Source organism: Pseudomonas trivialis, from assembly GCF_001439805.1.
In the GTDB taxonomy this organism is placed as follows: domain Bacteria; phylum Pseudomonadota; class Gammaproteobacteria; order Pseudomonadales; family Pseudomonadaceae; genus Aquipseudomonas; species Aquipseudomonas trivialis.
Genome location: NZ_JYLK01000001.1, coordinates 398,618 through 454,680 on the forward strand (window position 1 = coordinate 398,618; position 56,063 = coordinate 454,680).

Genomic DNA, 56,063 nt, shown 5'->3' on the forward strand with positions numbered 1-56,063 from the left:
TCGATCAGTTCGCTGAGCCAGAACTGCGGCGTGAACATCGCCGACAGCATGAAGCTCACAGAGAGTACCGCCAGCAACGCCGGCATGATGCGCAGCAGGCGGCGACGGTAGAAGTCTTTCAGGTACGCGCCCGTAGGCAGGTCGCGGCGTGCCCACAGGGATTGGCTGATCACATAGCCTGAGATGACGAAAAACAGGTCGACGCCGGTGAACCCGCCGGGCAGCAGGTCGAGAAAATCCAGGTGGAAAATGATCACGCTGAGCACGGCTATGGCGCGCATGCCGTCTATGGCGGGTAGGTAAGCACAAGTGGAACGCGTCACGGGATCTTCCTTCCTGGACAACGGGGTCGACGATTCTGCCAAACCCTGTTGTCCGCCGCGACTAGCCGTTCGGACAGGTATGCCTCCAGGTGTTTCGGGCGCTCAGCGCAGCGTCAGCACGGCCGCCCATTGCTCAGCCGTGACCGGCATCACCGACAAACGGCTGCCTTTTTGCACCAGCGGCAACTCGACAAGCGCGGCTTGCTGTTTCAGGTAACCCAGGCCCAGCACCTTGGGAAACGCCTGCACATGCGCCACATCAATCGCACTCCACGGATTTTTATCGGCGCTGGCCTTGGCGTCGAAGTAGTGGCTTTCAGGCTCCAGCGCGGTAGGGTCCGGGTAAGCGGCCTTGATGATTTTGCCGATGCCGGCAATGCCGGGCTCGGGGCAGCTGGAATGGTAAAAAAAGAATTCATCGCCCACGGCCATGGCCCGCAGGAAGTTGCGCGCCTGGTAATTGCGCACCCCGTCCCAGCGGGCTTCGCCGAGCTTTTTCAGGCCGTTTATGGAGAGTTCGTCGGGCTCGGATTTCATCAACCAGTAGGCCATTGTCGGATTCCTGAAAAGGGCGTTGGGCGAGCTGTCGGGCAATTCCATGACAAACCGACAGTCGGTTGGCGCCAAGGTTTGCGTGTTGGTTCACGTTACCGCAGAATGCCGGCTTTTAAGCTTGACGCAGCTGCAACGGACTACTTTGGAACGTTGTTGTCATCGTGTACGAGATGCCTGAAGGGGGGCAATCGATGCAACGTAAACCGGATTTACTATGGATTTTGGTGATTTTATTTGGTCTGGGTGTCGTGACCACCGGGTATGCGCAAAGCTTGTGGACAAACAAGACCGATGCGCCGGCCCAGCTCTCTCCCGTGCAGCAACAGTACAAGCGTTAACCCCGCTTCAAGGCGCCGCTGATTCCAGTGGCGCTCCTGCGATATACCACTGCCTGTCAGTGACGGTGCCCGCCAATGGCACATCCCAACTGGCCTGCGCCAGACGATCAACCTTCTGACATTCATGGGCCAGGCCCAGCAGCGTAGGCTTGCGCCAGTGCTTGCGGCGGGCGAGGTAGGCCAGGCTGCGGTCATAGAATCCGCCGCCCATGCCCAGGCGTCCGCCCACATCATCGAACCCCACCAGCGGCAGCAGCACCAGGTCCAGCGCCCACACCTTGCGCTGGCGGCGGGCATTCACCCGTGGCTCCAGAATGCGAAAGCGGTTGGGCCGCAATGCCTCCCCGGGACGCACGCGCTGGAACACCATCTTGGTCCGCGGCCAGGCGCTCAGCACTGGCAGGTAGGTGGCCTTGCCACGGCGCTGGGCCGCACGCAGCAGCAGACGCGGATCGATTTCACCGTCCGTCGGCAGATACAGGGAAATATGTTTGGCCCGGCGAAACAGCGGGTGCTGTGCCAGTTGCCGATACAGGCCCAAGGCGGCCTGGCGCTGCTCGCTCGGCGTGAGGGCGCGACGGGCGTTGCGCAACATGCGTCGAAGTTGCGGACGGGAAAGCGGCGCAGGTTCGGTCATGGGTTTCCGGCTCATAAAACAATGCCAGTCCGAGGACTGGCATTGAGTTTGGGAATTCAGGCTCCCCGACAGAACCGCTGTCGACTAAGCCCTTGAACCCGAAAGTTCAAGGTGGAAGAAGCAGTAGGCTTTAAGGCTTTCCGTCTAGCGGACATGCACACCAGCCCAACGTGCAACTTCCAGGGTAGTGCGAATCGGCTCCGGGACATCGCCGACTGGCAAGCACGCCAGGGAGTGGGGCGAGTATACCTTAAACAGACTCGTCAATCAGCCCTTGGCTGCGTCCGAATCGCTGGACAGCGCCAGATCGACGCGGTCGAGCAGGTCGCGCACCTGCTCGCGAGTCGAGCCGCTGGCCTGTACGTCGGGGCGTTCCTGCTTGTGCAACAGGTCGTGGGTGATGTTCAGCGCGGCCATCACGGCGATGCGGTCGGCGCCGATCACTTTGCCGCTGCTGCGGATTTCACGCATCTTGCCGTCCAGGTAGCGGGCAGCGCTCACCAGATTGTTGCGTTCTTCCTGGGGACAGATGATCGAATATTCTTTGTCGAGGATCTGCACGGTAACGCTATTGCTTGAACTCATGAGTCTTGCTCCAGGGCCTTCAGGCGCGAAATCATCGATTCGACCTTACGCCGGGCGATTTCGTTTTTTTCAATGAGGTGAGCGCGTTCCTCGCGCCAGGTCTTTTCCTGAGCTAGTAGGAGTCCGTTTTGACTCTTAAGTTGCTCGACCCGATCAATTAGCCGTTCGAGTCTGGCCATCAGCGCTTGCAGGTCGGTGTCTTCCATTGGGTTCCACTGGATTTGTCTGATGAATGGCAACTGCAGGATAAACGATCTGACGCCCTCGATAGTCTTGGTACGTCTGCCGGTGCTAGGATACAGCGCTCCATTCTAGACATTGCGCCGTCTGGCGCCTAGCTCACCATGCCTATTCAGAACTCCCCGTACGATGCCTTTTCCAAACTGCTGAGCACCAGCGGCCACCCCTGCTCGCCTGCCGAACTGCACGGCGTGCTGTTGGGCCGCAGTTGCACCGGTGTGGGCTTTGATGCCGACAACTGGCTGGCCGATGTGGCCGAGCTGCTGGAGACCGAACCCACCGATAACGTGCGCAACGCGTTGATCGGCCTGCAAGAGATGGTCAAAGGCGAACTGACCGGCGATGACGTCACCGTCGTCCTGCTGCTGCCCTCCGACGACGCACCGCTGGCCGACCGCGCCGCCGCGCTGGGCCAGTGGTGCCAGGGCTTTCTCCACGGTTTCGGCGTGAACGCCGGCGGCCTGGAGCTGAGCACCGACGCCAGGGAAGTGCTGCAGGACCTCGCCGCCATCTCCCAGGTGCAAGATGCCCTGGAAGAATCCGAAGACGGCGAAGGCGACTACATGGAGGTCATGGAGTACCTGCGCGTGGCGCCGCTGCTGCTGTTCACCGAGACCAAAAAGTCCGCTGAGCCCGCTGCACCCAAGCCGTCGTTGCACTAAAAAGGAAGCCCCTCTGCCCATGATCCATATCCCCAAAGCGGAATACACCCGGCGCCGCAAGGCGCTCATGGCGCAGATGGAACCCAACAGCATCGCGATTCTGCCGGCCGCTGCGGTGGCCATTCGTAATCGCGATGTCGAGCATGTCTACCGCCAGGACAGCGATTTCCAGTACCTGAGCGGCTTCCCTGAACCGCAGGCGGTGATCGTGCTGATGCCCGGTCGCCAGCACGGCGAGTACGTGCTGTTCTGCCGCGAGCGCAACGCCGAGCGCGAACTGTGGGACGGCCTGCGCGCCGGCACCGAGGGCGCGATCCGCGACTTTGGCGCCGACGACGCTTTCCCCATCACCGATATCGACGACATCCTGCCCGGCCTGATCGAAGGCCGCGACCGGGTGTATTCGGCCATGGGCAGCAATGCCGAGTTCGACCGCCATGTGATGGAGTGGATCAACGTGATCCGCTCCAAAGCCCACCTGGGCGCTCAGCCGCCCAAAGAGTTCGTGGCCCTGGATCATCTGTTGCACGACATGCGTCTGTACAAGTCGGCGGCAGAGCTTAAGGTGATGCGCGAGGCCGCGCGCATTTCCTGCGCGGCCCATGTGCGGGCGATGCAGGCCAGTCGCGCCGGTCTGCATGAGTTCAGCCTCGAAGCCGAGCTGGATTACGTGTTTCGTCAGGGTGGCGCGAAAATGCCGGCCTACGGCTCCATCGTTGCTGCCGGGCGCAACAGCTGCATTCTGCATTACCAGCAAAATGACGCGCTGCTCAAGGACGGTGACCTGGTGCTGATCGACGCCGGTTGCGAGATCGACTGCTACGCCAGCGACATCACGCGCACCTGGCCGGTCAACGGCAAGTTCTCGGCCGAGCAGAAGGCGATCTATGAGATCGTGCTGGCCTCCCAGGAAGCCGCCTTTGCCGAAATTGCGCCGAACAAACATTGGAACCAGGCCCACGAGGCGACCGTGCGCGTGATCACCGCCGGGCTGGTGAGCCTCGGGCTGCTGCAGGGCGATGTCGACGAGCTGATCGCCAGCGAAGCCTACCGCACGTTTTACATGCACCGCGCCGGCCACTGGCTGGGCATGGACGTGCACGATGTCGGCGAGTACCGGGTCGGTGGCGAGTGGCGTGTGCTGGAAGTAGGCATGGTGTTGACCGTGGAGCCGGGTATCTATATTTCCCCGGATAACCAGAACGTGGCAAAGAAATGGCGTGGCATTGGCGTGCGCATCGAGGACGACGTGGTAGTGACCAAGAAGGGCTGTGAAATCCTGACCGGCGGCGTGCCCAAGACCGTCGCCGAAATCGAAGCGCTGATGGCGGCTGCCCGATGAGCCGGGTCAACCTGGCGATTGTCGGCGGCGGTCTGGTGGGCGCGAGCCTGGCGCTGGCATTGCAGGCCGGCGCCAAGGCGCGGGGCTGGAAGATCATGCTGATCGAACCCTTCGCCCCGGGCGACAGCTACCAGCCAAGCTACGATGCGAGGTCCTCGGCGCTGTCATTCGGCGCGCGGCAGATCTATCAGCGGCTGGGCGTCTGGCAGGACATTGCCCGCCGCGCCGAGCCGATCAAGCAGATTCACGTGTCTGACCGTGGCCGTTTCTCCACCGCGCGCCTGTCCGCTCTGGAGGAAGGCGTGCCGGCCCTGGGCTATGTGGTGGAAAATGCCTGGCTCGGCCAATGCCTGTGGCAGAGCCTGGACAAGGACGTGGTGAGCTGGCGCTGCCCGGCGGAAGTCACGCGCATGGAGCCGTTGCCGGACGGCTATCGCCTGACCCTCAACGATGAAACGGTGCTGTCTTGCGACCTTGCGGTGCTGGCCGACGGTGGCCGTTCCAGCCTGCGTGAACAACTCGGCATCGGCGTTAAAACCCGGCCGTACAACCAGAGCGCGCTGATCGCCAATGTGACCCCGAGCGAAGCCCACAACGGCGAGGCTTTCGAGCGTTTTACCGATGACGGTCCGATGGCCTTGCTGCCGCTGCCGGATAACCGCTGCGCGCTGATCTGGACCCGTATCGGCATGGACGCCCAGCGCCTGGTCGATCTCGATGAGCGCAGTTTCCTCGGCGAGCTGCAGAGCGTGTTCGGTTACCGCCTGGGCACGTTCAAGCAAGTCGGCGCGCGTCATCTGTACCCGCTGACCCTGGTGGAGGCCGAAGAACAAGTGCGCTCGCACCTGGCGGTCCTTGGCAATGCGGCCCATAGCCTGCACCCGATTGCCGGGCAGGGCTTCAACCTGTCCCTGCGCGATGCGGATGCCCTGGCCGAAGCCCTGCTGGCCGGTCCGCAAGTGCCGGGCGACCTGGCGACCTTGCAGGCTTATCGCGACCGTCAGCGCGGCGATCAGCAACTGACCGTGGGCTTCTCCGATCAGGTGACGCGCCTGTTTGGCAGCGGTCAGCCGCTGGTGGCATTGGGCCGTAACCTCGGCCTGCTGGGCCTGGACCTGTTGCCGCCGGCCAAGCGCTGGTTCGCCCGTCAGGCCATGGGCCTGGGCACGCGCTCGGATGTGTGAGTGAATTCTTTATCGATGATGCCTGGCTTGATCAGGTGCGTCGGCAAAACCCTTTACGTGCGGCGCAGGCCGCCAGCGAGGCAGGTTTAAGCATGGACATGCGCGCAGATGTGCTGATTGTCGGGGCCGGAATGGTCGGAAGCGCCCTGGCGCTGGCGTTGCAGGGCAGTGGCCTGCAGGTGCTGCTGCTCGATGGTAGCCCGCTGAGCGTCAAACCGTTTGACCCGGACGCAGCGTTCGAGCCCCGGGTGAGTGCCTTGTCGGGTGCCAGCCAGCGCATCCTCGAACGGCTTGGCGTGTGGGATGGCATCGTGGCGCGCCGCGCCAGCCCGTATGGCGAGATGCAGGTGTGGGACGGCAGCGGCACCGGGCAGATCCACTTTTCGGCGGCCAGTGTGCACGCCGATGTACTTGGGCATATCGTTGAAAACCGCGTGGTGCAGGACGCTTTGCTGGCGCGTCTGCACGATTGCGACCTGGGCCTGCTGGCCAATGCGCGCCTGGAGCAGATGCGTCGCTCCGGCGACGAGTGGCTGCTGACCCTGGCGGATGGCCGCAAGCTGCGTACGCCGTTGGTGGTGGCCGCCGATGGCGCCAACTCCGCCGTGCGCCGCCTGACCGGCACCCCCACACGCGAATGGGATTACCTGCACAACGCCATCGTCACCAGCGTGCGCAGCAGCCAACCGCATCGGCGTACGGCGTGGCAGCGCTTCACCGATACCGGCCCGCTGGCATTTCTGCCGCTGGATCGGGACGGCCAGCAGGATTGGTGCTCGATTGTGTGGTCGACCACGCCGGCTGAGTCCGAACGCTTGATGGCGCTGGGCGATGAACACTTCTGCCGTGAGCTGGAGCGCGCGTTCGAAGGACGGCTGGGAACGGTGGTCAGCGCCGACCCGCGCGTCTGCGTGCCCTTGCGCCAGCGTCATGCCAAGCGCTATGTGGCCGAAGGCCTGGCACTGATCGGCGACGCGGCCCACGCGATTCATCCGTTGGCGGGGCAGGGCGTGAACCTGGGCCTGCTCGATGCTGCGGTGCTGGCCGAAGTGCTGCTGGCGGCGAGCGAACGTGGTGAACGCCTGGCCGAGGTGAAAGTGCTGAGCCGCTATGAACGTCGGCGCATGCCGCACAACCTGGCGTTGATGGCGGCGATGGAAGGCTTTGAGCGCCTGTTCCAGGCCGATCAGTTGCCGTTGCGCTGGTTGCGTAATGCCGGATTGAAGATGGTCAATCAGATGCCCGAAGCCAAGGCTGTGTTCGTGCGTCAGGCGTTGGGGCTGACCGGGGATCTGCCGGAGTTGGCGAAACCCTGACGTAGTCGTGCAACATCTGGTAACGCCTCCACCAAGCGTTACCAAATGTGAGTCCTTATCATTTGCCCTCTTTTTGCAAATGAGCGACCGCCCCCATGTCGGCACCCCAGCGCCTCCTGACTGCCTTGGCACTCACCCTGATCGGCTGCAGCAGCGCCCAGGCAGCCGACGAAGTCGTGGTCTACTCCTCGCGCATCGACGAACTGATCAAGCCGGTGTTCGACGCCTACACCCAAAAGACCGGTGTGCAGGTGAAGTTCATCACCGACAAGGAAGCCCCGCTGATGCAGCGCATCAAGGCCGAGGGCGAAAACGCCACCGCCGACCTGCTGCTCACCGTTGACGCTGGCAACCTCTGGCAGGCCGAGCACATGGGCATCCTGCAACCGTTCACCTCGGCGGTCATCAACAAGAACATCCCTTTGCAATATCGCTCATCCGCTCACGCCTGGACCGGCTTGAGCCTGCGCGCGCGCACCATCGCCTATTCCACCGACCGGGTGAAGCCGGGTGATCTGACCACTTACGAAGCCCTCGCCGACCCACAATGGGAAGGCCGCCTGTGTCTGCGCACGGCGAAGAAGGTCTATAACCAATCGTTGACCGCCACCCTGATCGAAACCCACGGCGCGGCCAGGACCGAGGAAATCGTCAAGGGCTGGGTCAACAACCTGTCCACCGACGTGTTCTCTGACGACATTGCGGTGCTGGAGGCGATCAACGCCGGGCAATGCGACGTGGGTATCGTCAACACCTACTACTACGGTCGCCTGCACAAGCAGAAGCCGGAGCTGGCGGTGAAGCTGTTCTGGCCGAACCAGGGCGACCGTGGTGTGCACGTCAACCTGTCGGGCATCGGCCTGACCAAACACGCGCCGCACCCGGAGGCCGCCAAGGCGCTGGTGGAGTGGATGACCACGCCTGAAGCGCAGAAGATTTTTGCCGATGTGAACCAGGAGTTCCCGGCCAACCCGGCGGTGCCGCCTTCTGCCGAAGTGGCGACCTGGGGCAAGTTCGTGGCCGATACCTTGCCGGTGGAAGTGGCGGGCAAGCGCCAGGCTGAGGCGATTCGCCTGATGGATCGCGCTGGCTGGAACTGAACGTGTAAAACGCCGCAGATCAAAATGTGGGAGGGGGCTTGCTCCCGATAGCAGTGGATCAGTGACTGATGAGCAGACTGACAACCCGCTATCGGGAGCAAGCCCCCTCCCACACTGGGTTTTGCCTTTGGATCGTCATTCGCAGGAAGTTTGCTCTTGGCTCACCCCGCCCAACGCCGCTGGTACCTGCCGGTGTTCACCGTCGCCGCCCTGGTGCTATTGCCACTGAGCGTGCTGTTGCTGTCTTGGCAAAGTGTTGATGCACAAATCTGGGCCCACCTGTGGGATACCCAGATGCCACGCCTGCTGGGCAATACGCTCACGCTGGTGCTTGGCGTTGGCGTCGGTGTGACCCTGTTGGGCGTCAGCCTGGCCTGGCTGACCAGCCTCTGCGAGTTCCCCGGACGGCGCTGGCTCGACTGGGCGTTGATGCTGCCTTTTGCGATTCCGGCGTATGTACTGGCCTTTGTCTTTGTCGGCCTGCTGGATTTTGCAGGCCCGGTGCAGAGCCTGCTGCGCGAAGGGTTCGGCAACGGCTTGCGCCTGCCGCGCGTGCGCTCCACCAGCGGCGTGATCATCGTGCTGGTGCTGGTGTTCTACCCTTACGTGTATCTGCTGGCGCGCAGCGCATTCCTGGCTCAGGGCAAAGGCCTGATGGAAGCGGCGCGGGTACTCGGGCAATCGCCGTGGCAAGCGTTCTGGCGCGTCGCGTTGCCGATGGCCAGGCCGGCAATCGGCGCGGGCGTGGCGTTGGCGTTGATGGAGACCCTGGCGGATTTCGGCGCGGTCTCGGTGTTCAATTTCGATACGTTCACCACCGCGATCTACAAGACCTGGTACGGGTTTTTCAGCCTGTCCAGCGCGGCCCAACTGGCCAGCCTGTTGCTGTTGGTGGTGATGCTGGTGCTGTATGGCGAGCGGCGTGTCCGGGGCGCCAGCCGGCCCGGCAATGAACGGCCACGGGGCAAGGCGCTGTATCACTTGCGCGGGGTCAAGGCAGCGGCCGCCACTGCCTGGTGTGGTCTGGTATTCGCCTGTGCCTTTGTGATTCCGATGCTGCAGTTGGTGGTGTGGTTCTGGCAGCGTGGCCGCTTCGATCTGGATGAACGTTACACGGGGCTGATCGTGCATACCCTTTATCTGGGTGGCATCGCAGCGCTCTTCACCGTCAGCGTGGCGCTGCTGCTGGCGTTCGCCAACCGACTGGCGCCGACCCGGGCGATTCGCACCGGCATCAGCCTGGCCAACGTCGGTTATGCGTTGCCGGGGTCGGTGCTGGCGGTATCGATCATGTTGGCGTTCAGCTACCTGGACCGCGTGCTGGTGGTACCGCTGTCCGGCTGGCTGGGTGGCGCGGGCAAGCCGTTGTTGCTGGGCAGCCTGTCGGCGCTGGTGCTGGCGTATCTGGTGCGGTTCCTCGCGGTGGCCTACGGGCCGCTGGAAAACAGCCTGGCGCGTATCCGCCCGTCCTTGCCGGAAGCGGGGCGCAGTCTGGGGGTCAGTGGGCCACGACTGTTTTGCAAAGTGTATCTGCCGCTGTTGCTGCCGGGCACCCTGAGCGCGGCGCTGCTGGTGTTCGTCGATGTGCTCAAGGAAATGCCCGCTACCTTGCTGATGCGCCCGTTTGGCTGGGACACGCTGGCGGTGCGGATCTTTGAAATGACCAGCGAAGGCGAGTGGGCACGGGCGTCGCTGCCGGCTTTGACGCTGGTGTGCGTCGGCCTGTTACCGGTCATCGGCCTGATTCGTCGCTCGGCCCGGCCAATCGGCTAGGTGTCAGTCCTACGGCTTGCGGCTACAATGCGCGGCATTCGGTGCGCGCCGTCTTTCGGACCGGGTCGCTGTGCGTGGCTGCAGGCCTTGTGATTAAAGGTGTACAGCGCATATGGCAAGCCTGCGCATCTTCGCCAAGCCCGGAAGGAGAAACCCATGGGACAGCGTACGCCTCTGTATGACCTGCATCTCGCCCTGGGCGCGAAAATGGTCGATTTTGGCGGTTGGGATATGCCTTTGCACTACGGCTCGCAAGTTGAGGAGCACCATCAGGTGCGACGCGACTGCGGGGTGTTCGATGTATCCCACATGACCGTGATCGATGTCACAGGCCTTCAGGCCAGGGAGTGGCTTCAGCACCTGCTGGCCAATGACGTTGATCGTTTGCATGGCTGCGGCCGTGCGCTTTACAGCGCCATGCTCAACGAGCAGGGCGGCGTGGTGGACGACATGATCGTCTATCGCACCCAAGCCGGTTACCGGCTGGTGTTCAACGCCGCCACCCGAGATCAGGACCTGGCCTGGATGCGGGCGCAGCTTGGCGACTATCAGGTGCAACTGCATGAGCGGGCAGAACTGGCGATGCTCGCCATTCAAGGTCCCCATGCCCGGCAGCGAATCGCCGAGCTGGTGACCCAATCCCGCAGCACCCTGATCCATCAGCTCAAGCCCTTTGAAGGCCAGGCCGACGGTGACTGGTTTATCGCCCGCACCGGCTACACCGGCGAGGACGGCCTGGAAATTGTCCTGCCGGCCGAGCAGGCACCGGGCTTCTTCAACGACCTGGTCGGTGCCGGTATTTCCCCCATCGGCCTCGGCGCCCGCGATACCCTGCGTCTGGAAGCGGGGATGAACCTGTATGGTCAGGATATTCATCAGGACGTTTCGCCCCTGGCGGCCAACATGGCCTGGAGCATCGCCTGGGAACCTGCCGAACGCGACTTCATCGGGCGTGCGGCGCTGGAAGCCGAACTGGCGGCGGGTGTGCAGTTCAAACTGGTGGGATTGGTACTGGAGGAGCGCGGCGTTTTACGTGCTCATCAGGTGGTTCGTATCGCCAATGTTGGCGAAGGAGAGATCACCAGTGGTAGTTTCTCCCCTACGCTGAGCAAATCCATTGCTTTGGCGCGTGTACCGACGGCGACGGCCGACCGGGCCGAGGTGGAGATCCGCGGCAAGTGGTACCCGGTTCGAGTGGTCAAACCGACCTTCGTGCGCCATGGCAAGACACTGATCTAACTATTTTCGGCAGGCCATTTGGCCGCCGACATTCCTTCTAGAGGGCACAGAATATGAGCACTATCCCTGCCGAACTGCGTTTTGCCGAAAGTCACGAATGGGCCCGTCTGGAAGCTGACGGTACGGTGACCGTCGGGATTTCCGATCACGCCCAGGAAGCGCTGGGGGATGTGGTGTTTGTTGAGTTGGCCGAAGTGGGCGCCACGTTTGAAGCCGAGGGGCAGGCGGGGGTGGTTGAGTCGGTGAAGGCCGCCTCGGATATCTACGCGCCAGTGGCTGGCGAAGTGATCGCTGTGAACGAAGAGCTGAGTGGCAGCCCCGAGCTGCTGAACTCCGACCCTTACGGCGCATGGATCTTCAAGCTCAAGCCAGGCAACCCGGCTGACCTGGATAAACTGCTGGACGCCGCCGGCTACAAGGCTGCTATCGGCGAGTAAACGCAAAGCGTTGAAACAGCACAAACCAGTGTGGGCGCTGGCTTGCCTGCGATGCAGACACCTCGGTGTATCAGTTACACCGCAGTGATGTCATCGCAGGCAAGCCAACGCCCACATTGGGTTGAGGTGAGCCGGATTTTTCAGTTCGCTTTCAATACCGCTTTGACCGCCGCTACCGCTCGCTCCACATCCGCCTCGGTCATTGCCGTAAACATCGGCAACGACACAATCAAGCGCCCCACTTTTTCCGCCACCGGGAACATGCCTTCCTTGAAACCCTGTGCCCGATAAAGGCTCAGCAGGTGGATCGGTGGGTAGTGGTAACCGATGCCGACGCCATGGGCCTGCATCTGCTCCATGAACGTCGCGCGGGCGGGCAAGCCGTCCTGGCGTTCCGGCAGCACCAGTTGGAACAGGTGCCAGTTGCTGTTTTCGAAGTCCGCTGGCGGTAATTGCGCGCCGTATGTCTGTTCAAAATCACTGCCGAAGCACTGGAAGTAATGCCGCGCCAGATTTTGGCGGTGGGCGGTGATTTTTTCGATATGGGCGAACTGGCCCAGGCCGATGGCAGCGGCGATATCGGTCATGTTGAACTTGCCGCCCAACACGTCCACATCCAGGCCGTCAAAGCCGGTGCGGGTGACACCCTGCAGGCGGTACTTTTCCGCCAGGCGTGCTTCCTCGGCGTTGTTCAATACCAGGCAACCGCCCTCGGACGAGGTGATGTTCTTGTTCGCCTGGAAACTGAAGGAAACGAAGTCGCCGGTTGCGCCGATTCGCTCGCCATCCCAGCTGGAGCCCAGGGCCTGGGCGGCGTCTTCAATGATGCGCAGGTTGTACTTGTTGGCCAGTGCATAAAGCATTGGCATATCCAGCGGCAAACCGGCCAGGTACACCGGAATGATCGCCTTGGTACGCGGGGTAATGGCCGCTTCGACCTGCGTCAAATCGATATTGCGCGTGATCGGGTCGATATCGGCAAACACCGGCGTGGCGCCCACCTCCAGGATCACGTTTGCCGTGGCGACCCACGAGATGGGTGTGGTAATGACTTCATCGCCCGGCCCGATACCGGCGATGCGCAAGGCAATCTCCATGGTGCAGGTGCCCGAGTTGAACGTGCGCACCGGGCGCCCGCCAAAATATTCCGACAGCTGTGCTTCGAATGCCTGCACTTTCGGCCCGCTGGTGATCCAGCCGGAGCGCAGCACATCGCCGACCGCCGAGATAGTGGCTTCATCGATGGTGGGTTTGGAAAACGGCAGGAAGGGCTGTTGGCTCATGACGAGAAAGGCATCCGTTTCAGAGTGGCGACGAATAAAGGGCGGTGAGTGCCCGGCATGGTTGCACGGTCCGACTGAATATAGCCTGTCGTCGGTGAACGAATTGTCATCTGGCAGGCAAAAAAATGCCGCTTTAAAAAGCGGCATTCCTTGGAGCGGGGATCACTCGGTAACGGCATTCTTCGCGAGAATGGCGTTGGCCAGTTGCATGTCCGTGGCCTGCAGGCCAGGGTTGTCGGCGCGAACTTTCTGCATGGCGGCTTCCAGGTAAGGGCCGCGGATGCCGCCGTCGCTGGCAACGAAGCTGCCTGCGTCGTCTTGAGCGGCAACCACCATCTTGTGGTCCTTGAAGGTCAGGTACGTCGAGCCGGTCGTGGCACCCGACGAAATGACATTGCGCCAGAAGCTGTCGGCCATGGCTGAACCGACGGGGAGAGATAGCACAGCGAGGGTTGCGACAGCATATTTAAGACGCATGGTAGGTGACTCCGGTGGTTGTCTGTTGGGTTTGATTGTAATCAGACCAATCGAGTTCAATCATGACTGAACAGTTTCGACTTTCAGTACCACGCCGTCCTGGCCGATCACCCGCACTTGAGCGCCTGCAGGCGTATCCGGGCCGGTCACCATCCATACGCCGTCGCCGACTTTCACCTTGCCCCGGCCATCCACAATGGCCTGATGCACAATAAAGTTGCGCCCGATCAGCTCCGAACCCCGCTCGTTCAGACCCGGTTGATCGCTGGCCTTGGCGCTGCTGCGCTGGCGCTTCCACCAGTACACCGCCGTCAGAATCGACAGCAGGGCGAACAGCAGCAGTTGCCATTCCAGCCCCAGCGAGGGCACCACGAACTTGATCACGCCCACCGCAGCGGCCGCGATGCCCATCCACAGCAAATACCCGCCGGCCCCGAACACCTCGAGAATCAACAACACGGTACCCAGTGCCAGCCAGTCCCAGAACGACAGATGCTGAAGGAATTCCCACATGGTGATGGCCTCAGCCTTTCTTGTTGTCGAACGTTGCCTTGACGATCTCACCGATACCACCGATGGCGCCGATCACCTGGCTGGCTTCCAGCGGCATGAGAATCACCTTGCTGTTGTTGGCCGACGCCAGCTTGCCCAGGGCGTCGATGTACTTTTGCGCGACAAAATAGTTGACCGCCTGCACGTTGCCCGACGCGATTGCCTCCGACACCACTTGCGTGGCGCGGGCTTCCGCTTCGGCCTGACGCTCACGGGCTTCAGACTCCAGGAATGCGGCCTGTCGGCTACCCTCGGCCTCGAGGATCTGCGCCTGCTTTTTGCCCTCGGCGGTCAGGATCGCCGAGGCGCGCAGGCCTTCGGCTTCGAGAATCTGTGCACGCTTGATCCGCTCGGCCTTCATCTGCCCGGACATGGCTGCCATCAGGTCTGCTGGCGGGCTGATGTCCTTGATTTCGATACGCGTGATCTTGATGCCCCACGGCGCCGTGGCTTCATCGACAGTGCGCAGCAGCTTTTCGTTGATGCCGTCACGCTGGCTGAGCATGGCGTCCAGTTCCATGGAGCCGAGCACGGTACGGATATTGGTTTGCAGCAGGTTCCGGATGGCGTGTTCGAGGTTGTTGACCTCGTAGGCCGCCTGGGCGGTGTTCACCACCTGGAAGAAGCACACGGCATCGATCTGCACGGTGGCGTTGTCGGCGGTGATCACTTCCTGGGGCGGGATATCCAGCACGCTTTCCATCACGTTGATCTTGCGACCGATGCGGTCCATGACCGGAATGATGATATTGAGGCCAGGCTTGAGGGTGTTGGTGTAGCGGCCAAAACGTTCGACCGTCCACTGGTAGCCCTGAGGCACCACCTTGAAACCCATGAAGAGAATGGCGATGGCCAAACCCACGAAAAGAAGCAGTACGGTTCCGATCTGCATTGCGATTCCCTATCTGATGGTGTCAGTGAAGCGACGTTCGGCCGATTGTAACGGTGTTGCCACCGTTAAAGACGGTTTCATTGTCCGACAATCAAAGGATTTGTTTCTGAATCCCCAGGGGTGACCCGCAGCACTTCGGCCAGCGTGGTCAGCCCGGCCTGTACCTTCACTAATCCGGCCATCCGCAGGCTGTGCATGTTTTGCCGCAGCGCTGCCTGGCGCAATGTCTGCACATCGGTGCCGGGCGTGATCAGCGCCTTGAGCGCCTCATCCATTACCATGATTTCGTAGACGCCGGCTCGGCCTCGGTAACCGCTGTCACGACACTCTGCGCACCCCACGGCCTCGCAGCTATCGCCCGCCACACGTTTGCAGTCGGGGCACAGCAGGCGTACCAGACGCTGGGCCATCACCCCCAGCAGGGTTGCCTTGATCAAATAGTGAGCAATCCCCAGTTCCTGCAGGCGGCTGATGGCGCTGGGCGCATCGTTGGTGTGCAGGGTCGACAACACAAGGTGCCCGGTAAGCGCGGCCTGGATTGCCATTTCGGCGGTCTCCTGGTCGCGTATCTCGCCGATCATGATGATGTCCGGGTCCTGGCGCAGCAGGGCGCGGATGCCGCTGGCAAAGGTCAGATCGATGTTGTGCTGCACCTGCATCTGGTTGAACGCCGGCTCGACCATCTCGACCGGGTCCTCCACCGTGCACAGGTTGACCTCGCGGGTCGCCAGTCGCTTGAGCGTGGTATAGAGGGTGCTGGTCTTGCCGGAACCGGTCGGGCCGGTGACCAGAATGATGCCATGGGCCTGGCGGGTCATGGCGTGCCAGCGCTGCTGGTCTTCGGGCGACAGGCCGAGCTGGTCGAAGTCCTTGAGCAGCACCTGGGGGTCGAAAATTCGCATCACCAGTTTCTCGCCAAAGGCTGTGGGCAAGGTCGACAGGCGCAACTCCACCTCGGCGCCGGCGGGGCTTCTGGTCTTGAGTCGGCCGTCCTGCGGTTTGCGTTTTTCCGCCACGTTCATCCGGCCCAGGCTTTTCAGGCGGCTGACCACTGCCATCGTGACCTGGGGCGGAAATTGATAGACATCATGCAGCAGCCCATCGATGCGAAAGCGTACGCGGCCCTGGTCGCGGCAGGGTTCGATATGAATATCGCTGGCACGTTGGCCAAAGGCGTACTGCAACAGCCAGTCAACGATCGTGACGATATGCGCGTCGTTGGCATCTGGCTCCTGATCGCCGCCACCGAGGTTGAGCAGGTCGATATTGGCAGGTGCCGCGATTTTCTGATCTGCACCGCGCACCGACTTTGCCAGGCGGTAGAACTCGCCCATGCAGTGCTCAATGGCCTGGGGGTTGGCGACCACGCGCTTTATCGAGCGTTTGAGCACCTGCGCCAGGCCGGCTTCCCACCCGGTGACATAGGGCTGGGCACTGGCGACGGTGACGGTGTGGGCATCCATGGCCACGGCGAGGATCGCGTGACGCTGGGCGAATGCGTGGGACATCAGCGGCACCACCGTCGCCACGTCGATCTTCAACGGGTCGATGCGCAGATAAGGTTGTCCGGCCTGCCGGGCGAGCCATTGCGTCAGCGCTTCCAGATCGGGCCCCTGGGCCGCGATAAGTTCCAGTGGATGCCGGTTGCCGGCGGGCAATGTCGACAGGCGCTGCGCGACAGTGGCTGATACCAGCCCGGCCTCGACCAGAGGCGGCAGCAACGCGTGCAGTTGCAAACGGTGATCAACAGACATGCAGATTTACCTGAGAAGCGCTGGACGTCTTCTCAGGCTAGTCAGGCGCTGTATATTTGCCTCTCAGGGTGTATTGCAGGCTTTTGCGCTGAACAACGGGAAGGCAGTCACATTCCCGTGGCAAGCCCGCTCGCCACAGAGCCGTGGTCTGGTATTACAAGCGCAGCAACGTTTTCCACGCCCGGTTCTGATACACCGCGATCGTCTGATGCATCCGCGCGTCCAGCGACTCATCGGTGATCGGCTGGTTGGCCAGTTGCACCAGCTTGTTCAGCTCGCCGTACAGGCGGTCCAGCTCGGCAATCTCCACCACCTGACGTGCGTGATGCAGCCAGGCCTGGATGCGCTCGATGCGCGGCAGTTGCTCGGCCAGGTCTTCGGGTTGCTGCTGGTAGCGCGGCAGTTGCAGGGCGACGGCATCGTCGGCCAGCAGGCGCGGCAGCCAGTTGGTGAGTTGCGCTGCGCCCTGGCGGTTGCCGCGCACGGTGCGCTCGGCGGTCCAGGTGCGGGCCAGCAGCCAGCGCGAGGTGTTCAATGAGAACAGGCCCCAGCGCACGTCTTCGAGCTCTTCGGCGAACTGCTCCGGCGCGGCTTTGCGAATGTCTTCGTCGTCATCACCGGCCTGTACCAGCGGGCGCCAGTCTTCGAGCAGGGCATCGAGTGCGCTGCGCAGTTCACTGGTGGACTGGCGTGGCGCCGCCTGACCGAGACTGCCGATCAGGGCGCGCAATTCGCCGAGGTGATCGACCCAGTCCTGCAACAGGCGCCAATGGCCATTGAATCGGTATTGCTCGGCCAGACGCTGGCTGCTGCCCAGCAGGTGCCACATGATCGCGGCGAACGCATCGTCCAGCGGCATTTCGGCGTGGATCTGCGGCGCCGGCAGGCTCAGGGAGTAGCTGCCGGCGTCGTACAGGCGGTAGCCGCGCTCGGCCTTGCTGATGTCACAGGGCATCAGCGCCAGGGTCGCGGCCAGCTCGGCGGCCAACTCCAGCAGGGCAGCCGGTTCGCCTTCGCGCAATTCCAGCTCCAGCTCGCAGATTTCTTCTTTCTGTTTGCCGACCACCACATGGCCCAGGTCCAGTGCGGCTTCGATCACCACCTTGGTTTTGCCACGGCCCCAGGCGATTTCGGCGCGCTCGCGCACAAAATCGGTGGTGAAGATCGGCTTGAGGGTCTTTTTGTCCAGCTCGGCCAGTTGCTCGGGCCAGCATTCGCCGTCGAGTTTCTTCACGTCGAGCTTGGCTTTGGGCAGGTTCCAGTTGTACTCGTTGCGTTCCGACAGGCCGGCGATGCTTTGGCCACGGGTCTTGAGGGTCTGGATGATTTCGTCACCGTCCTTGCGCAGGCGCAGGGCAACCTTGGCCTGCGCCAGGTCGCGCTCGGGGGTGTCGAAATACTGGTTCATCAACTCACGGCGTTCCCAGCCACTTTTGTTGCGTTTTTTCAGTAGCGGGTGCTCACGCAGCGCGGCGAGGGTTTCGCGGCTGACGCGGAGCTTGATTTCGGTTTCTTTCTGCATGGCCGGAAAATCCAGGATCGGGAGCGCAGCCGGGGAAAAGAGTGGCTGCCAAGGCCGTGCAGTGTACAGGACTGAGCCCGGCAACGCGCCGCAACGGTTTATTGTGTCGTGCAGATGGCTCTATAGTGGGCCCAATCCGGGAAGTCGAGAGGCCGCGCATGCCGTTACCTACCATGAAAGAGCAGTTCGCCGCGCTGATTGCCGCGCCCTCGGTCAGCTGCACGCAGGTGTCGCTGGACCAGACCAACCGCCCGGTGATCGATCTGCTTGCCAGTTGGCTGGGCGATCTGGGCTTTGCCATCGACATTCAGCAGGTCAGCCCCGGCAAGTTCAACCTGCTGGCCACCTTCGGCAGCGGTCCCGGCGGGCTGGTGCTGGCCGGGCACAGCGACACGGTGCCGTATGACGCCGCCTTGTGGCAGACCGATCCGCTCAAGCTGACGGAAGTCGACGGCCGCTGGGTAGGATTGGGCAGTTGCGACATGAAGGGTTTTTTCGCCCTGGCCATCGAAGCGGTGTTGCCGCTGCTCGACCAGCCGTTCAAACAGCCGTTGCTGATTCTCGCCACCTGCGATGAAGAGAGCTCCATGTCCGGCGCGCGGGCGTTGGCCGAAGCGGGGCGTCCGCTGGGCCGCGCGGCGGTGATCGGCGAGCCCACTGGCCTGAGGCCGATCCGCCTGCACAAGGGCGTGATGATGGAGCGCATCGACATCCTCGGCCGCAGCGGCCATTCGTCGGACCCGAGCCTGGGCCACAGCGCCCTCGAAGCCATGCACGATGCCATCGGCGAACTGCGCGGCCTGCGCCTGGCCTGGCAGCGCGAATACCGCAACCCGCAATTCAGCGTGCCGCAGCCCACCCTGAACCTGGGCTGCATCCACGGCGGCGACAACCCCAACCGCATTTGCGGCCAGTGCTCCCTGGAGTTCGACCTGCGGCCCTTGCCGGGCATGGACCCTGAAGTGCTGCGTGCCGCTATCCGGCAGAAACTCGCACCTCTGGCCGAGCGCCATCAGGTCCGAATCGACTACGCGCCGCTGTTTCCCGAAGTGCCCCCATTCGAACAGCCCGCAGACGCCGAACTGGTGCGGGTTGCGGAGCGTTTGACCGGCCATCGTGCCGAAGCAGTGGCGTTTGGCACCGAAGCGCCTTATCTTCAGCGCCTTGGTTGCGAAACCCTGGTGCTCGGCCCTGGCGATATCGCCTGTGCGCACCAGCCGGGCGAGTACCTCGAAATGTCACGCTTGACGCCTACAGTGCAGTTATTGCGCGACCTGATCGAACATTACTGCCTCAAACCTGCATAAATTAACCCTCGCCTGTACGTCCATAGAAGGAGAGTGAGCGTGTCGCCAAGCCTGTTCCGACGATAACCATCAGCCCGCCGTGCGCTTTTACGATCCTTCCTTTTAAGGCTGCTTTTTATTACAGGCCCAGGTGTTATGCCCGAATACGTCAATTGGCTTCGTCACGCTTCCCCTTACATCAACGCCCACCGCGACTGCACCTTTGTGGTCATGTTGCCTGGCGACGGTGTGGACCACCCCAACTTCGGCAATATCGTCCACGACCTCGTGCTGCTGCACAGCCTGGGAGTGCGGCTGGTGCTGGTGCACGGCTCGCGTCCGCAAATTGAAACCCGCCTTGAGGCGCGTGGCCTCACGTCGGCTTACCACGAAGGCATGCGCATCACCGATGCCGCCACCCTGGAATGTGTGATCGATGCGGTCGGGCACTTGCGTATCGCCATCGAGGCGCGTCTGTCGATGGACATGGCCTCATCGCCCATGCAGGGTTCGCGCCTGCGCGTGGCCAGTGGCAATCTGGTCACCGCGCGGCCCATCGGCGTGCTTGAAGGCGTGGACTATCACCACACCGGCGAAGTGCGCCGGGTCGACCGCAAGGGTATCAATCGCCTGCTCGACGAGCGCTCCATCGTGCTGCTGTCGCCGCTGGGATACTCGCCCACCGGCGAAATCTTCAATCTGGCCTGTGAAGACGTGGCCACCCGCGCCGCCATCGACCTGGCTGCCGACAAACTGCTGCTGTTCGGCGCCGACCTTGGTCTGATCGACGAGAATGGCCGTCTGGTGCGTGAGTTGCGTCCGCAGCAAGTGCCGGCGCACCTGCAGCGATTGGGCAGCAATTATCAGGCTGAACTGCTCGACGCCGCAGCCCAGGCCTGCCGCGGCGGCGTGGGGCGCAGCCATATCGTCAGCTACGCCGAGAACGGCGCCTTGCTCACCGAGTTGTTTACCCGCGACGGCGGCGGCACGCTGGTGGCCCAGGAGCAATTCGAACTGGTACGCGAAGCGGCGATTGAAGACGTCGGCGGTTTGCTCGACCTGATCAGCCCGCTGGAAGAGCAGGGCATCCTTGTACGCCGTTCGCGGGAAGTGCTGGAGCGCGAGATCGAGCAGTTCAGCGTGGTGGAACGTGAAGGCATGATCATCGCCTGCGCGGCGCTCTACCAGATCGCCGATTCCGACGCTGGTGAGCTGGCCTGCCTGGCGGTAAACCCGGAATACCGCCATGGCGCGCGGGGTGATGTGTTGCTTGAGCGTATCCAGAGCCGTGCCAGGGCCCAGGGCTTGAAGACCTTGTTCGTGCTTACCACACGCACTGCGCATTGGTTCCGCGAGCGCGGCTTTGAGCCCAGCAGCGTAGACCGCCTGCCTTCGGCGCGGGCGTCGCTGTACAACTACCAGCGCAACTCCAAGATCTTCGAAAAGGCGCTGTAAAAGACAGCGCACATTAAAAATGTGGGAGGGGGCTTGCTCCCGATAGCCTTGGCTCAGTCACTGATGGGTTGACTGAATGCCATCGGGAGCAAGCCCCCTCCCACATTTGTTTCAATACTTCAGAACCGTGGAACGGCGCCGATACAACAATTGCCAGCGATCAAATCGGCCGCTTGGACAACCAAAGAAATTATTAGTGACACAAAAACTGTAACAAATTGACGCCAGGATAGCGCTTAGCCATGATGGCGCCGCCTTTCTGGTCGTGAGTGACGTCTGCAGTGTCGCTAAACGATTTAAAAAAGCTTTGATCAATACCCTTCAGGAATTAGCGTGCGCGGCAACTCGTCTACTCTGACTGGTTTGCTGTCCTGCGACGTCTTATTCCTGAATCGTATGAAAAAGGATGAAATAATTCTTTTTGGGTGTATGAGAAACTCATTACCCTGCACGGACCAAATCAACTGTGATTAGACGAAGGTAGTAGACACACAAGGTTACGATTGACTTGTCAGTCACTAACCGGTGCTAATCGCGCATCTGTGGATCGAGGGCGTCAGACCCGCGACCGAAGAAACACAAAAATTAGAAACGAGAGGAGCGGTACATGAAGAAGTCCACCTTGGCTGTGGCTGTAGCTTTGGGCGCAATCGCCCAGCAAGCAGGCGCTGCCGGTTTCATCGATGACAGCAAAGTAACGCTGGGTGTGCGTAACTTTTACATCAACACCGACAACCGCGACGCGGCTGCCGGCACTCCAGCCAACAAGGCTGCTGGTGTACAGAACAAGCAGGAAGAATGGGGTCAGGGCTTCGATCTGCGCTTCATCTCCGGCTATACCCAAGGCACCGTAGGCTTCGGTCTTGATGCCATCGGCCTGCTGGGCATTCGCCTGGATTCGGGCGGCGGCACCAACGGCGCGAGCCCGGCGACCGCGACCAGCCCTGGTTCGTACGGCGGCACTGTGTTCCCGAGCAAGTCCAATGGCGAAGCCGTTGATAACTACTCGAGCCTGGGCCTGACTGCCAAAGCCAAGATCTCCCAGACCGAACTGAAGCTGGGTACGCTGCAACCCAAGCTGCCGGTTATCGTGACCAACGACGGTCGTCTGCTGCCGCAGACCTTCCAGGGTGGCCAGATCACCACCAACGACATCAAGGACCTGACGCTGGTTGCCGGTCAGATCGAAAAGGCCAAGGGCCGTAACTCCAGCAACGTCGACAACCTGTCGATCGCGGGTGCCAACACCCGTGGCGTGAACTGGCGTGACAGCAACAAGTTCTACTACGCCGGTGGTGACTACAAGATCACCAAAGACCTGACTGCCCAGTACTACTACGGCAACCTGGAAGATTTCTACAAGCAGCACTTCCTGGGTCTGACCCACAACTGGGCAATCGGCCCGGGCGTATTGAAGTCTGACCTGCGTTACTTCCACAGCTCCGATGACGGCAAGAACGGCAGCGAAGCGGCCTACTTCTCGTCGGGCAACTACAGCGGCGTGAACTCCGGTCGTGGCAAGGTTGACAACAACCTGTACAGCGGCCTGTTCCTGTACACCATTGCCGGCCACACCTTCGGTGGTGGTTACCAGGTCAGCAACGGTAACAGCGACTTCCCTTGGTTGAACCAGGGCGACGGTTCGTCGGCTTACCTGACCACTGACATGCAGATCGCCAAGTTCGCCCGTGCTGGCGAACGTACTTGGCAGGCTCGCTACGCGTATGACTTCGCCAAGGTTGGCGTGCCTGGCCTGACCGCCGGTATCGTCTACCTCAAAGGTACCGACATCGACACCGTCAACGGCAGTCGTGCCGAGTTCACCGGTCAGTCCGAGTGGGAGCGCGACATCACTGTTGCCTACGTGATCCCGGAAGGCCCGCTGAAAAACCTCGGTGTTGCCTGGAAAAACGCCATGTGGCGCAACGATGTTGCCGCAGCGCGCGATCAGGACGAAAACCGTGTAATCGTCAGCTACAGCTACGCATTCAAGTAACGGCGTAAAGCCTTGCCCGGCGCAATGCCGGGCAAGGTGTGTTGCTTCAAGTCGGGCTCAACCCCCGCAAGCCCTTCCTGAATCCCTCTTTGCAGCGTCTCAAGGCCTTCTCGAACCTTGAAATCGATGTTGATCTCCGCGTGCCTCAGCGTCCAGTGAACAGATTTTTAATATTCCTTTATCGTCTGGATAAATCGTTATTTATTCTTTTTAAATAAATGCCGAAGCATGCACAGTGGGCGCCATAAGCACTCATCAGGAGCCATGCCATGAGCCTCAGACTGGGCGATATCGCCCCCGATTTCGAACAGGATTCCAGCGCCGGTAACATTCATTTCCATGAATGGCTGGGCGACAGCTGGGGGGTGTTGTTCTCGCACCCGGCCGACTTCACGCCAGTGTGCACCACTGAGCTGGGTTTCACCGCCAAGCTCAAGGACGAATTCGCCAAGCGCGGCGTCAAGGCCATTGCTCTGTCCGTAGACCCGGTGGACTCCCACCACAAGTGGATCGAAGACATCAACGAAACCCAGCACACCGTGGTCAACTTCCCGATCCTGGCCGACGCCGACCGCAAGGTCTCGGACCTCTACGACCTGATCCACCCGAACGCCAGCGATACCCTGACCGTGCGCTCGCTGTTCGTGATCGACCCGAACAAGAAAATCCGCCTGACCATCACTTATCCGGCCAGCACTGGCCGCAATTTCCACGAAATCCTGCGGGTCATCGATTCGTTGCAGCTGACCGACAACCACAAGGTCGCCACCCCGGCCAACTGGCAGGACGGTGATGAAGTGGTGATCGTGCCGTCGCTCAAGGATGAGGAAGAGATCCAGAAGCGCTTTCCCAAGGGCTACCGCGCCGTGAAACCGTACCTGCGCCTCACCCCGCAACCTAACCGCTAACACACAACCCAATGTGGGAGTGAGCAAGCCCCTCCCACAGGTTTTGCCGCATTTCACAGCTCACAAAGCAGGGGTTTTTCAGGCCGTTTCGACGGCCTTTTTTTTCGCCTGGCTTTCCATAAAACGCATATGTATTTATGGAATAAACAAATGAAAAAATAAGATTTATAGATATATAAATCTGCTGCTAAGGTCTGTCCCATCTTGGCGCCATCGCCACACAGCGAACGCCGGCACTTGCTCAAAGGAATTCCTGCATGTTGGTCGTAACACTCGGAGGCAGTCCCAGTCAGCGTTCCCGCTCCGGAGTGCTGCTGGAAAAAACCCGTCAGTGGTTGCAAGACAAAGGCGTCGAAGTGGTGAGTTACCAGGTACGGGACTTCCCGGCCGAAGACTTGCTGCATGCGCGCTTCGACAGCCCCAAGGTGATCGACCTGTTGCAACAGGTGGCCAATGCCGACGGCCTGGTGATCGCCACGCCGGTGTACAAGGCCTCGTTCTCCGGCGCGCTGAAAACCGTGCTCGACCTGCTGCCCGAACGCGCCCTGGCGCACAAGGTAGTCCTGCCGATGGCCACCGGTGGCAGCATCGCCCACATGCTGGCGGTGGACTACGCCTTGAAACCGGTACTGTCGGCGCTCAAGGCTCAGGAATTGCTGCACGGCATTTTCGCCGAGGACAGCCAGATTGCCTACGGCGAGGGCAGTGTCCAGGCGCAATTGGTGCCGGTGCTGGAAGCGCGACTGCGCGAAGCCGTGGAACAGCTCTACAGCGCCATGGCCCGCCGCCCCAAACCGCTGGATCCCGACGTACTGAATGAACGTTTGTTGAGTGCTCGCTGGAGCATTTAAGCCTCACCTGACATCCGGAAACACTCACCTTACTCAGCCGCCAACGGCCAAGCAGGTGCAGCCAACCCCTCATCGCACTATTTGGAGAGAGCGCCATGCGCACTGTCATCTTGCGTCGTGGTCTGGTCGCACTGTTTGCTGCGGCTGTGTCCTTCGGCGCCATTGTTAACGCCCAGGCCGCTGAAACCCTGCGGATCGGCTATCAGAAATACGGCACCCTGGTGCTGCTCAAGGCCAAGGGCAGCCTGGAAAAGCGCCTGGCCGCCCAGGGCGTGCAGGTGCAATGGACGGAATTTCCCGGCGGCCCGCAGCTGCTTGAAGGCCTGAATGTCGGCGCCATCGACTTCGGCGTCACCGGCGAAACCCCGCCAGTGTTTGCCCAGGCGGCCGGTGCCGATCTGCTCTACGTGGCCTACGAGCCGCCGGCGCCCACCAGCGAAGCGATCCTGGTGCCCAAGGATTCCACGATCAAGTCGGTGGCCGCGCTCAAGGGCAAGAAAGTCGTGCTCAACAAAGGCTCCAACGTGCACTACCTGCTGGTGCGTGCCCTGGAAGATGCCGGGCTCAAATACACCGATGTGCACACCGTATTCCTGCCGCCCGCCGATGCCCGCGCGGCATTCGAGCGGGGCAGTGTCGACGCCTGGGTCATCTGGGATCCGTACCAGGCCGCCGCCGAGAAACAACTGCAGGCGCGCACCCTGCGTGACGGCACCGGCATCGCCGACAACCACCAGTTCTACCTCGCCACCAAACCCTACGCGCAACAGCACCCTGACGTGATCAAGGCGCTGGTGGAAGAAGTGCGCGCGGTCGGCGAATGGTCCAAAGCCAACCCGCAGGAGGTCACCGCTCAGGTGGCGCCGCTGCTTGGCCTGCCGGCCGACATCACCCTGACCTCGGTCAAACGCCAAGGCTACGGTGCGCTGTTCCTGACTCCGGAAGTGGTCGCCGCCCAGCAGAAAATCGCCGACACCTTCTACCAGCTCAAATTGATTCCCAAGCCCTTGAGCATCAAGGACGTGATCTGGACACCGCCCGCCACCGTGGCCACCGCGCCGTAATTCGATTTCTTCAGGAGACAACTCCATGAGCCTCACTATTTTCTGGTTCCTGCCTACCCATGGCGACGGCCATTACCTTGGCACTGCCGAAGGCGCGCGCGCCGTCGACCACGGCTACCTGCAGCAAGTCGCCCAGGCCGCTGACCGCCTCGGGTTCGGCGGGGTGCTGATCCCCACCGGACGTTCCTGCGAAGACTCGTGGCTGGTGGCCGCCTCGCTGATCCCGGTGACCCAGCGCTTGAAATTTCTCGTCGCCCTGCGCCCCGGCATCATCTCGCCGACGGTGGCCGCGCGTCAGGCCGCAACCCTGGATCGTCTGTCCGGCGGCCGTGCGTTGTTCAACCTGGTGACCGGTGGCGACCCGGAAGAGCTGGCCGGCGACGGCCTGTTCTTGAGCCACGAAGAGCGCTACCAGGCCTCGGTGGAATTCACCCGCATCTGGCGCCGTGTGCTGGAAGGCGAAACCGTGGATTACGACGGCGAGCACATCAGCGTCAAAGGCGCCAAGCTGCTCTACCCGCCGATCCAGCAACCGCGCCCGCCGCTGTACTTCGGCGGGTCTTCCGAAGCCGCCCAGGACCTGGCCGCCGAACAGGTGGAGATGGTGCTGACCTGGGGCGAGCCGCCGGCCGCAGTGGCAGAAAAGATCGAACAAGTTCGCGCCAAGGCCGCCAAGCACGGGCGCACCGTGCGCTTCGGCATTCGCCTGCATGTGATCGTGCGTGAAACCAACGAAGGGGCGTGGAAAGCCGCCGACAAACTGATCTCCCACCTGGACGACGCAACCATCGCCCGCGCCCAGGCCTCCCTGGCGCGCTTCGACTCGGTGGGTCAGCAGCGCATGGCCGCCTTGCACGGTGGCAGCCGCGACAACCTCGAAGTGAGCCCCAACCTGTGGGCCGGCGTCGGCCTGGTACGTGGCGGGGCGGGCACTGCGCTGGTGGGCGATGGCCCGACGGTTGCGGCGCGGGTCAAGGAATACGCGGACCTGGGCATCGACACCTTTATCTTCTCCGGGTACCCGCACCTGGAAGAGTCGTATCGCGTGGCTGAGCTGCTGTTCCCGCACCTGGATATCGAGCGGGCCGAGCAGCCGAAAAGCACCGGCTACGTCAGCCCGTTCGGCGAAATGGTCGCCAACGACATTCTTCCCAAAGCCGCGTCACAGAGCTGAGGGGGCGCCATGAATGTTGAACAATTGAGCCATCGAGTAGCGCCCTGGGTGCTGCCGATCCTGTTGCTGGCGGTGTGGCAGTTGTCCGTGTCGGCGGGCTGGTTGTCGACGCGCATTCTGCCGGCGCCCAGCGCAGTGATTGAGGCCGGGGTCAACCTGGTGCGCAGCGGCGAAATCTGGACGCACCTGGCCATCAGTGGCTGGCGGGCCGGCCTGGGCTTCGTAATCGGCGGCGGCATCGGCCTGGCGCTGGGCTTTATCACCGGCCTGTCGACCTGGGGCGAGCGTTTGCTGGACAGCTCGGTGCAGATGGTCCGCAACGTGCCGCACCTGGCGCTGATTCCGTTGGTGATCCTGTGGTTCGGCATTGATGAGACGGCGAAGATTTTCCTCGTCGCCCTCGGCACGCTGTTCCCGATCTACCTCAACACCTATCACGGCATCCGCAACGTCGACCCGGCACTGGTGGAAATGTCGCGCAGCTATGGCTTGTCCGGTTTCAGCCTGTTCTGGCAGGTGATTCTGCCCGGCGCGTTGCCGTCGATCCTGGTGGGCGTGCGCTTTGCCCTGGGCTTTATGTGGTTGACGCTGATCGTGGCCGAAACCATCTCGGCCAGCTCCGGCATCGGCTACCTGGCGATGAACGCGCGGGAATTTCTACAAACCGACGTGGTGGTGCTGGCCATCGTGTTGTACGCGATCCTCGGCAAACTGGCCGACCTGGCCGCGCGTGGCCTGGAACGGGTCTGGTTGCGCTGGCACCCGGCCTATCAAGTGCATAAGGGAGGTGTGGCATGACTGCTCAACAACCTCCGCGCCTGCTCAAGGGCATCCCGCTGGCGGTGCGCAAATTGCGCAAGTCCTTTGGTGCGCGCGAAGTCCTCAAAGAGATCGATCTGCATATCCCTGCCGGTCAGTTCGTCGCCGTGGTCGGTCGCAGTGGCTGCGGTAAAAGCACCTTGCTGCGCCTGCTGGCGGGCCTGGATAAAGCCAGCGGCGGCCAGCTGCTGGCAGGGTCTGCGCCGCTCAACGAGGCGATCGAAGACACGCGGCTGATGTTTCAGGAAGCGCGCCTGCTTCCGTGGAAAAAGATCATCGACAACGTGGGCCTGGGCCTCAAGGGCAACTGGCGTCCCCGGGCGTTGGACGCGCTGGAGGCGGTGGGCCTGGCCGAGCGTGCCGATGAATGGCCGGCGGCGTTGTCCGGCGGGCAGAAGCAACGGGTGGCGCTGGCCCGCGCGCTGATCCACCAACCGCGCCTGCTGCTGCTCGACGAGCCACTGGGCGCACTGGATGCCCTGACCCGTATCGAAATGCAGCAACTGATCGAAAACCTCTGGCAAAAGCACGGCTTCACCGTGTTGCTGGTCACCCACGACGTCAGCGAAGCCGTGGCGATTGCCGACCGGGTGATCCTGATCGAAGACGGCGAAATCGGCCTGGACCTTACCGTCGACCTGCCGCGCCCGCGTGCCCGTGGTTCACATCGGCTGGCCGCACTGGAAGCCGAAGTGCTCAACCGCGTGCTGTCCTTGCCCGGCGTGCCGCCGGAGCCCGAACCTGTTTCACCGCTGCCGACGCAATTGCGTTGGGCTCAATAACCCACACAGGAAAAACACCATGACTATCAAAGCCATCAACGTGCGCAACCAGTTCAAGGGCACCATCAAGGAAATCGTGGTCGGCGACGTGCTCTCGGAAATCGACGTGCAGACCGCGTCGGGCATCGTCACGTCGGTGATCACCACGCGCTCGGTCAAAGAGCTGGAACTGGTGATCGGCAGTGAAGTGATCGCTTTTGTGAAATCCACTGAGGTGTCGATTGCCAAGTTGTGACCCTTGAGAGCGCTATCGGGAGCAAGCCTCCTCCCACATTCGGACCTGTGAACACGGTCAAAATGTGGGAGGGGGCTTGCCCCCGATGAGGCCCGCCCAGCCACCCTTACCGCTTGGGCAAGTACGCCGGCAGATAAAGCCCCACATACGCATCAAACACCCGCATCCCTTCCTCTGCCATGCGCGGCGTAATCCGCCCATGCTGATGCACCGAGCGCGCATACACGCGGTCGCTCAACTCCAGTGCCAGTGCAAACACGTCCACATCGTCGGGTAGCGTCGGCACTTCGAAGTGGCGGTTGAACACGGCCAGCATCAAATCCCCCAACTCCAGATCATGCTGACGGTCGGCCTGGGTCACTTCAGTGAGCCCGTGCTGGGTGAGGATCAACTGGCGCGCGACGGCATCATGCGCGTAGATGCTGAGCATGCGCTGCTCGACGACCGCGGACAGGTCGCGCCATTGCTTGAGCGAGTCATGCTCGATGGGGGCCTCGATGGCCGCACGGAAGGCCGCGTGCACATCCGCCGTCAACGCTTGCAGCAACGCCGGCACACTGGCAAAAAAGTGGTACACCGACGCCGCCGGAATCTGCGCTCGCTTGGCCACACTGTAGATCGACAAACCGGCCACGCCTTCGGCGGCCAGCAACGCGCGGGCGGCATCCAGGATCGTGTCGATCCGCGCCTGGCTGCGGGCGCGGGGTTTGCGAGTGGCGGCGGGGCGGGTGGGCATGGACGTCTCCTGCAAGGCAGCAGGCATTGTATGAGTAGGCAGGTGTGTTGTCTGCCAGGCCGCCATCGGGAGCAAGCCCCCTCCCACATGTTGAAATGTATTCACAGATCCAATGTGGGAGGGGGCTTGCTCCCGATGAAGCCGTCTCGGTCTCCTTGAATAAGCCAAAAAAAACGCCACTGACCGAAGTCAGCAGCGTCTCTTCAACTACCGCAACCGCTTAAACGGTATGCAGGTACCAGTTGTACTCAAGGTCGGAGATGGAGTGTTCGAACTCTTCCAGCTCGCTTTCCTTGCAGGCGACGAAAATATCGATGTATTTGGGATCGATGTACCGTGCCATCACTTCACTGTCGTCCAGCTCGCGCAAGGCATCGCGCAGGTTGTTCGGCAGGCTTTGTTCGTTCTGCTCGTAGCTGTTGCCTTCCACCGGTGCGTTTGGCTCGATCTTGTTGGTCAGACCGTGGTGCACGCCCGCCAAAACCGAAGCCATCAGCAGGTAGGGGTTGGCATCGGCGCCGGCCACGCGGTGTTCGATACGCACCGCATCGGATGAGCCGGTGGGCACGCGAATCGCCACGGTGCGGTTGTCCAGGCCCCAGCACGGCGAGTTCGGCACGTAGAACTGTGCGCCGAAACGACGGTAGGAGTTGACGTTCGGGCACAGGAACGCCATCTGGGCGGGCAGGGTCTCGAGCACACCGCCGATCGCGTGACGCAATGCGGCGTTCTGCTCGGGATCCTCGCTGGCAAAGATGTTCTTGCCGTCTTTGTCCAGGATCGAAATATGTACGTGCAAACCGTTGCCAGCCTGGCCCGGATAGGGCTTGGCCATGAAGGTGGTGTCCATCTCATGGTCGTAGGCGATGTTCTTGATCAGTCGCTTGAGCAGCACCGCGTAGTCGCAGGCCTTGATCGGGTCGGCAACGTGGTGCAGGTTCACTTCGAACTGCGCCGGGGCACTTTCCTTGACGATGGCGTCGGCCGGGATGCCTTGCTCTTTGGCGCCTTCCAGAATGTCCTGGAGGCAGTCGACGTACTCGTCGAGGTCGTCGATCAGGTAGACCTGTGTCGAGTGCGGGCGTTTGCCGGAGATGGGCGAGCGGGGCGGTTGAGGGCGGCCGTTCACGTTCTCCTGGTCGATCAGGTAGAACTCAAGCTCAAAGGCGGCGCAGATGGTCAGGCCAAGATCGTCGAACTTGCTCACCACCTGGCGTAGCACTTCGCGAGGATCGGCGAAGAAAGGTTCACCTTCGAGTTCGTGCATGGTCATCAGCAGTTGCGCGGTGGGGCGCTTTTGCCAGGGTTCATTGCACAGGGTGTCGGGGATCGGATAACAGATTCGGTCAGCATCACCGATATCCAGACCCAGGCCGGTGCTTTCCACCGTCGAGCCGTTGATATCCAGGGCAAATAAAGAGGCAGGCAGGTTAATGCCCTTCTCGTAAACCTTGTGGAGGCTGGTGCGTTCGATGCGCTTGCCGCGCACCACACCATTCATATCCGCAATTAGAAGGTCTACGTACAGAACCTCAGGATGATCCTTAAGGAACGCGTTCGCTTCGTTAAGCTGAACGGCACGCGGGGGTACCGACATGATGCAACACCTTTGTTGTTAAAAATATCAATCATTGATCTTTTCTGGTTTCAGTCAACCCGAACGGCATGCCGAAGTCAAGCGAGGCCTTTTTTGCCCTGAAAAAGCGCCGCGTGGCCTTTTTTGGGGCTTTTTGCGGCGTTTTTTTGGGTTTGCGCGGCTGAGGAATCGCAGGCTAAAGCGGGCCGTGTTGTATTTTTTACGGGGGTGTTGTGTAAAAAAATGAACAAGGCTAAGCTCGATTCAAACCCATAACAGCAATAATACCGGGGTGCTTCATGTCTCGCCTGCCGCCGCTCGGCGTCTCGACCCGCTTGAGACAAGTCTTGTCATCTGTCCATTTATTCCTCGTGAAACACCGTCTACCGGCCAATATTCTTGACGCCCGGAACGGCCTCTTTTTTGCCTCCTCGTTTGTACCGCTGCAGCAAATGGCAGGTAAGCTCCCAACTTGAACGAAAAAACGACGCGGATGCTGCGTCAACCAACGCCTGGCCTTTAATGGACGCCAGGAAACCCAGCCCAGAGGCATTTATGAGTAACAACCTCGACCAGCTCACCGATTGGTTGAAAGACCACAAGATCACAGAAGTCGAATGCATGATTGGCGACCTCACCGGTATCACCCGAGGCAAGATCTCGCCGACCAACAAGTTCATCGCCGAAAAAGGCATGCGCCTGCCCGAGAGCGTGCTGTTGCAGACCGTGACCGGCGACTATGTCGAAGACGACATCTATTACGAACTGCTCGACCCGGCCGACATCGACATGATTTGCCGCCCCGACCAGAACGCCGTGTTCCTGGTGCCCTGGGCCATCGAGCCCACCGCCCAGGTGATCCACGACACCTACGACAAGCAAGGCAACCCCATCGAGCTGTCGCCGCGCAACGTGCTCAAGAAAGTCCTCAAGCTCTACGCCGACAAAGGCTGGCAGCCCATCGTGGCGCCGGAGATGGAGTTCTACCTGACCAAGCGCTGCGAAGACCCGGACTTCCCGCTGCAACCGCCGATTGGCCGTTCCGGGCGCCCGGAGACCGGCCGCCAGTCGTTCTCCATCGAAGCGGCCAACGAATTCGACCCGCTGTTCGAAGACGTCTACGACTGGTGCGAACTGCAGGAGCTGGACCTCGACACGCTGATCCACGAAGACGGCACCGCGCAGATGGAAATCAACTTCCGTCACGGCGACGCGCTGTCCCTGGCCGACCAGATCCTCGTGTTCAAGCGCACCATGCGCGAAGCCGCGCTCAAGCACAACGTGGCCGCCACCTTCATGGCCAAGCCGATGACCGGCGAGCCGGGCAGCGCGATGCACCTGCACCAGAGCATCATCGACATCGCCACCGGCAAGAACGTCTTCTCCAACGAAGACGGGACCATGAGCCAGCTGTTCCTCAATCACATCGGCGGCCTGCAGAAATTCATCCCCGAACTGCTGCCGCTGTTTGCGCCCAACGTGAACTCGTTCCGCCGCTTCCTGCCCGACACCTCGGCGCCGGTGAACGTGGAGTGGGGCGAAGAGAACCGCACCGTCGGCCTGCGCGTGCCGGATGCCGGCCCGCAGAACCGCCGTGTCGAAAACCGCCTGCCGGGCGCCGACGCCAACCCGTACCTGGCGATTGCCGCCAGCCTGCTGTGTGGCTACATCGGCATGGTCGAGCAGCACAACCCCAGCGCGCCAGTGGTGGGCCGAGGCTACGAGCGACGCAACCTGCGCCTGCCGTTGACCATCGAAGACGCCCTGGAACGCATGGAAAACAGCAAGACCATCGAGAAATACCTCGGGCAGAAATTCATCACCGGCTACGTCGCCGTCAAGCGGGCCGAGCATGAAAACTTCAAGCGCGTGATCAGTTCGTGGGAGCGGGAATTCCTGCTCTTCGCCGTCTGATGCGCCGGGCGCGCTGCGCACACGGCGCGCCCTTCACCGAACCAGGAGACCCGTATGTCCAGCAACAACCCGCAAACCCGTGAATGGCAAGCCTTGAGCAACGATCACCACCTGGCGCCGTTCAGCGACTTCAAGCAATTGAAAGAGAAAGGCCCGAGGATCATCACCAGGGCCCACGGCGTTTACCTGTGGGACAGCGAAGGCAACAAGATCCTCGACGGCATGGCCGGCCTGTGGTGCGTGGCCATCGGCTACGGTCGCGATGAGCTGGCCGACGCCGCCGCCAAACAGATGAAAGAACTGCCCTACTACAACCTGTTCTTCCAGACCGCCCACCCGCCGGCCCTGGAGTTGGCCAAGGCCATCGCCGATGTCGCGCCCGCCGGCATGAATCACGTGTTCTTCGCCGGCTCCGGCTCCGAAGGCAACGACACCATGTTGCGCATGGTCCGCCACTACTGGGCGATCAAGGGCCAGCCGAACAAGAAAACCATCATCAGCCGCAGGAATGGCTATCACGGCTCCACCGTGGCCGGCGCCAGCCTGGGCGGCATGACCTATATGCACGAGCAGGGCGACCTGCCGATCCCTGGCATTACCCACATCGCCCAACCGTACTGGTTTGGCGAAGGCGGCGACATGAGCCCGGAAGAATTCGGCGTGTGGGCCGCCGACCAGCTGGAAGCCAGGATCCTGGAACTGGGCGTGGACAACGTCGGCGCCTTTATTGCCGAGCCGATTCAGGGCGCCGGTGGCGTGATCGTGCCGCCTGCCACCTACTGGCCGCGCATCAAGGACATTCTGGCGAAGTACGACATTCTGTTTGTCGCCGACGAAGTGATCTGCGGCTTCGGCCGAACCGGTGAGTGGTTCGGCAGCGATTTCTACGGGCTCAAGCCGCACATGATGACCATCGCCAAGGGCCTGACCTCGGGCTACATCCCCATGGGCGGGCTGATCGTGCACGATGACGTGGTGGCCGTGCTCAATGAAGGCGGCGATTTCAACCACGGCTTCACCTACTCCGGGCATCCGGTGGCGGCGGCGGTGGCGCTGGAAAACATCCGTATCCTGCGCGACGAGAACATCATCCAGCGTGTACAGGATGAAGCGGCACCGTATTTGCAGAAACGTCTGCGCGAGCTGGCGGATCATCCGTTGGTGGGCGAAGTACGCGGTGTTGGCTTGCTGGGTGCGATTGAGCTGGTGCAGGACAAGGCCACGCGCAAGCGTTATGAAGGCCGTGGCGCCGGCATGATCTGTCGTAACTTTTGCTTCAACAACGGCCTGATCATGCGTGCCGTGGGCGATACCATGATCATTTCGCCACCGCTTGTGATCAGCCACGCGGAAATTGATGAGCTGGTGACCAAGGCGCGTACCTGCCTGGACCTGACCTTGGCCCAATTGCAGGGCTAAGTGCTAGTCTCAGCACGCATCAAATAACGCAGGCTGTGGCTAATAAAGAAAAAATCGGAGCATCACCATAATGAAGGCATCAGGTTTGAAAAACGCTGGCAAGACCCTCCTCGCCTTGTCCCTGATGGGCGCAATGACGGGCGCGGCCCAGGCAGACAGTAAAGTGCTGCACGTGTACAACTGGTCCGACTACATTGCACCGGACACCATCGCCAACTTTGAAAAAGAGTCGGGCATCAAAGTGGTGTACGACGTGTTCGACAGCAACGAAACCCTGGAAGCCAAGTTGCTGGCGGGCAAGTCCGGCTACGACATCGTCGTGCCGTCGAACAACTTCCTCGCCAAGCAGATCAAGGCCGGTGTGTACCAGGAGCTGGACACGTCCAAGTTGCCCAACTACAGCAACCTGAACAAATCCCTGCTCAAGGCCGTGTCGGTCAGCGACCCGGGCAACAAGCACGCGTTCCCGTACATGTGGGGCTCCATCGGCATCGGCTACAACCCGGAGAAGGTCAAGGCTGCGCTGGGTGTGGACAAGATCGACTCGTGGGACGTGCTGCTCCAGCCCGAGAACATCGCCAAGCTCAAAAGCTGCGGCGTGAGCTTCCTCGATTCGCCAACCGAAATGCTGCCGATTGCCCTGCATTACCTGGGCCTGCCAACCGACAGCCAGAAGAAAGACGACCTCAAGCAAGCCGAAGCGCTGTTCCTGAAAATCCGTCCTTCGATCGGCTACTTCCACTCGTCCAAGTACATCTCCGACCTGGCCAACGGCAACATCTGCGTAGCCGTGGGTTACTCGGGTGACATCCAGCAGGCCAAGTCCCGCGCGGCCGAAGCCGGTGGCAAGGTCAAGGTGGCCTACGACATTCCCAAGGAAGGCGCCGGCAGCTTCTTCGACATGGTCGCCATTCCCAAGGATGCCGAAAACGTCGATGCCGCCTATAAGTTCATGAACTACCTGCTCAAGCCGGAAGTGATGGCGTCGATCACCAACAGCGTGCGTTTCCCGAACGGTAACGAGAAGGCTACCGCACTGGTCGATAAAGACATCACCAGTGACCCGGGCATCTACCCGCCAGCGGACGTGCAAGCCAAGCTGTACGCGATTGCCGACCTGCCGGCCGCTACCCAGCGCGAGATGACGCGCAGCTGGACCAAGATCAAGTCGGGCAAGTAAGCCCTGCTACCCGTGGGAGGGCACGAACGCCCTCCCGCACATCAATTAAATGAAAGAAAGTTTTGCCGGATCGGTTTATCGAAGGTAAGTTGCGCGCCGGTTTTGTTGCCGGGCAACAACTTCAGGGCCAACTATTGAAGAGGACCTCCACTTGCCAATTTCTTTATTTCGCAAAGCCTTGCTGGTGGGTGCAGGTATCACGCTGGCTGTCAGCGTGCAGGCTGCACCGACGGTGCATATTTATAACTGGTCGGACTACATCGGCCCTGACACCTTGGCCAACTTCGAAAAGGCCACCGGCATCAAGCCCGTGTACGACGTGTTTGATTCCAACGAAACCCTGGAAGGCAAGTTGCTGGCCGGGCGCACCGGCTACGACGTGGTGGTGCCGTCCAACCACTTTCTCGGCAAGCAGATCAAGGCCGGGGCGTTTCAGAAGCTCGACAAGTCATTGCTGAGTAACTATTCCAACCTTGACCCGGCGTTGCTCAAGCGTCTGGAAAAGAACGATCCGGGTAACCAGTATTCTGTGCCGTACCTGTGGGGCACCAACGGCATCGGCTACAACGTCGATAAAGTGAAAGAGGTGCTGGGCGTCGACCATATCGACTCCTGGGCGGTGCTGTTCGAACCGGAAAACATGAAGAAGCTCGCCAGCTGCGGCGTGTCGTTCATGGACTCGGCCGATGAGATGCTGCCGGCGGTGCTCAATTACATGGGCCTGGATCCCAACAGCACCAACCCGGCCGACTACAAGAAGGCCGAAGAGAAGCTGCTCAAAGTGCGGCCCTACGTGACCTACTTCCATTCCTCCAAATACATTTCGGACCTGGCCAACGGCAATATCTGCGTGGCGGCCGGTTTCTCCGGCGATGTGTTCCAGGCCAAGGCCCGTGCGGCCGAGGCAGGCAAGGGCGTGAACATCGCCTACGCGATTCCCAAGGAAGGCGGCAATCTGTGGTTCGACGTGCTGGCGATTCCCAAGGACGCCACCAACGTCAAGGAAGCCCACGCCTTCATCAACTATTTGCTGCAACCTGAGGTGATCGCCCAGGTCAGTGATTACGTCGGTTACGCCAACCCTAACCCGGGGTCGGACACACTGATGGAGCAATCGATACGCACCGACGCAGCGGTATACCCACCGCAGGCGGTTCTCGACCGGACATTCGTCAACTTCGAGCTACCCCCGAAGGTGCAACGCTTGATGACCCGTAGCTGGACCAAGGTCAAGACGGGCAAGTAGCGCTCAACCTATCCAGGGTTCGCCCGCATTGGGCGAACTGCACTCTTTTTTTGGGAGTTTCGTAAATGGCTGTTGCCTCCGGCGCCTACAAGAAAGCCCTCGAGGGCGACCAGACACCGAAGAAGGTGCTGGTCAAAATCGACCGGGTCACGAAGAAGTTCGACGAGACGATTGCCGTGGACGATGTGTCCCTGGAAATCAAGAAAGGCGAGATCTTTGCCCTGCTCGGTGGTTCGGGATCGGGCAAGTCCACCCTGCTGCGCATGCTCGCAGGTTTCGAGCGCCCGACCGAAGGCCGCATCTACCTCGACGGTGTGGACATCACCGACATGCCGCCCTACGAGCGGCCGATCAACATGATGTTCCAGTCCTACGCGCTGTTCCCGCACATGACCGTGGCGCAGAACATCGCCTTCGGCCTGCAGCAGGACAAGATCCCCAAGGCCGAAGTCGACGCCCGCGTGGCCGAGATGCTCAAGCTGGTGCAGATGAGCCAGTACGCCAAGCGCAAGCCGCACCAGTTGTCCGGCGGTCAGCGCCAGCGCGTGGCCCTGGCCCGTTCCCTGGCCAAGCGCCCGAAACTGCTGCTGCTCGATGAGCCGATGGGCGCGCTGGACAAGAAACTGCGCTCGCAGATGCAGCTCGAGCTGGTGGAGATCATCGAGCGCGTCGGCGTGACCTGCGTGATGGTCACCCACGACCAGGAAGAGGCCATGACCATGGCCGAGCGCATCGCGATCATGCACCTGGGCTGGATCGCGCAGATCGGCAGCCCGATCGATATCTACGAGACGCCGACCAGCCGTCTGGTGTGCGAATTCATCGGTAACGTCAACATCTTCGAAACCCAGGTGGTGGACGACGCCGAAGGTCACGCGGTGCTCAAGTGCCCGGACCTGGACCGCGACATCTACGTGGGCTACGGCATCGCCACTGCGGTGGAAGACAAGTCGGTGACCTACGCCATCCGCCCGGAAAAACTGTTGGTCACCTCAGAGATGCCGACCTGCGAACACAACTGGTCCAGCGGCAAGGTCCACGATATCGCCTACCTGGGCGGTCACTCGGTGTTCTACGTGGAGCTGCCGAGCGGCAAGCTGGTGCAGTCCTTCGTCGCCAACGCCGAGCGCCGTGGTCAGCGCCCTACCTGGGGTGATCAGGTGTACGTGTGGTGGGAAGACGACAGCGGCGTGGTACTGCGCTCATGAACACAAAAAAACTCAAGCGGCGCTTGAACCGCCTCGTCCCCAGTGGCAAGCAGGTGGTCATCGGGATTCCGTTCCTGTGGCTGTTCCTGTTTTTCGCACTGCCGTTTTTCATCGTGTTGAAAATCAGCTTTGCCGAAGCCGATGTGGCGATCCCGCCGTACACCGAGATCTACACCTACGTTGAGCAGAAGCTGCAAGTGGTGCTGAACCTGGCCAACTACAGCTTGCTGGCGGGGGATGAGCTGTACATCGCCGCTTACCTCGGCTCGCTGAAAATGGCGTTTTTCAGCACGCTGCTGTGCCTGCTGGTCGGTTACCCGATGGCCTACGCCATCGCCACCGCGCGCAAAGAGATGCAGACCGTGCTGGTGCTGCTGATCATGATGCCGACCTGGACCGCGATCCTGATCCGCGTGTATGCGTGGATGGGCATCCTCAGCAACAACGGTCTGCTCAATGGCTTCCTGATGTCCATGGGGCTGATCAGCGAGCCGCTGCAGATCCTCAACACCAACATTGCGGTGTATATCGGCGTGGTCTATTCGTACCTGCCGTTCATGATCCTGCCGCTGTACGCCAACCTGGTTAAGCACGATCAGAGCCTGCTGGAAGCCGCATCCGATCTGGGTTCGAGCACCTTCAACAGCTTCTGGAAAATCACCGTGCCGCTGTCCAAGAACGGCATCATTGCCGGTTGCATGCTGGTGTTTATCCCGGTGGTGGGCGAGTTCGTGATCCCCGAACTGCTCGGCGGCCCGGAAACCCTGATGATCGGTAAAGTGCTGTGGCAGGAATTCTTCAATAACCGTGACTGGCCGGTGGCGTCCGCCCTGGCGGTGGTGATGCTGGCGATCCTGATCGTGCCGATCATCCTGTTCAACCGCAGCCAGGCCAAAGAGCTGGAGGGCAAGATATGAAACGCTTTCGTTTCTCCAGCTTCATGCTGGTCGCAGGCTTGTTGTTCATCTACTTGCCGATGCTGATCCTGGTGATCTACTCGTTCAACGAATCCAAGCTGGTGACGGTGTGGGGCGGTTGGTCGATCAAGTGGTACGTGGGCCTGCTGGACAACACCCAGTTGATGGGCTCGGTGGCGCGCTCGCTGGAAATCGCCTGCTACACGGCGGTGGCGGCAGTGGCGCTGGGTACGCTGGCGGCCTTCGTGCTGACACGCATCAGCCAGTTCAAGGGCCGCACGCTGTTCGGCGGCCTGGTCACCGCGCCGCTGGTGATGCCCGAAGTGATCACCGGTCTGTCGTTGTTGCTGCTGTTCGTGGCGATGGCGCAACTGATCGGCTGGCCTCAGGAGCGTGGCATCGTCACCATCTGGATCGCCCACACCACCTTCTGTGCGGCGTACGTGGCGGTGGTGGTGTCGGCGCGCCTGCGTGAGCTGGACCTGTCGATTGAAGAAGCGGCGATGGACCTGGGCGCACGGCCGTGGAAGGTGTTCTTCCTGATCACCATCCCGATGATCGCGCCGTCGCTGGCGGCGGGCGGCATGATGTCGTTTGCGCTGTCGCTGGACGACCTCGTGCTGGCCAGCTTCGTGTCGGGGCCGGGTTCGACCACCTTGCCGATGGAAGTGTTTTCGGCGGTGCGCCTGGGGGTAAAACCCGAGATCAACGCCGTGGCGAGTCTGATTCTGTTGGCGGTGTCGCTGGTGACGTTTCTGGTGTGGTTCTTCAGTCGGCGTGCCGAAGAGCATCGCAAGAAGGCGATCCAGCAAGCCATCGAAGAAGCGGCGGCGGAGGGCTGGCAGCAGCCAGACAAGCGTCGCGCGCCGGCTCCGATTTAACGTGTGGGAGGGGGCTTGCTCCCGATTGCAGGGTGTCAGTCAATTGAAGTGAGAGACTGACCCACTGCTATCGGGAGCAAGCCCCCTGGTTGTATGTGTTGGCCAATTTAACCGGGGATTTGACCCTCTTTGAGGCACCGGTTTGAGAGTACCCCTCGACCAATGCCTATCGCGCTGGCAGCAGCTTGAGCGTGCCGCGCGTGTTGGCGGTGACTTCCTCGTCGGTGAAGTGCGCCTGTTCGTAACCGCCCTCGATGTAGGTTTGTGCCTGGTCGCTGTAATGCGCGTCGAACGGCACGCCGCTTTGCCCGACCGGGTTGATGGTGAGGGCGTGGGCGGCGTCGGCGAAGTCGATCAGGCGTCGGGTGGAGGGGCCGTAGGTGACGGGCCAGGGCGCCGGGCCGATATTGGCTGACTGGTTGTTCGGTACTTCGTGGGTGCCGGGCGCCGCGAACGGGCCGACGTTGACGATCTGGTCCAGCGGCTTTTGCGAGCCCAGCGGATGGCCGTGGGTCAAGGTGTGCGCCTTGCCCCATTGCCACTGCGTCGGGTCGTCGCCGAATGTAGCCTTGAGATGGCTCAGGCTGTTGTCCCACGCGCGCTTGACGGTGTCGGCGCGCTGGCCGTCCCACCAGGGCGAGTCCGCGGACGCAGCCAGGCGTGGCAGCGCGGCGTCGATCACGCGGGTGCTGAGCAGGGTCTTGAACAGTGCGTCGCCGAGTTTGGGGTGGAAGGCCGCCTCGGCCAGGTTGAACAGAAACTGGTTGAACAGCGTGGCGCTGGTGGAATCGAGCGGGTAATCGCCTTTCCACGCCGCCAGTTGTTCCACCAGCTGCAACTGGGCCGGGTCCTTGACCACCTCGCGCAGCACCGGCAACAGCGGCGCCAGCAGGCGCGGGCCGAACGCCGTGGTGGTGCCCAGTTGCAGAGCCTGGCTGTTGGTGACGTTCCACTTCACGCTGTTGTCGCTCAGCTGCGCATTCAACTGCTGGCCACGGTCGGGCAGGTTGTAATAACCAGGGATTTCCATCCCCGTGGGCGATACCGGCTGGGCATTGGCGGACACCACGTAACCCCGCGCCGGGTTCTCTTCCTGCGGGTTGGCGCTGAACGGGTAGAAGCCCAATTTGTCGCCTTCCTGTGTGCTGCCGTCGAGGATCATCCCGGCATTCACGCCCGGCGGCCGCATCGGCAATTGCGCCGCCGCCCACCAGCCGATGTCGCCCTTGGCATTGGCCCACACGATGTTCAGACCCGGCGCCGACACTTTGGAAGACGCCGCGCGCGCCTTGGCCAGGGTGTCGGCGCGGTTGAGTTCGTAGAAGCCTTCGAGGCTGCGGTTGTCGGTGTCGAGAAACGCCCACCACATGGCAATCGGCGTGGTGCCGCTGTTGTCGCCGAGCACACTGTTGATGATCGGGCCGTGGGGCGAGCGGTGCAGGGTGAGGGTGACCGGCTCCTGGCCCTTGACTGCAATCTGCTGTTCGCTGCGGGTCATGTCGACCCATTGGCCGTGGTACCAGACCTGGTTGGGGTTGTCCGGGTTGGTCTTCTCGGCGATCAGGTCGAGGTCATCGTTCTGGAACATGGTCAGGCTCCAGCCGAAGTCCAGGTTGTGCCCCAGAAACGCCATCGGCGACAACGCGTTGTGGTAGCCGTACAGCTCAAAGCCCGGCGCCGACAGCTGCGCCTCGTACCACACCGCCGGCACCGAAAAACGAATATGCGGGTCGCCCGCCAGCAACGGCTTGCCGCTCTGGGTGCGGCTGCCACTGATGGCCCAGGCGTTGCTGCCTTCGAACTGCGGCAAACCGTTGTCAGCCAGGGCCTGATCGCTCAACCGGGCAAGGGCGCCGAGGTGTTGCCAGTCGCTGTCTGCCAGGTTCAGGGCGCCCCTGGGTTGCCAGTCGAGGTCGAAGACCTTCAGGTAGTCGCTGCCCAACCGGTCGTGGATATAGGTCAGCAACGGTTCGGTACGAAACGCGGCGGCAAAGCTGTAGGCCATGTACCCGGCAACGCTGACGCTGTCCTCGGCGGTGAACGACCGCTTGGTAATGCCCAGCATGTCGAACTCCAGGGGGCTGGGGTGGCCGGCCTGATACTGGTTGATGCCGTCGAGGTAGGCTTGCAGGGCTTTCCAGGTCGCGGACTCGTGGTCCATGTGCGCCACGTAGTCAGCGGCGCGCTCGCGAATGCGCAGGCTGCGAAACAGCTTGTCGGTCTCCAGCAGTTTGGGCCCCAGCACCTCGGCCAGTTCGCCACGGGCCAGGCGCCGCATCATCTCCATCTGGAACAGCCGGTCCTGGGCCTGCACATAGCCGAGGGCGCGATACAGATCGGCCTCGTTGCCGGCGCGAATGTGCGGCACGCCACGCTCGTCATAGCGCACCGTGACCGAGCCTTGCAGGTTGGCCAGCGTCTGCGTGCCCTGGCGGGTCGGCTGTTTGCTGTAGACATAGCCGCCAACGCCGGCCATGACGGCGACAATCAGCAGGGCAAGCACGATCAGGCTGCGTTTCATGGACGGTCCTTGGTCAGTCGCCTTCAAAGGTCATCGAAGTCTAATGGGTTTGGCGATGAAATGCCGATTGCCGCCTCGACAGCCGAGGTTCAAGTGGCCCGCCCCCCGCTGGGGCACTATGGCGCGGGATACTTTCGAGCTTTTTTGCCATGACCTGCGCCCTGCAACCGTTGCCCGCCCCGCTGCGTCCCGAGGTTGCCTATACCGGCTGCCTGGAAGCGCCCTCGCTGATTGCAGGTTTTTTGCGGCACCCGCCGGTGGGGTTTGACGCACGGGTTTCCCATCAGGGCCTGCCGTATTTCTTCACCCCCTTCGACCTGCTGACCACCGCCGACGACGCCTTCGTGGAACGTGTGCGCGGCTGGCCAGGCTACGGGCTCTGGCATGCCTGGCTGCGGATCGACAGCTGCTTTGTGGGCACCACCGTCAGCGAATATGCGCCGTTCCCCCAGGGCGTGTCGCCCCAGGACCTTGCCCAGTGGCTGCAACATGAATGCGCGCCGCAACGTGCGCTCACCATCGTCAAGGACGTGCCGTGCAACTCGCCGCTGCTGAGCGAGGCCGACAACCACTACGCGCAAGCCCTGATCAATGAGTGCACACGTCGCGGCTTCATCAGCCTGGAAGGCCAGGCGCTGGCGTATGTGCCGATCAACTTCAGCGGCGTCGACGACTACCTCGCGCGTCTGTCCCACAGCCGTCGCCGCAATATCCGGCGCAAACTGCGCAGCCGTGAGGCGCTGCACATCGAAGTGCTGCAAACCGGCGACGCGCGCTTCAACGACGACGCCTGGCTGGCGCGCCTCTACGGGCTGTACCGCGCGGTATACGACCAGAGCGAGATCCATTTTGACCTGCTCACCCCGGCGTTCTTTACCGAACTGCTGCGCGATGCTCACAGCCAGGGGCGTGTGTTCTGTTACTGGCACTGCGACGAACTGGTCGGCTACAACCTGTGCTACGTGCAGGACGGCAAGCTGCTCGACAAGTACATCGGCCTCAACTACCCGCTGGCGCTGGACTTCAACCTGTACGTGGTCAGCTGGTTCGTGAACCTGGAATACGCCATTGCCCAGGGCCTGGATTTTTACGTGGCGGGCTGGACCGACCCTGAGGTCAAGGCCAGCCTCGGCGCCAGCTTCACCTTCACCCGCCATCTGGTGTGGGTGCGCAACCCGCTGCTGCGCAAGCTGGGCAACCGCTGGCGTCATCACTTTGAAAGCGACACCCAATGGCATCAGGAGCACACATCATGACGGCCCTGACACCGCTGATCCTCGATTTTGACGGGGCCGTGAGTGACATTCCCGGTGCGGTGCACCTGCCGTTACAGGCCTGGCAGGAAACCATCCGCTTTGGCTGTCGCTGGAAGCAATTCCACGCGCTGGAAAAAGCCCTGGATGCGCGAATGCCCGACGAGCATGGCTGTGTGTTCACTGGCAGCGGCGACTATCACCACCTCAGTCATCTGCTGCTCAAGCGCCTGCCCACGCAGCAGAAATTCCAGTTGATCATCTGCGACAACCACCCCGACAACATGCGCTACCCGTTCGGCATCCACTGCGGTTCATGGGTCTACTGGGCCAGCCGTCTGCCGCAGGTCGAGCATGTGCATGTGCTGGGTATCGGCTCGCAGGACATTGGCCTGGGCCACGCCTGGGAAAATCACTGGTCGCCGCTGCTCAAGGGCAAGCTGACTTACTGGAACGTCAACGTCGATACGCGCTGGATGAAGTGGGTGGGCTGTGGCCGCGGCAATCGCGCCTTCAGCCATGCCGATGCGCTGATGAGCGCGTTTCTGGCGCAGTTTGATCGAGCGCTGCCGGTGTACCTGTCCATCGACAAGGACGTGCTGAGCCCGGACGTGGTGAACACCAATTGGGATCAGGGTGAGTTTCTGGAGCATCACCTGGCGGCATTGATCGACGCCTGTCAGGGCCGGGTTATCGGCGCCGATATTACTGGCGACGTGTCCGAATACCATTATCAGGGTGCGTTCAAGCGTTGGTTGAGTGCGTCGGACGGTCAGGTGGCGCTACCGCCGGATCAGGTGCGGATCTGGCAGCAGCAACAGAACGCGCTGAACGCGCGGCTGGTCAGGCAGATTCATCAAGGTTGGGCTGCCAGGTAGCGCCTTTTTTCTCGGGGCTTTCCTGGCGCGCCAGGCACAGAATGCCCGCCACGATCAGCAGGCCGCCGATGACCTTGGGAATTGTCAGCGTGTCGTTGAACAGCCACACCGACACCAGCGTCACGCTGATCAGCTCCAGATAGGACGCCGCGAACGCCGGGCCGATGGGCGCGTGTTTCATCAAGGTCATCCAGGTGAAGAACGCACCGATATAGCCGACGAACGCGCCGTAGATCCAGGGGTGGCCAAACACGCGGACCAGCCAGGCCACATCCATCGCCAGGGGTTCGGCGTGGATCGAGGCGTACTTGAAACTGACCTGGGCCAGGGTGTCGAAAAAGATCAGCGAGAGAAAACCAAGGATATAAAAACGTTTCATCAACCGAACCCCACAACGACAGTGCCCAGGGCGATCAGCAGGATGCCGATCAAGCGCCATTTGGTCAGGCTTTCCTTGAACCACAGGCGGCCGGCAATCATGATCACCACGATATTGAACGAGCCCAGCATCACCGCCACCGACAACGGCACCAGCGACAGAAAGGCCAGCCACAGCACGAACTCGATCACGTAGAGGCCGATGCCGATCCAGAACCAGTGGCGCGCCAGCATGTGGCGCCAGTGGGCCATGCCGGAAAATTCCGCACTGTTGGTGGCGGCGGCCTTGAAGGCCAGTTGGCCGGACGTATCAACGATGACGTTGAGAATCCAGAGGATGAAAGTCAGTTGGCTCATGGGGTCTGTGCGGTGGTCTGGGAGCGGCCAACATACCGCAGCCGGACGTCGCGGTTTTCGAAGTTCGCCGGCGCAACAGCCTACGTTCAGGTTGCCTGTTCAGGGCGCAACACTGGCCGAACTCCACGAGCAATAGCAGCCCACCGCGAGGGTGTGGGTGGCGTTGACCTCGCGGCCGCCCTCCAGCGCCTGCAGGATCGGTTCGATAAAACTGTTACCGGCGTTGCACGTGAGCCCTTCGCTGTACGGCCCGAAGTAGGCGAGCTTGCCGCTGCGGTCCCAGATACCCACGGCCGGGCTGGCCGGCATTTGGTCGGCGCCGGGCAGCGCGTCGAGGGCTTTGAGCGCCAGCAGGTGGGCGGGCAACTGGCCGGCGAACAGGGCGGAACGGTAGGGCTGTCGCATTCGGATCGATCCTCAAGGGTCGCGTAGCTTGCCATGCCTGCCTCGACAGATGAATATCGCAGCTCGATCTTCATCTTCACCGTGAGTCTGGAACCCTTTATGCCTGTCACCTTTGACCCCGATCACCTGCGCGCGAGTCTGCGCCCGTTGGTGGATGCGCAACCGCTGTCAGCCGAGGCGCGGGTGTACCAGCGCTTCTACGGGCTCGACTTGCCTTCGCGCAAGGTGGTGAGCCGTCTGGGGCGCTTCGAGGTGGACGGGTTCGAGGTGGTGGCGCAGGTATGGTGGCCGCCGGTGCCGGTGGCGACGATGTTTCTGTTTCATGGCTTCTATGACCACATGGGGCTGTATCGGCATGTGGTGGACTGGGCGCTGGAACAGGGTTTTGTAGTAATCGCCTGCGATCTGCCCGGGCACGGTCTGTCCAGCGGCACGCGCGCCAGCATCGATGATTTCGCGGTGTATCAGCACGTGGTGCATGGGTTGTTCGAGCAGGCCCGCGCGTTGCACGTGCCGCAGCCCTGGCACCTGTTCGGGCAAAGCACCGGCGGCGCGGTGGTGGTGGACCACTTGCTCAGCCACGGCGCCGACAGCCCGGCCCAGGGCAAGGTCCTGCTGCTGTCCCCGTTGGTGCGTCCGCGTGCCTGGGGCTGGTCGCAGCTCAGCTATTACCTGCTGCGGCCATTCGTCAAAGGCATCGCGCGGCGGTTCAGCGAAAACACCCACGACCCCGAATTCAAACCGTTTCTTGAAGCCGATCCGCTGCAACCCCGGCAACTGCCTACCGCCTGGGTGGGGGCGCTGGTGCAATGGATCAAGCGCATCGAAGCGGCGCCACGCAGCGCAAGGCGAGTGGTGATTGTGCAGGGCGAGGAGGACATGACGGTGGACTGGCAGCACAATCTGCAGGTGCTGCGCAGCAAGTTCGAACAACCCGAGGTGCTGATGCTGCCCAGGGGCAGGCATCACCTGGCCAATGAGATTGCGCCGATTCGCGACGAGTACTTCCGTTATTTGACGGACCACCTGAAGTAATCCAGGTTGCAATGTGGGAGGGGGCTTGCACCCTCCCACATTTTTTATGGTGCCAGGCTTGAAGTGCTTTGGCCCACCGCCAGTCCTGCCCGGATCGCCGCCAGCGCCGCCTGGTAATACGCCTTGCCCTGCGGCGACTCTGCAAAGGTCGCGAATTCCTCCAGCTCCGGGTCGGACAAATCCCGATAGACGTACAGCAAGGTGTTGTTCAGGTCCTTGTCGATCTGCTGCATCAGCCGTTCGCGTTGCCCGTTCAACATGCCCTGGGCCTGACCGCCGCCGAGCAAGCCGGGGATCATCTGGCTCAGGCTGTCGGCCGCCACGCCGGCAATCGCCAGGCTGACTTCCGCGCCGGCTTCACGGGCGGGCAACGCCTGGGCCAGGTGGCCGATGATCAGGCTGCGGGTGGCGTCGGCCTGGATTTTCGGCAGGCCCTGGGCGTTTTTCGCCAGTTGGTCGCGGCGCGTGGCCAGCAACTCGGCGGCGACGATCTTGCGGCCCAGCGGCGACTGGAAAAAACTCAGCGCCGGTTGCGGGTCGGCCAAGTGCTTGCGCAGCTGCGCCTCGGCCCGCTGGTCCATGGCCTGGGCGGCGAAGCGTTTGTTGCTGTTGTCCACCAGCGCCTGATACACCGCCGGCGGCAGGCTGTTGCGATAGCGCTGCTGGGCGGCGCTGAGGGCGTCATTGAAATGCGCACGTTGTTCGGCCCAGCCGGCGACCTTGTACAACTGGTCATGGCCGTCTGCCCAGGCGGGCAACACGCAGAACATCAGCAAGGAAAAAAACAAACGACGCATAAGGACTCCTGTCAGTCGGCCACTATTGTCCGTGTCGGGCGTAGGATTTGTCGAGAAGTCCTATCAGTCACCTGACTAAAGTGTATTCAGTCGCTCGACGGCGCTGTCGAATTCCCAGGCGTATGGATACTATGCGCGCCATGCAAATACCCCTCGATCACCCCTTGCTGCAACGCATTGTCGACGACCTGGCCGAAAAAGGCTGGTCGCAGCAGCACGCCTTCCTGCCCGAGGTTCTGACCCTGGCGTTGGCGGCTGAGTGCCGTAAACGTGCGGCCGAAGGTGAACTGGCGCCGGCGGCCGTGGGGCGCGGCCTGGCGCAGGAGATTCGCGAGGGGATTCGCGGTGACCATATCCAGTGGCTGGAGGAGGGCGACGCTGCCGTTTGCGACACTTACATGGCCGTGATGGACAGCCTGCGCCTGGCCATGAACCGTGGCCTGTTCCTGGGCCTGGAAGATTTCGAAAGCCATTTTGCGATGTACCCGCCCGGCGCATTTTATCTCAGGCATGTGGACCGTTTTCGCGACGATGATCGGCGCATGGTATCGGCCGTTATCTACCTGAATGACGCCTGGCTGCCCGAGCACGGCGGCCAGTTGCGCATGTACCTCAAGGGCGGCACCGAACACGATGTGGTGCCCACCGGCGGCAGCCTGGTGGTGTTCCTGTCGGGCGAAGTACCCCACGAAGTGTTGCCCGCCACGCGCGAACGGCTGTCGCTTACGGGCTGGTTTCGCCGGCGCGGCAATGAGCCTTTCTAAGCATTGACTCGGCCGGGACCCAGTGCTTATCAAAAAATAATGTGCTGATTCAAAACCTGAAATTTCAGGTAACCACATCTTTGTGGCGAGCGGGCTTGTTGTGGCGAGCGGGCTTGCCCCGCGTTGGGCTGCGCAGCAGCCCCAAAACCATGCGCAGTGCAGTGTCAGGCACACCGCGTTTTCCTTGATTGGGGGCGCTGCGCACCCCAACGCGGGGCAAGCCCGCTCGCCACAGAGGCTCCAGCGCCTTGCACATTCACCGCGTGTTACTCGGGCTTTAACCATTTCTGCGACAGCGCCTTCAACCGGCCATCGGCCTTCACCCGATGCAACGCGTTGTCCAGGCTTACCTTGAACGCCGGGTTGCCCTTCTGAAACGGAATCGCCAGCTCGGGTTTCTCGCTGTACGCCTCGCTGAAATCGAAACGATCCTCAAGCTCGGCAGTCATAGCGATATGGTTGATGGCCACGTCGTACTTGCCGGTTTCCACGCCCGACAGCATGTCGGCGTCATCGGTGGTGATGAACGAGGGGCGCAGGTCCATCTCCTTGGCCAGTTGTTCGCCCAGCTCCACTTCAAAACCGGTGAGTTTGTCGCCATCCTTGAAGTTGTAAGGCGGCGTATTGGCTTGCAGGACGATGCGCAGTTCGCCGCGATCGTTGATATCGTCGATCAACTCGGCGTGAGCCAGGGGGCTCAAGAGGGGTAGCAACAGTAACAGGCCAGGCGAGAAGCGCATGGTCACTCCTAGATTCGAATGTGCGAGGCGCCGATCAGCATCGCTTTGTCAGGGTGTCGAGTGCCTTGGACAGCAATATGTCGCGAAGTTGTCCTGAACCTACAGATTTCATACAAAACTGGAGAAGCGAATGAAAGCCCTTATGTCTCGTACCGCCCTGGCCAGCCTGCTGCTGGGTGCATCGATGTTGGCTGGCGCCGCTGACGGCATCCCGCGCAGCGCTCCACCTGAGGGTGCCAAGGTGTTTATCGTCTCGCCCAAGGACGGCGCCACCGTCGACAAGACCTTCACCGTCAAGTTCGGCATGGAAGGCCTGAAGCTGGCCCCGGCCACCGAGCAGGCCGCCGGCACCGGTCACCATCACCTGCTGATCGATCAGAAGGAATTGCCGGACGCCAAGCTGCCGATCCCGGCCACCGACACCGTGATCCATTACGGCAAAGCCCAGACCGAAACCGAACTGACCCTCACCCCGGGCAAGCACACCTTGCAACTGGTGGCGGGCGACAAGCTGCACATGCAGTTCAACCCGACCGTGGTGTCCAAGGTCATCACCGTTAACGTCAAGTAAGCGTTGTTCGGCTAAAAAAATGGGAGACCCCTGCGGGTCTCCCATTTTTTTGTGCAGCGTGAAACGTCAGAACAATACGCGGCTGCGGATAGTGCCGGAGATGTGCTGCAGTTTCTCCTGCGCCAGGTCCGAGTACTCGGCGTCGACATCGATCACCACGTAGCCGACCTTCTCGTTGGTCTGCAGGAACTGACCGGAGATGTTGATGCCGTTTTCCGCAAACACCTTGTTGATCTCCATCATCACACCCGGGATGTTCTGGTGGATGTGCAGCAGGCGGTGCTTGCCAGGGTGAGCCGGCAGGGCCACTTCCGGGAAGTTGACCGACGACACCGACGTACCGTTGTCGCTGTACTTGACCAGCTTCTCGGCCACTTCCAGACCGATGTTGGCCTGGGCTTCAGCGGTGGAACCGCCGATGTGCGGGGTCAGGATCACGTTGTCCAGGCCACGCAGCGGGCTTTCGAAGACGTCGTCGTTGGAGCGCGGCTCCACCGGGAACACGTCGATGGCGGCGCCGATCAGGTGCTTGTCCTTGATCGCGTCGGCCAGTGCATCCAGCTTGACCACGGTGCCGCGCGCGGCGTTGATCAGGATCCCGCCTTTCTTGATTGCGCGGATTTCCTTCTCGCCCATCATCCACTGGGTCTCGGAGGTTTCCGGTACGTGCAGGGTGACGATATCGGACATGCCCAGCAGCTCGTTCAGGCTCGACACCTGAGTGGCGTTGCCCAATGGCAGCTTGGTCAGGGTGTCGTAGAAGAACACCTGCATGCCCAGGCCTTCGGCCAGCACCGACAGCTGCGTGCCAATCGAGCCGTAGCCAATGATGCCCAGCTTCTTGCCACGGATCTCGAAGGAGTTGGCCGCGCTCTTGATCCAGCCGCCACGGTGGCAGGAAGCGTTCTTCTCGGGGATACCGCGCAACAGCAGAATGGCCTCGGCCAGCACCAGCTCCGCAACGGAGCGGGTGTTGGAATACGGTGCGTTGAACACCGCGATGCCGCGCTCGCGCGCAGCGTTCAGGTCAACCTGGTTGGTGCCGATGCAGAAACAGCCGACTGCCACGAGTTTCTTGGCATGATCGAAGATCTCTTCGGTCAGCTGAGTACGGGAGCGAATGCCGATAAAGTGCGCATCGGCGATCTTTTCCTTCAGTTGGGCTTCCGGCAGAGAACTGGTGATGTACTCAATGCTGGTATACCCGGCGGCCTTCAGGACGTCGACGGCCGATGGGTGGACGCCTTCCAGAAGAAGGAACTTGATCTTGCTCTTATCGAGAGAAGTCTTGCTCATCTGCGTAAACCTGTATCCCGGAGAAAAATGGCAGGGAATCGAGCAGCGCAAGCTGACCCGGACGGCAGGAAAGCCGTCACCGCAGAAACGCCCTTTGGGTCTGTCCTGCGGGGGCGGTATGCTAGCATACGCACCCCGCTAAACACCTATTCCTGCGACGTGAAGCGTTCTCAGGATGACCATGAATTGTTCGAGAGTTCTGTCGATGACCCAGGCTGCCCTGATTGATGAGCTGAAGACCCTGGTTGAGCCCGGCAAGGTGCTGACCGATGCCGGCTCCCTGGAAACCTACGGCAAGGATTGGACCAAACACTTCGCCCCCGCGCCCACCGCCATCGTCTTCCCCAAGACCATCGAGCAGGTGCAGGCCATCGTTCGCTGGGCCAATGAGCGCAAGGTCGCGCTGGTGCCATCCGGCGGGCGTACCGGGCTGTCCGCAGCGGCGGTCGCGGCGAATGGCGAAGTGGTAGTGTCGTTCGACTACATGAACCAGATCCTCGACGTGAACCTCACCGACCGCACCGCCGTGTGCCAACCGGGCGTGGTCACCCAGCAGTTGCAGAACGTCGCCGAGGAAAACGGCCTGTACTACCCGGTGGACTTCGCCTCGTCCGGTTCCAGCCAGATTGGCGGCAACATCGGCACCAATGCCGGCGGAATCAAGGTGATTCGCTACGGCATGACCCGCAATTGGGTGGCCGGCATGAAGGTCGTCACCGGCAAGGGTGATGTGCTGGAGCTGAACCGCGACCTGATCAAGAACGCCACCGGCTATGACATGCGCCAGCTGTTTATCGGCGCCGAAGGCACCCTGGGGTTTGTGGTCGAGGCCACCATGCGCCTGGACCGAGCGCCCAAAAACCTCACGGCCATGGTGCTGGGCACCACCGACTTCGACTCGATCATGCCGGTGCTGCACGCGTTCCAGGGCAAGCTGGACCTGACCGCCTTCGAGTTCTTTTCCGACAAGGCCCTGGCCAAGGTCATGGCCCGTGGCGATGTGCCCGCGCCGTTCGAGACCGATTGCCCGTTCTACGCGTTGCTGGAATTCGAAGCCACCACCGAAGACGTCGCCAACCAGGCGCTGGAAACCTTCGAGCACTGCGTGGAGCAGGGCTGGGTGCTGGACGGCGTGATGAGCCAGAGCGACACCCAGTTGCACAACCTGTGGAAGTTGCGCGAGTACATCTCCGAGACCATTTCCCACTGGACGCCGTACAAGAACGACATCTCGGTGACGGTCTCCAAGGTCCCGGCCTTCCTCAAGGAAATCGATGCAATCGTTGGCGAGCACTACCCCGACTTCGAAATCGTCTGGTTCGGCCACATCGGCGACGGCAACCTGCACCTGAACATCCTCAAGCCGGAAAACCTGAGCAAGGATGAGTTCTTCGCCAAGTGCGCCACCGTGAACAAGTGGGTGTTCGAAACCGTGCAGAAGTACAACGGCTCGATCTCCGCCGAACACGGCGTGGGCATGACCAAGCGCGATTACCTGGCCTACAGCCGCTCACCGGTTGAAATCGACTACATGAAAGCCGTGAAAGCGGTATTCGACCCGAACGGGATCATGAACCCTGGCAAGATCTTCGCTGTTTAAACGCACCTGAAGGAGTCGTTCCATGAGCTACCAGCACAAGTATATCGACGGCACCAATATCCACTTTCCGTTGGGCAAAGTGGTGTGCATCGGGCGTAACTACGCCGAACATGCCAAGGAACTGAACAACCCGGTGCCCACCGAGCCGCTGCTGTTCATCAAACCGGGCAGTTGCGTGGTCGGGCTGGAGGGTGGTTTCGCCATCCCCACCGAGCGCGGCTCGGTGCACTACGAGGCGGAAATCGCGGTGCTGATCGGCAAGCCCCTGTCGAACAACCCCAACCGTGAAGAAGTGCTGGACGCCATCTCCGGCTTCGCCCCGGCCCTGGACCTGACGCTTCGCGACAAGCAGGCCGAACTCAAATCCCAGGGCCTGCCCTGGGAAATCGCCAAGTCGTTCGACGGCGCGGCGGTGATTGCCCCCTTCGTGGTGAGCAGCACGTACCCGGACGTCACCGACATCGGCATCCGCCTGACCATCAATGGCGAAGTGCGCCAGGACGGCAACAGCGCGCTGATGCTCAACCCGATCATTCCGATGATCCAGCACATGGCCGGCTGCTTCTCGCTGCAGGCTGGCGACGTCATCCTCACCGGCACCCCCGCCGGCGTGGGCCCGCTGAACGTGGGCGATGAACTGGTGCTGGAACTGGCGGGCGGCACCCGCTTCGAAAGCGTCGTTCGCTAAAAGAACGCGATCAAAAACTGTGGGAGGCTCCGCACATCGTCGACTTGCGCTGTCGCGCCGCCAACTGGAGCCTCCGTGGCAAACGCGCCCGTTGTGGCGAGCGGGCTTGCCCCGCGTTGGGGTGCGAAGCGCCCCCAATCAAGAAAAGCGCGGTACACCTGACACTGCACAGCGCCTGGTTTTGGGGCTGCTGCGCAGCCCAGCGCGGGGCAAGCCCGCTCGCCACAGAGTGTTGCGGCGTGCACTACCGTGTTTGCATTTTTTTCACACGCCGTCTGGATAATCCCCGCTTCTAACGCGCAGCCCTTCGCATCCTGTGCTATTCCCTACCGCTGACTTTCCGGAAAAGCGACCCATGGCCGTGCCTCTGCCTACCTCCAAACCTACGCTTCGCCCCCGCCGTTTCATGCGCTGGTATGCCTGGGTATTCCTGGCCGCTGCGGTGCTGTATGGCGTGGCCTGGGCCATGCATTGGGACGACCGGGGCGTGCTGTGGGTGCTGGAGCGCTTCGAATCCCCGGCGGAACGCCAGCAAAGCATCTGGCTGCCGGACTATCATGCGGTGATCGACGCCAAATTGCTGCCTGGGATGGAAGGGGATGAGGCGTCGGACGTCTCCTACAACCCGCAAAGCAAAACGCTGTTTTCGGTGATGGGCAAGAACCCGTTTCTGGTCGAGCTGAGCCTGCAAGGCGACGTGCTGCGCAAGATGCCGCTCAATGGCTGGAACAACCCGGAAGCCCTGACGGTGATGGAAAACGGCTTGATGGCGGTGGTCGACGAGCGTCAGCACAGCCTCACCATCGTCAAGATCGACGCCAATACCACGGCGCTGAACAAAGCCGATTTCCCCAGTTACGACCTCGGCCCGTCCAAGGACCAGAACAAAGCCTTTGAAGCCGTCGCCTGGGACTCGCGCAATCAGCAACTGGTGCTCGGCGAAGAGCGCCCGCCTGCGTTGTTCACCTGGAAAAGCGATGGCAGCCAGACCCTGGTCGGCGCCAAGCAGAAGCTGAGCAGCAACGAACTGGATGTACGCAACCTTTCGGCCCTGGCGGTCGACCCGCGTACCGGTCACCTGCTGGTGCTGTCGGCCGATTCGCACCTGCTGCTGGAGCTGGACGAGCATGGCAGGCAAGTCAGCTTCATGACCCTGCTCGGCGGTTTCAATGGCCTGAAAAACACCATTCCCCGCGCCGAAGGGGTGACCATGGATGACGAGGGCACTGTGTACATGGTCAGTGAGCCCAACCTGTTCTACCGTTTCGAAAAGCATAAATAACCGGCGGATTGCGTCGGTTTGATCCCTGTAAACGGCATTCGCCAGACAGCCGGGCGCGTTTAAGTTTAAATTCAGGCGACCTTGATATCTATTCGCCAGTTTTTTCCTCCGAGCCCGCCCCGATGCGTCGACTTGCCCGTCCCAAACCTGCTTTTTTCATCCTGTTGTTGATCGCCCTAGTGGCCGGCGTGGTCGTCGCCCAGCAGTTTCGCCTGTTCGAACGGGCCTGGTTCAACTGGCAAGTGTGGCGCCAGCCGGTGGATCAGCGTTCCATCGGCCTGGCTGATTACCAGGTCACGCTGGAAGCGCAGAAAATCGAAGGCCTGGACGACGATGTCTCGGCGCTCACCTACGACCCGGTGCGCAAAAGCCTGTTTACCGTGACCAACAAAAACGCCGAACTGATCGAGCTGTCCCTGGACGGCAGGATCCTGCGGCGCATTGCGCTGGTGGGGTTTGGTGATGCCGAGGCGGTGGAGTTCATCAGCGACAACATCTATGTGATCAGCGATGAGCGCCAGCAACGGCTGATCAAGGTGCACGTGGACGATGACACGCAATTTCTCGACGCGGCCGACGCCGAGCAAATGACCCTGGGCATGCACATGGGCAGCAACAAGGGCTTTGAAGGCCTGGCCTACGACTCGGTGGGCAAGCGCCTGTTCGTCGCCAAGGAGCGCGACCCGATGCTGATCTACGAGGTCCACGGCTTTCCCCATTTCAAAGCGGAAAAAACCTACTCGGTGCACGTGATCAATAACCCCAAGCGCGATGCCGGGCTGTTCGTGCGCGACCTGTCGAGCCTGCAATACGACGAGCGCAGCGGCCATTTGCTGGCGCTGTCGGATGAGTCGTTTCTGGTGTTGGAACTGGATATCGACGGTCGCCCATTGAGCACCTTGTCGTTGCTCAATGGACGCCATGGCCTGAAGAAGCGTGTGCCGCAGGCCGAAGGAATCGCCATGGACGACCAGGGCAGCCTGTACCTGGTGAGCGAGCCAAACCTGTTTTATGTGTTCAAGAAACCGGACGCTTGAACCGCTGAAGATCCAATGTGGGAGGGGGCTTGCTCCCACAGTTAGCGACGGTGTCAGGCTTTGAGGGTTTTCACGCCTTCAGGAGTGCCGAGCAACAACACATCCGCCGGGCGAGCAGCGAACAGGCCGTTGGTAACCACGCCGACAATGGCATTGATCTGCGTTTCCAGCGCCACCGGATCAGTGATCTGCATATTGAACACGTCAATGATGATGTTGCCGTTGTCGGTCAGCACGCCTTCGCGGTACACCGGGTCGCCGCCCAGCTTCACCAGCTCGCGGGCCACGTGGCTGCGGGCCATGGGGATCACCTCCACCGGCAGCGGGAAAGCGCCGAGCACCGGCACCAGCTTGCTGGCATCGGCGATACAGATAAAGGTGTTGGCCACGGCCGCGACGATCTTCTCGCGGGTCAGGGCTGCGCCGCCGCCCTTGATCAGGTTCAGGTGCTCGTCGCTCTCATCGGCGCCGTCGATGTAGAACTCCAGGTCGCTCACAGTGTTGAGTTCATACACGGGAATGCCATGGCCCTTGAGGCGCGCGGCGGTGGCTTCGGAGCTGGCCACGGCGCCGTCGAACGCGCCCTTGTGCAGGGCCAGCGCA

Annotated in this window: 55 protein-coding genes, 1 other RNA gene and 1 pseudogene (2 of these 57 running past the window's edge); 35 read left to right on the top strand and 22 right to left on the bottom strand. The window is 61.6% G+C overall.

The annotated features are described in order from the left end of the window. Together TU79_RS01800 and TU79_RS01805 are read right to left on the bottom strand one after the other, a co-directional pair. Positions 1-323, bottom strand: the start of a protein-coding gene (locus tag TU79_RS01800) for an acyltransferase family protein (RefSeq protein WP_057006425.1). 1,669 nt of this gene lie to the left of the window's left edge; 323 of the gene's 1,992 nt are visible here — the first part of the coding sequence; its start codon is at positions 321-323; its stop codon lies beyond the left edge, outside the window. 102 nt (positions 324-425) lie between these two features. Further along, positions 426-875, bottom strand: a complete 450-nt coding sequence (locus tag TU79_RS01805) for an EVE domain-containing protein (protein ID WP_057006426.1) — start codon at positions 873-875, stop codon at positions 426-428. Between the two features lie 194 nt (positions 876-1,069). On the opposite strand from TU79_RS01805, the gene TU79_RS26235 reads away from it, so the two are divergent. Next, complete coding sequence (locus TU79_RS26235) at positions 1,070-1,216, top strand: hypothetical protein (protein WP_163001020.1); 147 nt, start codon at positions 1,070-1,072, stop codon at positions 1,214-1,216. A gap of 7 nt (positions 1,217-1,223) precedes the next feature. On the opposite strand, the gene TU79_RS01810 is transcribed toward TU79_RS26235, so the two are convergent. The 4 genes from TU79_RS01810 to TU79_RS01820 all read right to left on the bottom strand — a co-directional run bounded on the left by TU79_RS01810 (position 1,224) and on the right by TU79_RS01820 (position 2,644). Continuing rightward, the gene (locus TU79_RS01810; protein ID WP_057006427.1) at positions 1,224-1,853 is read right to left on the bottom strand and encodes a 5-formyltetrahydrofolate cyclo-ligase; all 630 of its coding nucleotides are present in this window, start codon (positions 1,851-1,853) and stop codon (positions 1,224-1,226) included. A 58-nt stretch (positions 1,854-1,911) separates the two neighbouring features. Further along, a non-coding RNA gene (gene ssrS / locus TU79_RS24960) (6S RNA) lies at positions 1,912-2,090 on the bottom strand. Positions 2,091-2,120: 30 nt separating this feature from the next. Further along, positions 2,121-2,438, bottom strand: a complete 318-nt coding sequence (locus tag TU79_RS01815) for a cell division protein ZapA (protein ID WP_003234809.1) — start codon at positions 2,436-2,438, stop codon at positions 2,121-2,123. Further along, positions 2,435-2,644: a TIGR02449 family protein gene (locus tag TU79_RS01820; RefSeq protein WP_057006428.1), complete on the bottom strand. Its 210-nt coding sequence runs from the start codon at positions 2,642-2,644 to the stop codon at positions 2,435-2,437. Before TU79_RS01820 ends, TU79_RS01815 begins: the two co-directional genes overlap by 4 nt. A 138-nt stretch (positions 2,645-2,782) precedes the next feature. Between TU79_RS01820 and TU79_RS01825 the strand changes: the two genes are divergently transcribed. From TU79_RS01825 to gcvH, 8 genes are all read left to right on the top strand, one after another. Beyond that, on the top strand, positions 2,783-3,340 hold the full coding sequence (locus TU79_RS01825) for a YecA/YgfB family protein (RefSeq protein WP_057006429.1): 558 nt from the start codon (positions 2,783-2,785) through the stop codon (positions 3,338-3,340). 19 nt (positions 3,341-3,359) lie between these two features. Further along, entirely contained in the window at positions 3,360-4,682 is a 1,323-nt protein-coding gene (pepP, locus tag TU79_RS01830) for a Xaa-Pro aminopeptidase (protein WP_057006430.1), read from the top strand. After that, positions 4,679-5,866, top strand: coding sequence for a 2-octaprenyl-6-methoxyphenyl hydroxylase (gene ubiH / locus TU79_RS01835; RefSeq protein WP_057006431.1), 1,188 nt, complete (start codon positions 4,679-4,681; stop codon positions 5,864-5,866). Before pepP ends, ubiH begins: the two co-directional genes overlap by 4 nt. A gap of 98 nt (positions 5,867-5,964) precedes the next feature. After that, positions 5,965-7,182 (top strand): 2-octaprenyl-3-methyl-6-methoxy-1,4-benzoquinol hydroxylase, encoded by a 1,218-nt coding sequence (locus TU79_RS01840; protein WP_169793775.1) that lies wholly within the window; start codon positions 5,965-5,967, stop codon positions 7,180-7,182. 95 nt (positions 7,183-7,277) lie between these two features. Further along, entirely contained in the window at positions 7,278-8,282 is a 1,005-nt protein-coding gene (locus TU79_RS01845; RefSeq protein WP_057006432.1) for an extracellular solute-binding protein, read from the top strand. A gap of 156 nt (positions 8,283-8,438) precedes the next feature. Beyond that, a complete protein-coding gene (locus TU79_RS01850; RefSeq protein WP_057006433.1) occupies positions 8,439-10,055 on the top strand; it encodes an ABC transporter permease in 1,617 nt (538 codons plus the stop codon). 156 nt (positions 10,056-10,211) lie between these two features. Next, positions 10,212-11,294 (top strand): glycine cleavage system aminomethyltransferase GcvT, encoded by a 1,083-nt coding sequence (gene gcvT, locus TU79_RS01855; protein WP_057006434.1) that lies wholly within the window; start codon positions 10,212-10,214, stop codon positions 11,292-11,294. A gap of 53 nt (positions 11,295-11,347) precedes the next feature. Beyond that, entirely contained in the window at positions 11,348-11,731 is a 384-nt protein-coding gene (gene gcvH / locus TU79_RS01860) for a glycine cleavage system protein GcvH (RefSeq protein WP_057006435.1), read from the top strand. A gap of 140 nt (positions 11,732-11,871) precedes the next feature. Here the strand turns inward: gcvH and TU79_RS01865 are convergent, their stop codons facing one another. The 6 genes from TU79_RS01865 to TU79_RS01890 form a co-directional block, all read right to left on the bottom strand. Then, positions 11,872-13,014 carry a DegT/DnrJ/EryC1/StrS family aminotransferase gene (locus tag TU79_RS01865; protein WP_057006436.1) on the bottom strand — a complete coding sequence of 381 codons (1,143 nt, stop codon included), beginning with the start codon at positions 13,012-13,014 and terminating at the stop codon, positions 11,872-11,874. A 162-nt stretch (positions 13,015-13,176) separates the two neighbouring features. After that, entirely contained in the window at positions 13,177-13,491 is a 315-nt protein-coding gene (locus tag TU79_RS01870; RefSeq protein ID WP_003234790.1) for a DUF2388 domain-containing protein, read from the bottom strand. 60 nt (positions 13,492-13,551) lie between these two features. Next, entirely contained in the window at positions 13,552-14,004 is a 453-nt protein-coding gene (locus TU79_RS01875) for an NfeD family protein (RefSeq protein ID WP_057006437.1), read from the bottom strand. Positions 14,005-14,014: 10 nt separating this feature from the next. Further along, positions 14,015-14,935 (bottom strand): SPFH domain-containing protein, encoded by a 921-nt coding sequence (locus TU79_RS01880; protein ID WP_057006438.1) that lies wholly within the window; start codon positions 14,933-14,935, stop codon positions 14,015-14,017. Between the two features lie 77 nt (positions 14,936-15,012). Then, positions 15,013-16,689, bottom strand: coding sequence for a GspE/PulE family protein (locus tag TU79_RS01885; protein WP_057006439.1), 1,677 nt, complete (start codon positions 16,687-16,689; stop codon positions 15,013-15,015). 154 nt (positions 16,690-16,843) lie between these two features. Then, the gene (locus TU79_RS01890; protein WP_057006440.1) at positions 16,844-18,211 is read right to left on the bottom strand and encodes a CYTH domain-containing protein; all 1,368 of its coding nucleotides are present in this window, start codon (positions 18,209-18,211) and stop codon (positions 16,844-16,846) included. Between the two features lie 158 nt (positions 18,212-18,369). On the opposite strand from TU79_RS01890, the gene argE reads away from it, so the two are divergent. The 10 genes from argE to TU79_RS01940 all read left to right on the top strand — a co-directional run bounded on the left by argE (position 18,370) and on the right by TU79_RS01940 (position 28,781). Beyond that, on the top strand, positions 18,370-19,518 hold the full coding sequence (argE, locus tag TU79_RS01895) for an acetylornithine deacetylase (protein ID WP_057006441.1): 1,149 nt from the start codon (positions 18,370-18,372) through the stop codon (positions 19,516-19,518). Between the two features lie 135 nt (positions 19,519-19,653). Next, the gene (gene argA, locus TU79_RS01900) at positions 19,654-20,952 is read left to right on the top strand and encodes an amino-acid N-acetyltransferase (RefSeq protein WP_057006442.1); all 1,299 of its coding nucleotides are present in this window, start codon (positions 19,654-19,656) and stop codon (positions 20,950-20,952) included. Positions 20,953-21,559: 607 nt separating this feature from the next. Next, on the top strand, positions 21,560-22,948 hold the full coding sequence (locus tag TU79_RS01905; protein ID WP_057006443.1) for an OprD family porin: 1,389 nt from the start codon (positions 21,560-21,562) through the stop codon (positions 22,946-22,948). 269 nt (positions 22,949-23,217) lie between these two features. Continuing rightward, positions 23,218-23,856 carry a peroxiredoxin gene (locus TU79_RS01910; RefSeq protein ID WP_057006444.1) on the top strand — a complete coding sequence of 213 codons (639 nt, stop codon included), beginning with the start codon at positions 23,218-23,220 and terminating at the stop codon, positions 23,854-23,856. Positions 23,857-24,113: 257 nt separating this feature from the next. Then, on the top strand, positions 24,114-24,707 hold the full coding sequence (gene ssuE, locus TU79_RS01915) for an NADPH-dependent FMN reductase (RefSeq protein ID WP_057006445.1): 594 nt from the start codon (positions 24,114-24,116) through the stop codon (positions 24,705-24,707). A 95-nt stretch (positions 24,708-24,802) separates the two neighbouring features. After that, positions 24,803-25,771, top strand: a complete 969-nt coding sequence (locus TU79_RS01920) for a sulfonate ABC transporter substrate-binding protein (protein WP_057006446.1) — start codon at positions 24,803-24,805, stop codon at positions 25,769-25,771. Positions 25,772-25,796: 25 nt separating this feature from the next. Further along, on the top strand, positions 25,797-26,945 hold the full coding sequence (gene ssuD / locus TU79_RS01925; RefSeq protein WP_057006447.1) for an FMNH2-dependent alkanesulfonate monooxygenase: 1,149 nt from the start codon (positions 25,797-25,799) through the stop codon (positions 26,943-26,945). Between the two features lie 9 nt (positions 26,946-26,954). Then, positions 26,955-27,743, top strand: coding sequence for an aliphatic sulfonate ABC transporter permease SsuC (gene ssuC / locus TU79_RS01930; protein WP_057006448.1), 789 nt, complete (start codon positions 26,955-26,957; stop codon positions 27,741-27,743). Continuing rightward, on the top strand, positions 27,740-28,546 hold the full coding sequence (ssuB, locus tag TU79_RS01935; RefSeq protein WP_057006449.1) for an aliphatic sulfonates ABC transporter ATP-binding protein: 807 nt from the start codon (positions 27,740-27,742) through the stop codon (positions 28,544-28,546). Before ssuC ends, ssuB begins: the two co-directional genes overlap by 4 nt. A 19-nt stretch (positions 28,547-28,565) precedes the next feature. Next, entirely contained in the window at positions 28,566-28,781 is a 216-nt protein-coding gene (locus tag TU79_RS01940) for a TOBE domain-containing protein (protein ID WP_003176783.1), read from the top strand. Positions 28,782-28,887: 106 nt separating this feature from the next. On the opposite strand, the gene TU79_RS01945 is transcribed toward TU79_RS01940, so the two are convergent. Together TU79_RS01945 and TU79_RS01950 are read right to left on the bottom strand one after the other, a co-directional pair. Continuing rightward, positions 28,888-29,517, bottom strand: coding sequence for a TetR/AcrR family transcriptional regulator (locus TU79_RS01945; RefSeq protein WP_057006450.1), 630 nt, complete (start codon positions 29,515-29,517; stop codon positions 28,888-28,890). Between the two features lie 220 nt (positions 29,518-29,737). Then, positions 29,738-31,114, bottom strand: coding sequence for a glutamine synthetase family protein (locus TU79_RS01950; RefSeq protein ID WP_003234758.1), 1,377 nt, complete (start codon positions 31,112-31,114; stop codon positions 29,738-29,740). Positions 31,115-31,648: 534 nt separating this feature from the next. Here TU79_RS01950 and TU79_RS01955 point away from each other — a divergent pair. The 7 genes from TU79_RS01955 (at position 31,649) to TU79_RS01985 (ending at position 39,858) form a co-directional block, all read left to right on the top strand. Beyond that, entirely contained in the window at positions 31,649-33,007 is a 1,359-nt protein-coding gene (locus TU79_RS01955) for a glutamine synthetase family protein (RefSeq protein ID WP_057006451.1), read from the top strand. 54 nt (positions 33,008-33,061) lie between these two features. Beyond that, positions 33,062-34,426, top strand: coding sequence for an aspartate aminotransferase family protein (locus tag TU79_RS01960; RefSeq protein WP_057006452.1), 1,365 nt, complete (start codon positions 33,062-33,064; stop codon positions 34,424-34,426). A gap of 85 nt (positions 34,427-34,511) precedes the next feature. Beyond that, positions 34,512-35,606: a polyamine ABC transporter substrate-binding protein gene (locus tag TU79_RS01965; protein WP_057006453.1), complete on the top strand. Its 1,095-nt coding sequence runs from the start codon at positions 34,512-34,514 to the stop codon at positions 35,604-35,606. A 151-nt stretch (positions 35,607-35,757) separates the two neighbouring features. Then, positions 35,758-36,852, top strand: a complete 1,095-nt coding sequence (locus TU79_RS01970; protein WP_057006454.1) for a polyamine ABC transporter substrate-binding protein — start codon at positions 35,758-35,760, stop codon at positions 36,850-36,852. Between the two features lie 65 nt (positions 36,853-36,917). Next, complete coding sequence (locus TU79_RS01975; RefSeq protein WP_057006455.1) at positions 36,918-38,060, top strand: ABC transporter ATP-binding protein; 1,143 nt, start codon at positions 36,918-36,920, stop codon at positions 38,058-38,060. After that, positions 38,057-38,977: an ABC transporter permease subunit gene (locus TU79_RS01980; protein WP_057006456.1), complete on the top strand. Its 921-nt coding sequence runs from the start codon at positions 38,057-38,059 to the stop codon at positions 38,975-38,977. Before TU79_RS01975 ends, TU79_RS01980 begins: the two co-directional genes overlap by 4 nt. Further along, a complete protein-coding gene (locus tag TU79_RS01985; RefSeq protein ID WP_057006457.1) occupies positions 38,974-39,858 on the top strand; it encodes an ABC transporter permease subunit in 885 nt (294 codons plus the stop codon). The genes TU79_RS01980 and TU79_RS01985 overlap by 4 nt, the downstream gene beginning before the upstream one ends. A gap of 166 nt (positions 39,859-40,024) precedes the next feature. Here the strand turns inward: TU79_RS01985 and TU79_RS01990 are convergent, their stop codons facing one another. Next, positions 40,025-42,379 (bottom strand): penicillin acylase family protein, encoded by a 2,355-nt coding sequence (locus TU79_RS01990; protein WP_057006458.1) that lies wholly within the window; start codon positions 42,377-42,379, stop codon positions 40,025-40,027. Positions 42,380-42,528: 149 nt separating this feature from the next. Here TU79_RS01990 and TU79_RS01995 point away from each other — a divergent pair, with 149 nt between their 5' ends. Together TU79_RS01995 and TU79_RS02000 are read left to right on the top strand one after the other, a co-directional pair. Then, positions 42,529-43,635: a GNAT family N-acetyltransferase gene (locus TU79_RS01995; protein WP_082638327.1), complete on the top strand. Its 1,107-nt coding sequence runs from the start codon at positions 42,529-42,531 to the stop codon at positions 43,633-43,635. Next, positions 43,632-44,510, top strand: a complete 879-nt coding sequence (locus tag TU79_RS02000) for a hypothetical protein (protein WP_057006459.1) — start codon at positions 43,632-43,634, stop codon at positions 44,508-44,510. The genes TU79_RS01995 and TU79_RS02000 overlap by 4 nt, the downstream gene beginning before the upstream one ends. Here TU79_RS02000 and TU79_RS02005 read toward each other — a convergent pair. From TU79_RS02005 to TU79_RS02015, 3 genes and pseudogenes are all read right to left on the bottom strand, one after another. Further along, the gene (locus TU79_RS02005) at positions 44,476-44,889 is read right to left on the bottom strand and encodes a DMT family transporter (RefSeq protein WP_057006460.1); all 414 of its coding nucleotides are present in this window, start codon (positions 44,887-44,889) and stop codon (positions 44,476-44,478) included. The two genes, TU79_RS02000 and TU79_RS02005, sit on opposite strands and share 35 nt — an antisense overlap. After that, entirely contained in the window at positions 44,889-45,245 is a 357-nt protein-coding gene (locus TU79_RS02010; protein WP_057006461.1) for an EamA family transporter, read from the bottom strand. The genes TU79_RS02005 and TU79_RS02010 overlap by 1 nt, the downstream gene beginning before the upstream one ends. A gap of 99 nt (positions 45,246-45,344) precedes the next feature. Beyond that, positions 45,345-45,617, bottom strand: a pseudogene (locus TU79_RS02015) (DUF6436 domain-containing protein); the annotation flags it as partial. Positions 45,618-45,749: 132 nt separating this feature from the next. On the opposite strand from TU79_RS02015, the gene bipL reads away from it, so the two are divergent. Then, on the top strand, positions 45,750-46,685 hold the full coding sequence (gene bipL / locus TU79_RS02020; protein WP_057006715.1) for a phospholipase BipL: 936 nt from the start codon (positions 45,750-45,752) through the stop codon (positions 46,683-46,685). Positions 46,686-46,729: 44 nt separating this feature from the next. Here the strand turns inward: bipL and TU79_RS02025 are convergent, their stop codons facing one another. Then, on the bottom strand, positions 46,730-47,482 hold the full coding sequence (locus TU79_RS02025) for a DUF2059 domain-containing protein (RefSeq protein WP_057006462.1): 753 nt from the start codon (positions 47,480-47,482) through the stop codon (positions 46,730-46,732). Between the two features lie 131 nt (positions 47,483-47,613). Here TU79_RS02025 and TU79_RS02030 point away from each other — a divergent pair, with 131 nt between their 5' ends. Further along, entirely contained in the window at positions 47,614-48,246 is a 633-nt protein-coding gene (locus TU79_RS02030) for a 2OG-Fe(II) oxygenase (protein WP_057006463.1), read from the top strand. A gap of 266 nt (positions 48,247-48,512) precedes the next feature. On the opposite strand, the gene TU79_RS02035 is transcribed toward TU79_RS02030, so the two are convergent. Then, positions 48,513-48,986 (bottom strand): transporter substrate-binding domain-containing protein, encoded by a 474-nt coding sequence (locus TU79_RS02035; protein WP_057006464.1) that lies wholly within the window; start codon positions 48,984-48,986, stop codon positions 48,513-48,515. Positions 48,987-49,116: 130 nt separating this feature from the next. On the opposite strand from TU79_RS02035, the gene TU79_RS02040 reads away from it, so the two are divergent. Further along, positions 49,117-49,557, top strand: coding sequence for a DUF4399 domain-containing protein (locus tag TU79_RS02040; RefSeq protein WP_057006465.1), 441 nt, complete (start codon positions 49,117-49,119; stop codon positions 49,555-49,557). 66 nt (positions 49,558-49,623) lie between these two features. On the opposite strand, the gene serA is transcribed toward TU79_RS02040, so the two are convergent. Beyond that, positions 49,624-50,853 (bottom strand): phosphoglycerate dehydrogenase, encoded by a 1,230-nt coding sequence (serA, locus tag TU79_RS02045; RefSeq protein WP_057006466.1) that lies wholly within the window; start codon positions 50,851-50,853, stop codon positions 49,624-49,626. Between the two features lie 205 nt (positions 50,854-51,058). Between serA and TU79_RS02050 the strand changes: the two genes are divergently transcribed. The 4 genes from TU79_RS02050 (at position 51,059) to TU79_RS02065 (ending at position 55,460) form a co-directional block, all read left to right on the top strand. Then, positions 51,059-52,453: an FAD-binding oxidoreductase gene (locus tag TU79_RS02050; RefSeq protein ID WP_057006467.1), complete on the top strand. Its 1,395-nt coding sequence runs from the start codon at positions 51,059-51,061 to the stop codon at positions 52,451-52,453. A 22-nt stretch (positions 52,454-52,475) separates the two neighbouring features. After that, positions 52,476-53,141 (top strand): fumarylacetoacetate hydrolase family protein, encoded by a 666-nt coding sequence (locus tag TU79_RS02055; protein ID WP_057006468.1) that lies wholly within the window; start codon positions 52,476-52,478, stop codon positions 53,139-53,141. Positions 53,142-53,496: 355 nt separating this feature from the next. Continuing rightward, a complete protein-coding gene (locus tag TU79_RS02060) occupies positions 53,497-54,423 on the top strand; it encodes an SdiA-regulated domain-containing protein (protein ID WP_057006469.1) in 927 nt (308 codons plus the stop codon). A 122-nt stretch (positions 54,424-54,545) separates the two neighbouring features. After that, positions 54,546-55,460, top strand: coding sequence for an SdiA-regulated domain-containing protein (locus TU79_RS02065; RefSeq protein WP_057006470.1), 915 nt, complete (start codon positions 54,546-54,548; stop codon positions 55,458-55,460). A gap of 53 nt (positions 55,461-55,513) precedes the next feature. Here TU79_RS02065 and rpiA read toward each other — a convergent pair whose 3' ends face one another. Then, positions 55,514-56,063, bottom strand: the 3' portion of a protein-coding gene (gene rpiA, locus TU79_RS02070; protein WP_057006471.1) for a ribose-5-phosphate isomerase RpiA. 122 nt of this gene lie beyond the right edge of the window; only the last 550 of its 672 coding nucleotides appear in the window; the start codon falls outside the window, past its right edge — the gene reads right to left on this strand; it ends in the stop codon at positions 55,514-55,516.

Excerpts from the sequence above, each read along its gene's own strand:
- TU79_RS02030 (WP_057006463.1), top strand. The coding sequence starts at position 47,614 with ATGCGCGCCATGCAAATACCCCTCGATCACCCCTTGCTGCAACGCATT.
- TU79_RS01885 (WP_057006439.1), bottom strand. The coding sequence starts at position 16,689 with ATGTCTGTTGATCACCGTTTGCAACTGCACGCGTTGCTGCCGCCTCTG.
- TU79_RS01920 (WP_057006446.1), top strand. The coding sequence starts at position 24,803 with ATGCGCACTGTCATCTTGCGTCGTGGTCTGGTCGCACTGTTTGCTGCG.
- TU79_RS01955 (WP_057006451.1), top strand. The coding sequence starts at position 31,649 with ATGAGTAACAACCTCGACCAGCTCACCGATTGGTTGAAAGACCACAAG.
- TU79_RS01825 (WP_057006429.1), top strand. The coding sequence starts at position 2,783 with ATGCCTATTCAGAACTCCCCGTACGATGCCTTTTCCAAACTGCTGAGC.
- TU79_RS01910 (WP_057006444.1), top strand. The coding sequence starts at position 23,218 with ATGAGCCTCAGACTGGGCGATATCGCCCCCGATTTCGAACAGGATTCC.
- TU79_RS01865 (WP_057006436.1), bottom strand. The coding sequence starts at position 13,014 with ATGAGCCAACAGCCCTTCCTGCCGTTTTCCAAACCCACCATCGATGAA.
- TU79_RS01890 (WP_057006440.1), bottom strand. The coding sequence starts at position 18,211 with ATGCAGAAAGAAACCGAAATCAAGCTCCGCGTCAGCCGCGAAACCCTC.
- TU79_RS01950 (WP_003234758.1), bottom strand. The coding sequence starts at position 31,114 with ATGTCGGTACCCCCGCGTGCCGTTCAGCTTAACGAAGCGAACGCGTTC.
- TU79_RS01845 (WP_057006432.1), top strand. The coding sequence starts at position 7,278 with ATGTCGGCACCCCAGCGCCTCCTGACTGCCTTGGCACTCACCCTGATC.
- TU79_RS02010 (WP_057006461.1), bottom strand. The coding sequence starts at position 45,245 with ATGAGCCAACTGACTTTCATCCTCTGGATTCTCAACGTCATCGTTGAT.
- TU79_RS01995 (WP_082638327.1), top strand. The coding sequence starts at position 42,529 with ATGACCTGCGCCCTGCAACCGTTGCCCGCCCCGCTGCGTCCCGAGGTT.
- ubiH (WP_057006431.1), top strand. The coding sequence starts at position 4,679 with ATGAGCCGGGTCAACCTGGCGATTGTCGGCGGCGGTCTGGTGGGCGCG.
- TU79_RS02000 (WP_057006459.1), top strand. The coding sequence starts at position 43,632 with ATGACGGCCCTGACACCGCTGATCCTCGATTTTGACGGGGCCGTGAGT.
- serA (WP_057006466.1), bottom strand. The coding sequence starts at position 50,853 with ATGAGCAAGACTTCTCTCGATAAGAGCAAGATCAAGTTCCTTCTTCTG.
- TU79_RS01880 (WP_057006438.1), bottom strand. The coding sequence starts at position 14,935 with ATGCAGATCGGAACCGTACTGCTTCTTTTCGTGGGTTTGGCCATCGCC.
- pepP (WP_057006430.1), top strand. The coding sequence starts at position 3,360 with ATGATCCATATCCCCAAAGCGGAATACACCCGGCGCCGCAAGGCGCTC.
- TU79_RS02035 (WP_057006464.1), bottom strand. The coding sequence starts at position 48,986 with ATGCGCTTCTCGCCTGGCCTGTTACTGTTGCTACCCCTCTTGAGCCCC.
- TU79_RS01940 (WP_003176783.1), top strand. The coding sequence starts at position 28,566 with ATGACTATCAAAGCCATCAACGTGCGCAACCAGTTCAAGGGCACCATC.
- TU79_RS26235 (WP_163001020.1), top strand. The coding sequence starts at position 1,070 with ATGCAACGTAAACCGGATTTACTATGGATTTTGGTGATTTTATTTGGT.
- TU79_RS01875 (WP_057006437.1), bottom strand. The coding sequence starts at position 14,004 with ATGTGGGAATTCCTTCAGCATCTGTCGTTCTGGGACTGGCTGGCACTG.
- TU79_RS01985 (WP_057006457.1), top strand. The coding sequence starts at position 38,974 with ATGAAACGCTTTCGTTTCTCCAGCTTCATGCTGGTCGCAGGCTTGTTG.
- TU79_RS01990 (WP_057006458.1), bottom strand. The coding sequence starts at position 42,379 with ATGAAACGCAGCCTGATCGTGCTTGCCCTGCTGATTGTCGCCGTCATG.
- argA (WP_057006442.1), top strand. The coding sequence starts at position 19,654 with ATGCCCGAATACGTCAATTGGCTTCGTCACGCTTCCCCTTACATCAAC.
- TU79_RS02040 (WP_057006465.1), top strand. The coding sequence starts at position 49,117 with ATGAAAGCCCTTATGTCTCGTACCGCCCTGGCCAGCCTGCTGCTGGGT.
- TU79_RS01805 (WP_057006426.1), bottom strand. The coding sequence starts at position 875 with ATGGCCTACTGGTTGATGAAATCCGAGCCCGACGAACTCTCCATAAAC.
- TU79_RS01905 (WP_057006443.1), top strand. The coding sequence starts at position 21,560 with ATGAAGAAGTCCACCTTGGCTGTGGCTGTAGCTTTGGGCGCAATCGCC.
- TU79_RS01815 (WP_003234809.1), bottom strand. The coding sequence starts at position 2,438 with ATGAGTTCAAGCAATAGCGTTACCGTGCAGATCCTCGACAAAGAATAT.
- TU79_RS01980 (WP_057006456.1), top strand. The coding sequence starts at position 38,057 with ATGAACACAAAAAAACTCAAGCGGCGCTTGAACCGCCTCGTCCCCAGT.
- ssuD (WP_057006447.1), top strand. The coding sequence starts at position 25,797 with ATGAGCCTCACTATTTTCTGGTTCCTGCCTACCCATGGCGACGGCCAT.
- TU79_RS02025 (WP_057006462.1), bottom strand. The coding sequence starts at position 47,482 with ATGCGTCGTTTGTTTTTTTCCTTGCTGATGTTCTGCGTGTTGCCCGCC.
- TU79_RS01975 (WP_057006455.1), top strand. The coding sequence starts at position 36,918 with ATGGCTGTTGCCTCCGGCGCCTACAAGAAAGCCCTCGAGGGCGACCAG.
- TU79_RS02005 (WP_057006460.1), bottom strand. The coding sequence starts at position 44,889 with ATGAAACGTTTTTATATCCTTGGTTTTCTCTCGCTGATCTTTTTCGAC.
- TU79_RS01840 (WP_169793775.1), top strand. The coding sequence starts at position 5,965 with ATGCGCGCAGATGTGCTGATTGTCGGGGCCGGAATGGTCGGAAGCGCC.
- TU79_RS02055 (WP_057006468.1), top strand. The coding sequence starts at position 52,476 with ATGAGCTACCAGCACAAGTATATCGACGGCACCAATATCCACTTTCCG.
- TU79_RS02060 (WP_057006469.1), top strand. The coding sequence starts at position 53,497 with ATGGCCGTGCCTCTGCCTACCTCCAAACCTACGCTTCGCCCCCGCCGT.
- TU79_RS02065 (WP_057006470.1), top strand. The coding sequence starts at position 54,546 with ATGCGTCGACTTGCCCGTCCCAAACCTGCTTTTTTCATCCTGTTGTTG.
- bipL (WP_057006715.1), top strand. The coding sequence starts at position 45,750 with ATGCCTGTCACCTTTGACCCCGATCACCTGCGCGCGAGTCTGCGCCCG.
- TU79_RS01945 (WP_057006450.1), bottom strand. The coding sequence starts at position 29,517 with ATGCCCACCCGCCCCGCCGCCACTCGCAAACCCCGCGCCCGCAGCCAG.
- TU79_RS01870 (WP_003234790.1), bottom strand. The coding sequence starts at position 13,491 with ATGCGTCTTAAATATGCTGTCGCAACCCTCGCTGTGCTATCTCTCCCC.
- TU79_RS01810 (WP_057006427.1), bottom strand. The coding sequence starts at position 1,853 with ATGACCGAACCTGCGCCGCTTTCCCGTCCGCAACTTCGACGCATGTTG.
- ssuB (WP_057006449.1), top strand. The coding sequence starts at position 27,740 with ATGACTGCTCAACAACCTCCGCGCCTGCTCAAGGGCATCCCGCTGGCG.
- TU79_RS01960 (WP_057006452.1), top strand. The coding sequence starts at position 33,062 with ATGTCCAGCAACAACCCGCAAACCCGTGAATGGCAAGCCTTGAGCAAC.
- TU79_RS01820 (WP_057006428.1), bottom strand. The coding sequence starts at position 2,644 with ATGGAAGACACCGACCTGCAAGCGCTGATGGCCAGACTCGAACGGCTA.
- gcvH (WP_057006435.1), top strand. The coding sequence starts at position 11,348 with ATGAGCACTATCCCTGCCGAACTGCGTTTTGCCGAAAGTCACGAATGG.
- gcvT (WP_057006434.1), top strand. The coding sequence starts at position 10,212 with ATGGGACAGCGTACGCCTCTGTATGACCTGCATCTCGCCCTGGGCGCG.
- TU79_RS02050 (WP_057006467.1), top strand. The coding sequence starts at position 51,059 with ATGACCCAGGCTGCCCTGATTGATGAGCTGAAGACCCTGGTTGAGCCC.
- argE (WP_057006441.1), top strand. The coding sequence starts at position 18,370 with ATGCCGTTACCTACCATGAAAGAGCAGTTCGCCGCGCTGATTGCCGCG.
- ssuE (WP_057006445.1), top strand. The coding sequence starts at position 24,114 with ATGTTGGTCGTAACACTCGGAGGCAGTCCCAGTCAGCGTTCCCGCTCC.
- ssuC (WP_057006448.1), top strand. The coding sequence starts at position 26,955 with ATGAATGTTGAACAATTGAGCCATCGAGTAGCGCCCTGGGTGCTGCCG.